A 57671-nucleotide genomic window follows, 5' to 3' on the forward strand; every position below is an offset into this window, starting at 1 on the left:
CATGGCTGTTTGGCCTCAGTGATTTTTGGCGATTGATCTGATCACCAAACGTCATGAATGTTCCTATCTTTTTTATCTCGCTGATATCATTATATTATTTGTGGGGATACCTCAGACTCTGACCCCATTTTTGCAGCTAGCTAAATACGCCGATTAGTTTATACAGGCCTAAACCAATTACAGTACCCACTACTAGAAAGCCTGCCAGGTTACTTTTCCATGTGTTTCTAAATTCCCCCAGTGCGGTGCTTTTATTCATAACGACCAATAGGAAAATGGCTATAATTGGCAGTAAAAGAGCATTAGTCGCTTGAGCAAACAAGATGGCGGGTAGGGGCTTAAAGCCAAGTGCTGCAACGCTGACACCCACTACAATGATGATAAACCATACCGCTTTAAAGCTCTTGCTTTGCATATCGTCAGAAAGCCCTAGTGCTCCTGTTACCGCATAAGCGGCTGCTAGCGGCGCAGTGATAGCACTGGTTAAGCCTGCGGCGAATAACCCTAATGCAAAAAACCACTGAGCTTTGTCACCTAAAACCGGTTTAAGCTGCTCGCCCATGTTCGAAGCGTCCATAGTGGCAGCTTGATTGAAGAACGCCATCATTGCTGTTGCCATTACGATAAGCGTGATAAGCCCACCCATACTAATAGCTCTAGCAGACTGGTTTCGGCACGCGACGACCGCTTCTTGTTTATCTTGGCCTTTCGATGATTTTGCAACTAGGCTCGCGTGAAGAAACAAGTTGTAAGGCACGATGGTGGTACCAATAAGCGCCAGCACCGTGGTAATGGCGTCAGCGTCTAGTCGCGGAGACATTAACTGACTAAACATCGCGGCGATATCAGGTTTGGCTACCAACAGCGTGATAAGAAATACGCCAGCCATAATAAAGACGAGATAAACCAGTACTGTCTCTATCCACTTGTAGCTGCCCGACCAGAGTAAAACTATAGCGATCGTGCCCAAAATACTGGCCCAGGGGCCAATGCCTATACTGATAAATGCGTCTAGGCCGATTGCTGCGCCGGTTAGGTTGCCCGATTCATAGGCTGCGTTGCCAATGCCGATAGCACTGACAATAAGCACGATAAAAAGATTCTTTAGCCATGGCTTGTAAGCCATGTTTTTCATTGCACTGGCTAGGCCTTGGCCGCTGGCCACACCTAAACGCGCAGCCATGTCTTGCAATACTATGGTTGCGAATATGGAGAAAAGGAGCGCCCATACTAGGTGAAAGCCAAAGTTTGCACCTGCCAGACTTGCCGTAGTTACTGTTCCAGGGCCAATAAAGGCGGCCGCGATGATGTATCCTGATTTATCTTTTGCCATTGCAACGACTCTTAGTTAAGTTTTGCTATCATGACAATAGGTAGGCGAGCACGCAACAGTACCGCTAAACCAATACAGTAACAGATTGGTTTTAAACCTATTGTCGCGTACCCAGTGTAGAAGTTTGTTGTTTACTCTTTACCTTATTTCCCATTATTTTGGGTAGATAAAAGGTTACAAAACATGCCCTCTACAAAGTGGCCGCGCAGACTACCGTTTCATAAAAGAGAACGCAAATTAAAATAGGATGGTAATGGTGAAAGATGGGTTTCCAATAAACACAATCAGCGATATTGTTTCGCTTCCCAGTTTCGAAAATGTGCTTCCGGATGCTTATTACGTAGATGGAATGATCTTTGCCGTTGCCTCCGCACCAGAAATTCCCATGCCCGAACAGTGGATGCCGTGGCTCATACAGTCTAGTGACAGCCACCTTGTAGACAAAGATGTAGATAAGCTTGCTGATACATTAATGAATGGCCTGCGGGCGCATTTGGATTTTATGCGTCAGGAAAAGTCGCCCATGCCTAGTGAATTGAACGTTGCGATAGAGGTGCAAGGAACGACGAGGCCTTCGAAAGAGCTCGAAAGCTGGCTAAGTGGGCTTTTACACGTTCATAAGCAATTAGAACCTGTGTGGCAAAATGCGTGGAACCATTGGGAAAAGCATTTAGAAAAAAGTAAGGCGAACAAGAAAGACTGTGACGATAACGAGCCTGAGAAAACAGAACCTGCAGAAGCTCGCCTGTCTCGATGTTTAAAGCTTTTCTCAACGCTTGCTAATATTGAATTAGCCTTGTCTTACAGAAACGACAAACAAGCTGCTCAGCTTGAAAGTAATATAAATATGCTTGTTAAACAGCTTCCTTCGGTGCTGGCAGATTACACTAAGTTGTCAGGGGAGCTAGCAGGCGCGTTACCCAATCAATTTGAAACCTTTAACAAAGTAACCTAGGGGAAAATTTGATAACTGGGAGCTGCAGGAGAAGCAAAAAACAAAAACGCTAATTCAAAATTAGCGCTGTCTTTGTTGTTGATGCCGTTGATTCAACGTGTGTTTAAGCGAAGCGGTATAGCTGTCTAGTTCAAGCTTCGCCTTTTCGTATTGCTCGTTAAGAAGCCGTGAAGCAGGCTCCCTCATAAGCGCCTTAAAGGCAATGTCTGTCTGTTTGAGCAAATGCTTGAGGTGTTGATTACTGTCATCCATGTATAGCATTCCGATAAAAACAATTTGTTAAACCCGAGAAACAGCAGGTTCTGGGCGACTATGTGCAATGCTTACAACACTCTCAACAACAAGCTTAAAATTACTTCTCACACTACACAGCAGTACTGGTTCCTTGAGTACTGACTTTTCAATAACTTTGTACGTGCGCCTTTACTATTTAGTTTGGCTTAAACTTTTATAAAGGTTTTACCACAGCCAGGCAAACGATGGCGAGAATGAAAAGCACCGGCGCTTCATTTAAAAAGCGATAAAAGCGCGGAGAGTGTCTATTTTCGTCGCGTGCAAATTGCTTCATTAACTTAAACAAATAGAAGTGATAGCCGTAAATAGCAAGAAGCAGCAGCAACTTTATATGAAGCCACCCCGACATTTTAAACCAAGTTCCACCATAGCTGACAATAAGCGCAACGCCGAATCCCAGAGTTAACAAGGCGAATGGAGTAACAAAGAACCACAGGCGGCGCTCCATGACCTTAAATTCGTCTTTTACCACTTGAGATTTCGTTGTCGCGTGATAAACGAAAAGTCGCGGTAAATAGAAAAGTCCTGCCATCCAAGCCAGCATGAAAAAGATGTGCAGCGCTTTAAACCATAAAATGTACATACTAATAATGAGCCTTTTGTAAGAAGCTTTGTAAGATATTCCACGTTACTACGCCAATAATATCGTTTAGCTCCTGATCGTAAATATAAACTGCGCCAGAGCGCGAGTTTTTAAGGTGTTCGTATACTTCGTGCAGCGTAGACTGCGCGCTAATACCTTCCATTTCGTAATAGTTTAACGCTGTTGCATCGTGTTCCAAACTCACATTGTATTGGACCAGCTTATACTGCACATCTATTTCAAATTTTAACTTCTGAATGACAATTTTTGTTGGATCGCTTTCTAAGTAGTTAATTAACGCTTGCTCCGGCGCATCGTGAAATAGCTTGTACTCGGTATTCATCGCTGCAAGTACGCCCGTTTTCTCAAGTGCTTCACGAATAGACGAGATAGCGTAAGGGAGATTTTGATAATCAAGCTGGCGTATGAAAATAGAGCGGTTGCCAAAGAACTGCGTAGAAGTCACGTAAGCAGGCACAATTACCAACATGGCTGGTAGAATAATTTGCGGGCTGTACGATAGTTCCATAACCGCGGAAAGCGCAGCAAGAGGCGCGTGCAATACTGCGGTCAACATGCCTGCTATGCCTAACAGGGCGAAGCTGTTGGTAAATTCGGGTACGTCAATAAAGTACGACAGTGGCAATAAAAGTACGGCGCCAGCAAGCATGCCAATAACCATCACTGGGCCAATGATCCCTCCTGGAATACCGAGGCCAATAGCAAAAACCGCCAAGATAACTTTAAACACCAAAGTAGAAACCAACAGCAGCGCGCCGGGGGAGCTATCAAATAAGTGCTCAACATCGATAAAGTTGGCGCCAAGGGCTTCAGGTATAAACATACCAATGGTTCCGGTAATTAGCGCAGCAAGTATTAAACGCCACACCATGGAAACCGGCCTGAACCACGTCATCACCCGCATAAGCTGGCTATTGAATAAAACGGCCAGCATGCCCAACAGAATGCCTAGCAGCACCAAGTAAAAATACATCCACTGGCTAAATGCATTAAACGATAAAAACGAAAGCTCGTTTACTTCTCCAAATACAATGCGAGTGAGCACCGAGCCACAGGCAGCAGCCAGCATGACAGGAACAAAAATATGTATTTTGTATTCCCTAAGTACCACTTCCATCACGAATATTACGGCAGCAAACGGGGTGTTGAAGGATGCGGAGATCCCTGCCGCAATGCCGCAGCCTGCAAGTATTCGAATACTGTTGTAGGGCAAGCGAAGCCATTGCCCTAAGAAACTACTGCCTGACGCGCCTAAATGAACGGAAGGGCCTTCTCGACCAACAACGAAACCGCCGGCCAGGGCTAGCATGCCCCCAAAGAACTGGTTAATGGTGGTTCTAAATGGAATATGACCGTAATAGTACTTCACTCGATGAATAACGAAGGGAATACCTAAACGGTAGTGCTTGAAGCCCGTAAGAAAGGCGATAAATAGAATTAATCCTACACTGGTAATTGGCATGATAAGCCAAACCAACCAGTCATAGGTAAGCACCGACTTAAGCGACGAAACGCCTGTTTCTTGTAGCCATTCTACGCACAGCCGAAACAGTATGATGATAAGCGCCGCGCAGGTTCCCCCTACAATGCCCAGCATGCACAACTGAATGGATGTGCGTGGATGAGCTACTTCCTCTCTTAAAGCCTGCAAGCGCATGTTGTGGTACAGTAGATTAACGTAAAAAGAAGCTTACCATAAACACCTAAAATTCATAATGTTTAGAGCGCCTTAGCGGACGGTGTTTTTTGTTGATGTAGATATCATGACGACAGATCAGTTAAAAGAAGTTTTAGGCAACTACAAGTGGACACTGTTAGTGGCGCTTATTATGTTTGCCATGGTTGGGTTCGGCTATAAGCTAGCGCGAATTATTGACGAAGGTGACAGCAAGAAAGTACAGGCTCAGCAAGAAACTATTGCTATTTTGTCTGAAGAAAATCATGCGCTTACTACCAAAGTGAATCAGCTGGAAGTCGCCATGGAGCTTGCCACGCTCGAGACAGAGAGCATTACCAATACATTAGGCGAACAGAAAAAAGAATTAGAGGCACAACAAGAATTACTGAGTTTCTATGAACGCGTCGTGGCGCCTGAGAAAACCGACGAAGGTTTTGCCATTGAAGGGGTAGAAGTTTTTAAGTTAAGTGACAATACCTATCAACTTAGGTTGGTTCTGCTGCAGTCTAAACAGCAAAAAGCAGTGATAAATGGCAGTTTAGATATTGCCGTAGTCGGTGAGCGAAACGGTGAAGCGATCACGCTGAAATCCGGCGAATCGAGCCTGCTGGCAGAAGATATCAAATACCGCTTTCGCTTTTTCCAAGCGGTGAACGCAACTCTCACTATCGAGGAAGATATAAACCCCGAATCCATTGCTTTTTCTACAACGGTCTATCAATACAAAACCCGTAAAGGCAACTATGAGATAAGCGTGCCGTGGAATGAAGCGCTTTCTGTCGAAATAGAGTAATCGCTGTGGGGCAGCGCTAGCCTATCCGTTAATTCAACCTTTTAACGCATCGAAAGCTTTATTCAAACAAATACCAGTAGCCATAACCCACAAGAAACGCAGGAATAGCAGAGTACACTGTGGCAATAAGCGCTGCTTTGGGTGAGAGCGCAATGGCGGGGAACAACGCGTCGCCGTCATTACTTATTGCATTGCCAAGTTGTGCTGAAAACGGAACTGCGCCATTAAGGTATAAGCTGGTTACCAATATCTGCGGACCGCAGCCAGGTAAGAACCCGATGATGATCGCCAGGCCAACTAAGCCGGGGCCCATGGATTGAAGCAGCCCTGCAATGTCTAGCCCAAACCAGACAACAGACAGCTCGAACATAAGAAACGCGAGCACTACCCATGCCAATACAAACTGGGTGTCTAATGCGGCTTTCTCTTGCCATTTAGACGGAGGCGGAATTAAATCCTCTTTCGTAATCGAAGCGTATCCGCTTCCCGAACCACACAAAGACCATAGTCCAAGGCTCGAAATACATAACGCGGCACCAATCAGCGTTAGTGTACTTTCACTGATAGCGAGGTAACTGTGTACGGGAAGTTGAAAGGCCAAACCAAGCGCAATCGCCAACGAGGGTAAGCTCGCAATCATCCAGAATACTTTAGAAAGTGATATGGCTTTGTGGTTTACTGTTTTGGGTTTATCACAGTTTTGCGATTGTTGGAGCGCACCATCGGCTTCAGGAGCCTGGTAATTATGAAATTTATTGACCACTAGCCCCGTCATTGCACCCACCGTGACGCTGACGGCCATTACGGTTAAGGCATCTAACGGTGCTTGGGCGAGTAACAGAAATGCGGCATCGCCCATAGTGCTGGTTAGCACTGCTACCACAGCTCCAAAGCTTGTCACACCTCGTGTGTACTGAGTGACAACGATAATAGCACCGCCGCAGCCTGGCAGAGCACCAAGTAGGGCAGATAATCCTACCTCATGTACAGGGTGCGCTTTCATATAATTACCAATGGCTTCGGCCGAAACGCGTAACGTGGCGACGTAATAAAGCGCAAGCGACGCATATACAAACGCTGCCACTTGAAAAAATGCATCTGACAACACCGATAAGGTAACCGCACGGGTGCTGTTATAAGTAAGAAGAATGGCTATAAACAGCGGCATCAACAGCCGCTTATTGGTTAAGTGAGGAAAAAAAACGTTTCTTAATAGGGCGCTAGTAAAAGAAGGTAAGTGCTTATACCGGACCATCGCCTTAGCGCTTTTTGATGTGTGAGACGCCGTATCCATTACAACTACACCCTCGACCTACTGTTATCCTTGTTTAAGGCGTGCCTAGTTAAGCACGCCTAGTTTTCGCAACGCCTTAGCTCGAAAGCGTAACTGTGCCTTTCATGATGCCGATGTGACCAGGGAACGAGCAGAAAAACATGTATTCTTCATCTTTGCTTAACCCTTCAACAGAAAAGGTCGTAGAAGTCTGTTCACCGCCGCCAATAATGTCAGTCGCGCCAATTACACGCTCATCGTCTGGCTTAACGTAATTGTTGTCTAAACCCGCACTCATACCGTCTGTTGCCACTGCTTGTCCGTTGGCTTTTGTTGTCATCACCCAGTTATGGCCCATGGCTTGTTTAGGTAACTGACCTGTGTGCTTCAAAGTCACGGTAAACTCGCTACAACTCGCCGGGATAACAACGTTCGACGTATTGAATTGCATGGCGTCGTTTGATTCCACAGTCACTTCGCATTCGTTAGCAAATGCACCAGAGGCCATAAGAAAAAGGGCTGTGCCACCAAGTAACTTCTTGATCATAAATAATGTCCTTTGAATTTTGGTTAACTTCACCTATCGGTGGAATTGGAAGATCCAATTTTCTTTACGAAAAAGAATAGCACTGGATCATTGTAAATGCTAACGATTATCATTTATATTGAGTGGTATATAAAGAAAGCGCTTTTATGTACATCGAGCTTTTTTGTTTTTTCACGCACAAGGGATGCACATGTCTTCGATACGAAATGCAGTTCAACACGTTCGATTTGGATACAACGACAATGAGCTGAACTCAACGCTTTTAAGAAATTATCTAGATGGCGTAACTTTCGTTGCCAACTTATTGCCAAGTGATAGAGACAAATTTTCTATCTATAAAAATGCGGTTGAGGTGCTTTATGAAACCCTGTGCGATCCGCAGGTCAGTCAGCAATGGCGGCATAGTTGTTTAGAGCATTTGTACAAGCCGTTACTTAAAGCTGAGCGCTACGCGTGTAACGAGAGTGATCGAATTGCGCTTGCGAGAATAAAAATAGACATGAACACCAGAGAGCCTGTTGATCTTTGATGTACAGCAAAGGTCTGCAAGCGCTAGTGCACCATTTTTTATAATTCACTTACTAGGGCCTAGTTTTCTAATGCCACTAGCCCTAATAGGATTCTGATAAAAGCGTGGCAACCACGCCGAAAAACTAGCTATATCAACACAAGGATACGAGTCATGACAGCAACACGCACAGAACGCGACAGTATGGGCGAGCTACAGGTCCCCGAAAATGCACTCTACGGCGCGCAAACTCAGCGTGCCATTCAAAACTTCCCTGTAAGCGGGCAGCGCATGCCCGAAGCCTTCGTACGCGCGTTGATTACAGTAAAAAAAGCCGCAGCACAAGCCAACATGAAACTCAAAGTGCTGGATAAAGATCGCGGCCAAGCGATAGTTAAAGCCTGTGATGAGCTGTTGGCACTTGATGATGTGATGCAGCATTTTCCCGTTGATATATTTCAGACTGGTTCAGGCACCAGCACAAACATGAACGCCAACGAGGTCATTGCTCGCTTAGCCTCTCGTTATTCCAGCGAAGAGGTTCATCCGAATGATCATGTAAATTACGGGCAAAGTTCAAATGATGTGATCCCTACCACCATTCATGTTAGCTCGGCTATTGCATTGTCAAACGAGCTTATACCGGCCGTTGAAAGTTTAGTTCGTACTATTGAAATTAAAGCAAAGTCGGTAGCGCAATACTGCAAAACCGGACGCACTCATCTCATGGATGCGATGCCTGTAGGCATGGATCAAAGCTTACTGGCTTGGGCTTCTCAGCTTAAGCAGCAGGTTAAAACCCTGCGCGCTGTGCAGCCAGCTATTCAAACCCTTGCCCAAGGAGGCACTGCGGTGGGAACAGGTGTAAACGCCCATGCGGATTTTGCTACGACATTTTCAGATGCGCTAGGGGAGCTGACCGACATTGCGTTTAAGCCCGCTGACAATTTCTTTGCATTTATTGGCTCTCAAGACACAGCAGTGACGCTTTCCGGTGCGACAAAAAGTTTAGCCGTCACCCTTATGAAAATTGCTAATGACTTGCGCTGGATGAATTCTGGGCCTTTGGCTGGTTTAGGTGAGATTGCGCTGCCTGCGCTACAGCCAGGTTCATCGATTATGCCCGGCAAGGTAAATCCGGTCATTCCGGAAGCAGTGGCGATGGCTTCAGCACAGGTAATAGGTAACGATACGGCGATTACCGTAGGTGGGCAGTCTGGGAATTTTGAGTTAAATGTAATGCTACCAATGATTGCCAGCAATTTGCTTTCAAGTCTGTCGCTAATGACCAACAGTGCGACGCTAATCGGCGAGCAGGCGATCGAGGGCTTTACTGTAAATCAAGATAACATTGAAGCTGCGCTTTACAGAAACCCCGTGCTCGTCACCGCGCTCAACCCTGTTATTGGCTATGCTAAAGCCGCAGAAATAGCAAAAACAGCCTACAAAGAAAACAAGCCTGTTATTGATGTGGCTGAAGCGATGACAGATATCCCCAGAGGCGAGCTAGAATCACTACTAGACCCGAAAAAACTTACCACACCTTAAGCGCTGTGAGAAAACGAAGATGATAAAAAGTGCGATCTACGATCGCACTTTTTTTGTGGTGAAAGAGACGTTTGTATACAAACAGGACGCACTAAAAACTCGCATAATTTACGCTTGATTAAAAACTGCTCAACGATTGGCACGTTCTTGGCTTGTTCTAGGGTTATTATCAGGGTAAAACGTGTTTTAACCGGTATACAGTTGCTGTATGCGAACGGGATTTTTGATACAGTGACGCAATAAATAAATTGTATAGCTGCGTAAGACAGCAACAGACACTAGCGCTAATAGGTTTTGCTTATTGTCATGGCTAATTGCTATGAGGAAAGTGACGCCTTTTCGGGAAGAAAAAATGACAGAAACTTGCTTTCGCATGAAGGGCACTACGCTCACCAGTATTGTGTTAGAAGTAATAGATTTTGAGCCAGATAATTTTGAAGCTCAGTTATCTCAGAAGGTCGCGAGCGCGCCGCAGTTCTTTACCCGTTCCTCACTGATTTTACATTTGATAAAGCCTTTATCTGCGACAGAGTTCGAGCTGCTGGTGGCGCTATGTCGTCGACTGCAATTACAGCCCATGGCCGTGAAAGGTGAGGTGGCAGAGCTGAAGCCCACTATCAATGATTTGGGGTTAGCCGATGTAAGCCAAAGCAAATTTACAGACAGCGCACTTCGTTCGAACAAAGCGAGCGGAAGTGAAAACAATAATGGTAGCGGCGAAAACGCGTCTCAAACCGCACAACAAGATCAAACCGTTTCAGCGCCGCCAAAAAGTGAACCGGCTCCTGCAGCCGCAACCACGCTCAAACCTGCCAAAGTAATTAACCGTCCGGTACGTTCTGGTCAGCAAGTCTATGCCGAAGGCGGAGACTTGGTGGTAACGGCTTCTGTAAGCGAGGGGGCTGAACTGCTTGCCGATGGTAATATTCATGTTTACGGCACCCTGCGCGGCCGCGCGTTGGCAGGCGTAAAAGGCAATACGGGAGCCCGTGTATTTTGCCAGTCGTTAGACGCGGAACTTATTTCAATTGCAGGGCAATTCATTATGCACGAAACCGTGAAAGGTGAATGCTGGAAGAAACCTGCACAAGTATATTTAGAAGAAGAAACATTACGTATAGAGCCGTTGGCTTGATGCTTTGTACGCACTAATAGGAAAGAATAGATGGCAAAGATTATCGTAGTAACCTCAGGAAAAGGTGGTGTAGGCAAAACTACATCGAGTGCAGCAATAAGTACGGGGCTTGCGTTAGCAGGCCATAAAACGGTAGTGATAGACTTCGATGTGGGTTTGCGAAACCTAGACCTCATCATGGGATGTGAACGCCGCGTTGTTTACGATTTTGTAAACGTCATTAATAAAGAGGCCTCACTTAAACAGGCACTAATTAAAGACAAAAGAACGGAAAACCTTTTCATTCTTCCGGCATCACAAACTCGCGATAAAGACGCGCTTACCGTTGATGGTGTGCAGGCCGTATTAGATGAGCTTAAGAAAGACTTTGAGTTTATTATCTGTGATTCGCCAGCGGGGATTGAGCAAGGCGCACAGATGGCGTTGTATTTCGCTGATGAAGCCATTGTGGTTACTAACCCTGAAGTGTCGTCTGTACGTGATTCAGATCGTATTTTGGGTATTCTTCAAAGTAAATCGATGCGCGCAGAAAAGGGCGAACCGGTTAAAGAACATCTTTTATTAACCCGATACAACCCAAGTCGTGTTGAAAGTGCTGAAATGCTAAGTGTTGCAGACGTTGAAGAAATTTTGGCGATTCCTCTATTGGGTGTTATTCCAGAATCTGAATCGGTGCTGAAAGCATCTAACCAAGGTCAGCCGGTTATTCTTGACGAAGAAGCTAATGCAGGACAAGCTTATGCTGACGCTGTAAAACGTCTGCTAGGCGAAACTGTTCCACATCGTTTCCTAGAAGCAGAGAAGAAAGGGTTCTTTAAGCGTCTGCTAGGAGGGAAGTAATGGGAATTTTCGACCTGCTCAAAAAGAAGCAAAAGCCAAGTACCGCAGCGGTCGCCAAAGAGCGGTTACAAATCATTGTTGCGCACGAACGTAAAAAGCGAACAGAGCCTGATTACTTGCCAATGATGCAGCAGGAAATTATTCAGGTAATTCGCAAATACGTGACGATTGCTGACGATCAAGTATCAGTACAGCTAGACAATAACGATGATTGCAGCGTACTTGAATTGAACGTGACTTTGCCAGACAGCAATAACTAAGGCTTAATCGCTTAATTAGTTATGGCTGCCTGCCAGCGCTCTTTCACCTTAGTCGCTCATTAGATCCTCATCGACATCTAGTTGTTTGGAGGCTAGCGCGATTAAACGCTCATCAAGTGGAGGCGGAGAGATATCTACGCCTTCACTGAGTTTGTCGATAACGGCGTCAAGTACGTTAACCCTTGCTTGCCACTTAAACTCTCCGTTAATTACATGCCATGGCGCATAACGCGTGTGGGTGTGCTTGAACATGTCATGTGTAGCTTCTACGTAGGCGTTTCGCATCTTGCGGTTATGCAAGTCTTCTTCGGTTAACTTCCAGCGCTTGAAAGGATTGTGCAGCCGCTCTTCAAATCGCTCCCGCTGTTCCCTTGACGAAATATGCATAAAGAGTTTGATAATACGAACCCCGCTGTCACTGAGCGTTTTCTCAAATGCGTTTATTTCTTCATAACCGCGCTGCCATACCTCTTCATCAACCAACTTATCTACTCTTTCTACAAGCACTCTTCCGTAGTGTGAGCGGTCAAATATTTTAAGTGTGCCAGGGGAGGGGATGTGTTGCCAAAAGCGATAGAGAAAGTGTTTGTCTTGGTCTTCTTTTGCGGGCTTTGCCACAGGAAATACACTCACGCCACGAGGGTCTAATTTCTCAGTAATACGCCTTATAGCGCCGCCTTTCCCTGACGCATCCCATCCTTCAAACACAATGAGTGCTCGTTTTTTCTGATGAAAGTAAGATTGCTGAACGTGAAAGAGTTTTTCTTGTCGTTTCACTAACGCGTCTTTGTATTCTTCTTTGCTCGTAAAGCGAGACTGTCCGAAATCGTCAAACAGCACTGGGGTGGAAGAAGGTAATTGGGAGTTGTCGGTTGTACTCATATGCCGCCCCTTTATTCGTGTATCGTCAATATTTTAGATACGTTGACCACACTGCTATTTTCTATCTGTTAGTGTTAACTAGTTTACTTAACTTTTCTATCTCAACGTGTCACTTAACAGAAATGCCGTTAATGTGCAGTAACTTGAATCGTTAAGTTTTGCCCCAATAATTGCTAACTATCCGCAAGTATTAGATAATTGCGACCAAGCACAAAGTGCGAAAGCACGAGGTTAATGTAGAGGTGGGTATGTCTGTAGAAACGGCGTTGCCAATTGAGTTTTCAGACGCTGCAGCAGCGAAAGTGAAAGCCCTTGTTTCAGAAGAAGAAAATCCTGATTTGAAATTACGTGTATACGTAACAGGTGGTGGTTGTTCTGGCTTCCAATATGGTTTCACGTTCGATGAGAAGGTGAACGAAGGCGATATGACCATTGAAAAAGACAGCGTAACTATGGTTGTCGACCCGATGAGCTTACAATACTTGGTCGGTGGCATTGTCGATTATGTAGATGGTCTGGAAGGTTCACGGTTTTTAGTTCAAAACCCAAATGCCACGACGACTTGTGGCTGTGGTGCAAGCTTTAGCGTTTAAGGGCTTAAGCTATACACTACTATGCTTTTTAAGCGTTGAACATTCAGCTTTGAGCGCTTGATGTTAAACGATAGGCATACATCGCATCATTTTGTATGCCTGTCGGTTGTCTTGTTCTCAACACTTCCTTTTATTTTCAAATTCCGGCTACACTGATTTCATAGAACGACTACGGTTTAGGACAGCGTTTATGAAATTATATGGCTCCACCACTTCTCCCTACGTGCGCCGCATTCGCATCGTACTTGCGTCTACAGAACATGAATTTCTTAATCTTCAAATTTTTTCAGGTGAAGATCGCGAGTTGCTCGCCTCTCGCAACCCTACGCTTAAAGTGCCTTGTCTTGAAGATGACGGCCAAATGATTTTCGACTCTCGCATTATTTATAACTACCTTGCCGATAAGCTTGATCACGAAGGGTTAAGTTGGGAAGAAGAGAATCAACTAACCCTGATTGATGCAGCTAACGACTCCTTTGTTCAGCTTATGCTTCTGAAACGTTCAGACATTGATATTAGCGAAGACAAAATGTATTACCGTCTTCAAAACGAGCGAATTGAAGCTGTGTTAGATGCGCTGTCAAACCAGCTTGATGCGGGTGGATTTAGTGGTTGGACTTATCCCGAAATCTGTTTGTACAGCATGATTGACTGGGTACTTTTCCGTGAGCTACACAGCATGAAGGATTATCCTCAGCTGTTATCGTTTCATGAAAAGCACCATGATCGCATTGAGATAACGGCAACTGACCCTAGAATTTAAGCGTCAGCGTAACTAGCTACAGACAGGCTGTATTTTAGCCTTGAATGGATGACGAGAAGGGCTATTTAAACACTAATAGCCCTTTGCAAAATCAAACTGATAATTAAGCGATTCACCGTTGATGTAACGCAGCGCATTCTCTAAAAACACGTCGGCTACGTCGCTTGGCTGTGATTCCGCTGCAGTGTGAGCGGTTACTGAAATACGAGGGTGCTGCCAAAACGAATGAGCTGGGTCGAGAGGCTCGTCACGAAAGACGTCCAATACTGCATGGGCCAATGCGCCGTTGTCTAAAGCTTGCAAGAGCGCATCGTCGTCAACCGCACTGCCTCGCCCTGCGTTAATAAATACACAGTGGGGTTTCAGCGCACTAAAAAATTCGTGAGAAAGCATGTTTTGCGTAGATGGCGTGTCGGGCATTAAATTCACCACGTGGTCACATGCTCTGGCAAACGCTTCGATAGTGTCGGGTGTATAAACAGCATCGGCACCTTCCACTGCTTGCCCGCTTCGGGTTAAACCCACAACGCTCATACCCAATGCGTGAGCAACGGGGATCAATGCTTGCCCAATACTGCCCAGTCCAGCAATGCCAAGCGTTTGACCATTTAGCGGCATTCGCTTTGATGCTTCCCATATTGGCTGAGCGGCACGCTGGTTTTGCTCAAAAGCCTTTACGTTTCTGGCATGCCCAAGCAAGTAAGCAAAAACATACTCTCTCATGAGTTTACCGAAAATTCCCTTTAGTCCGGTAAGTATGTAGTTCTTCTTGTCGGCATTTAGAAGGGGAGCATTGCCTGCCCAGGTAGACTGACACCAGGTGAGTGCTGAACATGTATCAATAATTCGAGACGCAAGGTCGGGGTCTGCAAGCAGTACCGTAACGGTTTCTGAATTTACATCTTCAGGGCATTGAGCAATTTGTTTAAGCGTTAAAAGCGGGAGACCATCAGCGCCTATGAAGTCGTTATTATCTGCTATTCTTTGGCGAATCGCTTCGGCAATATCATTCGCCTCATCGCTCAAAATAGTCAGTTCAATCCTCTTTGAACTCCTTGCTGTCATTTGCTTAACACTCCTAAAGTAAACTTTTCTTTCCTCTGTCTGACTGCACAATCGTAATGTCAATTGTTCTAAAAATGTGATTTAAGTTTTACATTTTTGTAAACAGTGTTGGTGTCATGTACATGCACCTGAAGTCAATTTGCAACGGAATCGCTATGCAGTCAGAAAACAAATTCCAAAACTCAACAGATGTTGATGTAACGCACGCTAAGGTGCTTTCACCTAAGCGTAACACGACCCAAGCCGAAACAACGCAGGCTTTAGTTGAGGAACAATTATCTCATTTCGGTATAAATGCTGAGAGCGACTACGGTAGGGCACTCGCCAACACCGCTCATCACTTATATGGTGCTCAAGCAAGCGTTATGCAGCTATGGGATATTACGAGTAATACGCTACAAGGACTTGATAAAGAAGACAGACTGGCTTATTTCAACGCTAAAAAGTTTCTGTCTTTTCAAATTGCGAAGATACTGGATACGTTGCAAAACCCATTTCGTGCCACGTACCAAAGTTTGTCGAGTGGCAATGGCTCGCAAGGGCACTATCCACTGTTCGACAATGTCACGGCACTTTTTTCTGCAACACCGGTGGTGGTAAGAACAGCGACTTATGTGTATGCCTGTACTGAATGGGTCGACGACGCGTTTCAAGGCAAAGAATTTACTCACCAAATTTATTCACGTCTGTTGAACCCAACGAATATTTCCCTTGCTAACGCCATTGTGGATATGGAAGCGGGTCCTTACGCTGCCGAATATCTAGCCTGGAACTTCAACTCGGGCATGGCTGCCATTGATGCGTGTTTATCAAATGTTCTTAGTCATGGCGATGTACTGATTGTTTCGAGGAACGTGTACGGCGGAGTGTACCAGCTACTTCATGATTATTTCGCCCGCAGCAACCGAATGGACATACAGATTGCGTGGTTTGACGGTTATGACGCACTGAGCTTTGCAGAGTTCATGCAGCAAACTAAAACTGAACATGCATCACGCTTAAGCAATGGCGCAAAAATGCATGTCTATCTAGAATCGCCTTGCAACCCACACGGCTACGTACTGGACGTGCCTGGGATCTGTGAATTAGCGCATGCACAAGATGCGTTGGTAATGTTGGACTCCACCCTTGCTACACCTGTACTGCACCAGCCACTTCAGCATAAAAACAAAGCTGCGCGACCCGACTATGTCATTCACAGCTACACCAAAGATCTATGTGGCAGTGGCGCAACTACAGCGGGCGTGGTGATTGGTGAAGGACACCGTATGTTCCAGCCAAAAGGCAGTTCAGCAAATGGTGTTGATTGGTTACAGACCATGTTTTGGGATGTGTACTACATCAAAGGTGCGTTCTTAGATTCTGAAAAGGCCTTTGACGTATTAAACGGCATGAAGACCTTAGAGCAGCGCATGATGACCAAGGTCATCAATACGCAGGTGTTTACTGCATTTTTGAATGCCCACGATCAAATTCGCGTTAACTGTCACGCACTGCCTGAACACAGTAATGCCGGTTTGCGTGAAAAGCAGCATACACACGGCTGGCCGTGTACTTTATTCACGGTTGATATGGCGCCGGCAAATTTGCCTCGCGATGTATTTGTGCGGTTCTTCGATGCCCTAGAGCCTGCATTCAGCCACCAAGTGAGTATTGGCCAGAATAATACGATAATTTTATGCCCGGCGCTGACCTCTCACTCTGAGCTCAGCTCAGACGAGCAGAAGAAAGCAGGGATAGAACTGACCACTATGCGTATCGCCATGGGTACCGACAACGTTAAACAGCTCATTGCCCACTTTATGCTAGCCGCCAAACATTTTATCGAGCCTCATGTTCCAGGATTTTGTGAAAAGTTTATGGCAAATGCCGACATCGACAATCTGTATTTGTCGGTAAGTGAAAGAGTAAGTTCACAGCACTTTGGCAGCAAGGCCAGTATGGATTCACTGATGAAAGGTGCATAGGTTCATTTTTTAGCTCAAGAAGTTGCTTTGAGCTGTCGATAAAAAATATTGAGGATGTTCTCCTTCTCCCGGGCCTTTCCTTACGCGGGCTCGGGATTTTTTTATTTATAGCAAAGGTAAATGACGCTAGAGCGCCTAACTTTTGTTATAAGGTAAGATAGACACAGATCTTTAACGTCAAAGAATATCTAAGGCAGTCTTATGCACGAGTTTAAAATTGATGTAACGCTAGATGCATCATTGCCCTTTGTTTTTGCAGCATTTCACGAGCCTGAATATCTTAGTGAGTGGTTTGCACCGGGCGATTGTTCGGTCACACAAATCATGAGTGATTTCAAGGAAGGCGGTCGCTATCGCATAAAGATGATGGATCCCAGCGGTATTGAAATGTCATTAACTGGTGAGTATGTGACTATTTTAGCGAACGAGCAGCTGTCGTTTTCCTGGGCGTGGGAAGATGATATGGAAGAGTCGGTGATGACATCAGTAGACATTCACTTCGAAAAGACCGATGAGGGGAATGTAAGGTTGGTGCTCATTCAGCAGGGCTTTCTCAATAAGCAAGAGTGCGATCAGCACAACTACGCGTGGATGTCGTGTCTAGAAAAACTTGCCGTATTAGCCGCTAAGAAAAAGTCGTTTAACTAAGGGCATATTTAAATAGTGAGAACGCGTTAGCATTACGCATCGTGTTATTTTAAATAACGCTTTTGAAAAGGGCAGAGCGCTAGGCTCTGCCCAAAGACAGTCAGGTCAGCGAAGTCATCGCATCTTTCCCACTCTTCTCGCGGTAGGTTTCAAAATCGTTGTAGCCTTCAACACCACCTCCATACCACGATGATGGATCGTCAAAGGACTCGAGAGGGTAATTATGCTTAAATCGTGTCGGAAGATCTGGATTCGTGATCCAAGGTCTCCCAAACGCAATCATGTCACCATCGCCATCAGATAAACGTTTCTCGGCTTCTTCTTTGGTGTAGCCACAGTTTCCGATTATCATACCGTCGAATAGTGCTCTAAATTCAGCAAGGGTCATGGCTTCGCCTCGTTCATGGAAGCCAAAGGCCAAGCCATCCATTACGTGTAAATAACCTATCTCCAATTTGTTTAGCTGTTGAGCAACAAAGGTAAAGGTTTCACGAAAATCATCGGCCCCCATATCGTTAAACACCCCGTTTGGCGATAATCTCACGCCAACGTGCTCTTTATCCCACACGCTCAATACTGCATCCATCACCTCGGCCAAAAAGCGGTAGCGGTTATCGACACTACCACCATAATTATCGGTGCGCTGATTGCTGCGGCTATCCAAAAATTGATTGATGAGATAGCCATTTGCAGCATGAACTTCCACACCGTCGAATCCGGCTGCCTTGGCGTTAATGGCCGCTTTTTTGTAGTCTTGTACTGTGCGTTTTATATCGTCAAAGGTCATCGCCTTCGGCACTTCGTAGGGCTTCTTGCCTTTAGGCGTGTGAATTTCGTCCCCTTCAATTTTTATTGCTGATGCAGACAGGGGCAAATTTCCATTGTGGAAATCGCTGTGTGATGCGCGTCCAGTATGCCAGAGTTGCAAAACGATTTTTCCCCCTGCCTCGTGCACTCTATTGACCACCGAGCGCCAGCCCTTGACCATTTTGTCGGTATAAATTCCAGGGGTATCAACCCAGCCTATGCCTTCTTCTGAAATGGCCGTTGCTTCAGTAATAATGAGCCCTGCATCTGCGCGTTGTACATAGTGATCGCCCATAATTTTATTGGGTATGCGATCGGCGCCAGCTCTACCTCTCGTCATAGGGGCTAATACCATGCGGTTTTGCAAGGTATTCTCTGCCCAATCAAACGAGCTAAAAAGTACTGAGTCTGTCATTCTTATTCCTTATTCAACGTAGAATAGATTGATGTTGAAGCGCTAAGCGTATTGGTGCTCAAAACGCTATAAGATAGTAGTGAATACAGAGATAGCGAGAAGTTGGATTGGTAGAAAGTTGTCCTTGAAACTAATTAAACTCAACGGCAGGGAATGGCATCGGTTTGAAAAAAAGCGCCCGAGGGCGCTGTTAAGTGTATTGCAGGGAGGATTAGTTAACTATCAAAGCCGCTAGATTTACGTCGAATCTCAGTCCTAGCACAATAGCGTCATCAAGCGCCTTGACTCTGTCGCGCTGTGCGAATTGGTCGGGGTTGATGATGTAGTGAACGTTCGGCTGAATTCTTATGTGGTCGTTGAGCTCATACCCATAACTCAGTTCTAACATAGTCTGACTGCTTGAGGGTGTTCCTACACCGCCGTTGGTGGCTCTTAGTATACGCTGGTCTTCCAACGCTTCGTCACTGTACTGTTGGCGGGTAAATACAAAACCAATGGTATCGTTAGGGCGTGAGGCCAGGGTACCTCGTAGTACAAAACCCGCTTTTATATAGTAGTCTTCAATCAGCTCACCCGATGTACCACCTAGCACTGCACCGAATAGGGTTAACCCTTCTTTCGTTAGCGGGTTAGGGCGGGTAACGGTTTGTTCAAAACGTGCAAATATACCCGAGCGACCGTTTCTAACTGCGTAATCATTACCTGACTGCGCCGCATAGTTGCCTTCATCATCAAAGACTGGGTCGGTGTAGTCTGCGCCATCGTACCAACCGCCAATTTCGTAACGTCTCGGTAATTCGTCATTGTCCCACGTGGTTTGATACCCCAGAGTGAAGGGGACAACAACACCTGTAGCCTCATTAGTTGCCCAATCGAAGCCGTGATCGCCCAAGTCTTGATGACTGGTGTTATCTTCATAGACGCCGGTATGAAAATATGTTTTTGGCGAAAGCCAGTATTTCGCATGGCCACCCCAACTCGAAACCGGCCACCAAGTAAAGTTACTGGTTCTAAATACAAAGGTTGGGTTCCCACAAGCAGCATTGGTTTGAAAATATTGACAAAGTTCAGAGCCTAAAAAGCTGATATTCGCTACTGTGCGGCCACCTTCCAGTTCTAAATCGCCATCTAAAAACGAGGAAGAAATCGTAAACCGTGCAAGACGGGTATTTTGGCCTCCAAAGATTTCTTGTACGGACGTACTGTTCCCAATGTAGTGCTCGGCTAAGTTTTTGCCGTGTCGGTTTGTCATGGCGATATGGATTTTGGTGTCTTTCCAGCCCGCTAGCGTATTTAAATCTAATTCCCCACCTACAAAGAGCTGACCAGCATAGGCACTGCCTCTGCGTTCACCACCGTCAATATTGGTGGCTGACTCACCCGTATAACTTGCTTGAAAGTCAAACGCGTCTTGAAACTTACTTTGTGATGCTGACGCAGTGGCGGCATTAATGGCGGTGCTTGCGAGGAGCGCTGTTTGCAAGCCTGTCTTATATCCAGAAAAGCGACGGGTAATTGTAGGTGTTTTCATCATTATTCTCTCAATTAAAAATGTTTATCAACCGCAGCTTGTTATGAGCGTGTGACAGATGACATCTACGCATTTGTTGCTAACTCCTTGTTGACGCGAGATAAATCAGAGTTAGCTAACGTTACAACGCGTTAACATATGCTTGTTTTGAACGAAATCTAACTAACCCTTGCTATTAAATCAACCTTGTTTATTTATTTCTTTTGCTACATTTGTGTGTTTTTCGTTAATAGTGGGGGAGATGCGATGGCAATATTTCAAGGTGAGTAGAAAGCACTCAGTGAGGCTTGCTATCTTGGTTATGTCGTTGTCTATTAAGAAATTTTCAAAGGAGGTTTTATCCGTTTAATAACAGTCACGCATTTTCTGTTAACGGTCGCCTACATATAAAGTCTAATTTTTAACGCAATTTGAAATAAGTAAATCAAATTGATTTATTGACAGAGGTAAAGAGCAATGCTTAAATTGGTTAACTAATTTTTTACAAGCGAAAGGCCGTTCTTATGAAAAACAACGCCCCTTTGGTTTCCAAAGACACATTGATTCCCTTTGTATTGTTAACGATTTGCTTTGCTGCATGGGGTGTGGCTGCGAACATGACAGACCCTTTGGTAAAGGTATTTAGTAAAATATTTACCATGTCGTCTTTGCAATCGGCATTGGTTCAATTTGCCTATTATGGCGCGTATTTTTGCTTAGCCATTCCTGCTGCTTTTATCAACAAGCGCTTTTCTTATAAAACAGGTGTATTGACCGGACTGGGCTGCGCGGCCGCGGGGGCATTTCTGTTTTATCCAGCCAGTCAAACCATGACTTACGGTTTTTTCCTTGCTGCACTTTTTGTATTGGCTGGTGGATTATCCATTCTGGAAACGTCGGCGAACCCTTACGTCATGGCGATGGGACATCAAAAAAGCGCGACACGCCGTTTAAATCTAGCTCAAGCATTTAATCCCGTTGGTACTAATTTAGGTGTGTTTTTGGCTGCAACGCTTATATTGCCAAACCTGAATCAGGCATCTGCACAAGAGCGTGCCGCCATGTCGGTAAGCGAGCTTAAAAATGTGATAGGAGCTGAGCTTGATGCGGTAATGCTTCCTTATGTAGGTATGGCATGTGTACTCGTTTTGGTTTGGGTTGCAATCTTCCTGATCAAAGCGCCAATTCAAGAATCGGTTGAGTCTAGTGTGGAAGACGTTAAGTTGGGCGCTTCGCTTAAGCGGTTAGTAGCCAACAAGCATTATCGGTTTGGCGTATTAGCTCAGTTTTTTAATGTCGGAGCACAAACGTGCGTGTGGACCTTCACCATCCAATATGCAATGAAAGCGACAAGTGGCAACGAAGTGAGTGGTGGTGAAATTTTACAATACAGCATGATTGTATTTCTAATTTCTCGTTTCGTGATGACGTGGGTTATGCAGTACCTCTATCCAGCTAGACTGCTAATGATCATGTCACTGGTTGCCATGGCGCTATGTATCTTCATGACACAGTCTCCTAATTTAGCAGGCGTAATCGCATTGGTATCTATCTCTGCCTGTTTGTCGCTAATGTTTCCAACGATTTACGGCATTGCGCTTGAAGGTCTGGGGGAAGACACCAAGCTAGGCGCAGCAGGCCTTGTGATGGCGATTCTCGGCGGTGCCATTATGCCGCTCTTCCAAGCCGCCATTATTGATAGCGCAGGTGTTGTTGTATCATATATTGTTCCAGCTATTTGCTTCTTGCTTGTAGGTGGCTATGGCTACTTCGACATGCGCGCCAAAAAGAGCAGTGTTAAATCCCCTTTAGCAACAGGCACTGAAACGCTTAAAGAAATGGAAATGGGAATAGCTAAATAGCTTTTAGATGTAATTTCTAAGGGCCAATAATTATATTATTGGCCCTTTTTTATTTTTTAAGAGCACTAGTTACAAGTACAGGAAATCTCCCATCTCTTAAAAAATCCACTCAATTTATTAACAGCATTTTTTCACTTTATTTTCATCAGTTTAGTGCATGTTGAATATAACTGATTTTTCCCCTTGTATAGCGCAGAACACCTGCTAAAGCATGAACAGCAATCGTATAATTCACCCCTGACAATTTGGGAGTAAAACGTATGCTGGACTATGTGCTCATTGGCATAGCGGTAATGGCATTATTGGGTGTGGTATTTGAAGAAGTGCTACACGTGAATAAAGCCAAAACCACATTATTTTTCGGAACATTCGCATGGATCCTTCTTTTCATAGATGCGAATAGGGGCCCTCACCTAGCAGAGCTCAATGAACACCTCATAGAAAACATAAGCGAAATATCCACCCTCTGGTTATTCCTTGTAGCGGCAATGACTTTCGTTGCTTACCTTAACCGCAAAGGCATGATTGAAAACATGTTAAACATTATCATGCCGCAAAAAATAACCCTCAAAAAACTCATATTCTTTACCGCTATTTTTAGTTTTTGCTTCTCCTCGCTAGCTGACAACATCACAGCGACCTTGGTGTCTATTGCCATGGTTTTATCCTTGGGTTTGCCCTTTAACCAAACCATGCGGTTTGCTGTGCTAGTGGTATTTGCGGTGAACTCTGGGGGCGTGTCGCTAATAACCGGGGATGTCACCACTCTTATGATTTTCTTGGATGAAAAGGTCACTATAACTCAGCTGCTCTTACTTATTATTCCTTCACTCACAGCAGTACTATTTCTAGCGTTACTGTTGAGTATAGGTATGAAGGGGGAGGTTAAAATAAAAAAAACACGCCATGAACTTAGGCCGGTTGATTACGTAATTGCGGGAATATTCCTGTCCACTATTGTACTGACGTTAATTGCCAATGTGCTTTTTGCTATTCCACCTATGCTTTCGTTTTTAGCGGGTATGGCGGTTATGTTTTTAGTGGCAACCTTTATGGGAGAAGAAAAATATGATGATCCTATCTTGGACTATATTCGCCTAATAGAATTCGACACGCTTCTGTTTTTCCTTGGGGTGTTGCTGCTTGTCGGAATGCTCGATCACATTGACGCATTGGGCGCACTTTTACATGTATATAGCGTAATGCCTTCAACAGGAGCCAACTTTGTGATGGGGGTGTTGTCTTCCATGATAGATAATGTGCCATTAACTGCTGCGTTGTTAAAAGCGGACATTGCCATGTCGACAGCTGAGTGGATGGCGTTCACGTATGCAGTAGGCGTTGGGGGCTCGTTACTTATTATTGGCTCATCAGCAGGTATTGTTACCATGAGTAAGGTTAAGGGCCTGACGTTCGCCAAATACGGCAAGTTCGTGTTGCTTCTTCTTGCAGCGTATAGCGTGGGTTACGCGCTGGTATTGGTAATGGCGAATTTGTTTGTTACGGCAAGTTAATTGGTGACGTTGCTTTAATAAACAGAACCAATAAAGCGTTTGAGGGCGATAGCCTGTCGCCCTTACGCTTTTTTATATAATGCACCGAGTACCGTGGCTTTCGAAGCCCCTGTGACTGCAGGCACATTGCCTGGAATATCATTCATATACGCATGTGCAAACCACGCAAATGCTGCGCCTTCAACCTGCTGTGGATGGATGCCTAGAGCATGGCTGTCTGTTACTACATAATCGCTTAAAGCATTGCTCAAGTTATGCATTAATGCTTTATTGAAAGCGCCACCGCCACACACTATCACTTCGCTTTTTGCGCCTTCTCTATTTGTTTTAGGAAAATGCTTCACAATTTCCTGAGCGATAGTGCTACCTGTTAGCGAAAGTAGGGTAGCCTGCACGTCTTTAGGGGCTAAATTATTGTTCTTTTCTTCGCTTTGCAGCTCTGCACTAGAAGGGAAGTAATCGGCAAGCGCATTACTTAACCAATTGATATTGAAATACTCTCTACCAGTACTTTTAGGCGCAGGCAAAGCGAAGTAATCATCCAATAAGAGCCTGTTTAACAGACCTGAGTGACAATGCCCTGACGCAGCCCATGCTCCGTCTTTATCAAAGCTTTTATTTAAATGAAGACTTATCCACTGATCCATCAAGGTGTTACCGGGTCCGGTATCAAACCCTTTAGGTGGCGAAGCATCTTGTTTTGGTGCAAGCAGTGAAACGTTTGCTATGCCGCCAATGTTAACGAGTGCCCGGTGTTTATCATCACTTGCAAATACTGCATTGTGAAAAGCGGGCACTAAGGGTGCACCCTGACCACCAAGGGCAATATCTTTGCGCCTAAAGTCGGCAATAACATCAATGCCGGTAAGAACAGCGATGGTATTAGGATCGCCTATCTGACAGGTGAAGCCGCGTATGGATGATTCTGCAAAGTGTGCTGACAATACATCGGAATTCGGGTGGTGACGTATGGTTTGGCCGTGCGAGCCAATAGCCGTAATGTCCGAGGGACCTAGGTTGTTTTTCTCAAGCAGCGCTAAGGTGGCCTTTGCAAAGGTTTCAGCAACCAGTCTATCAGCGATGGCCAAACTATTAAGTTCATCAGGACCTTCACTACAAAGTGCATTGAGTGCAGTAAGTAATTCGGCAGAATAAGGAATTGAATGGGCGGCGAGGGTGGTGCAAGACGTTTGCGAGATGTCGCACAGGACGGCGTCGACGCCGTCCATGCTAGTACCTGACATCAGGCCAATATATTTTGCCATTTAGTCGTCGCTATTTCATTGCAAGCATAATGCGCTTGTTATTATCTAGCTGCTCTTGGCGTATTGCGGCAATTTCCATAAACCTTTCTTTCTCTTCCTTAGCAATAGGAAGCGCCTTCGGTAGCTCAACCGTACGAGGGTTTCGGTGAACACCATCCACTAAGAACTCATAGTGAAGATGGGCGCCAGTAACCATTCCTGAACTACCTAAATAGCCCACGGTTTGGCCTTGCTTAACCGTATCTCCTACCTTAACTGCACGCTTTTTAAAGTGAAGATATTTGGTCGTGTATTTCTCGCCATGCTGAATGAAAACATGGTGACCGTTATATTTATCGTATCCCGCTTTAATTACTTTACCGTCACCCGCAGCCATAATTGGCGTACCAACCGCAGCAACGTAATCTGTACCGCGGTGCGCTTTCCAACGCTTTTGCACGGGGTGGAAGCGAGCTTTTGTGAAGTTAGAGCTTACATATCTAAAATTCACCGGCGCACGTAAGAAGCTCTTACGCATACTGCGCCCTTCAGGCGTGTAGTATGTGCCATCTTCGTGAAGAATAGCGCTAAAATGCTCGCCTTGGTTAGTAAATTCCGCTGCTACGATGTCGCCGTAACCGACAAATTCACCATCAATGTACTGCTCTTCGAATACTACGTTAAACGTATCGCCAGATCGGATCTCAATAGCGAAGTCGATATCCCAGCCGAAAATACCCGCCAAATTCATAATTTGGTTGCTGGTTAAGCCTGCATCACTGGCGGCGTTCCAAAAGCTTGAGTGAATTTCACCTTGGGCGAAGTTGTAGCGAATGTCTACATCTCGCTTTTCAAGCTCAGCGGTTAAGGCGCTGTTCTCATCCGACGATTCTGGACGTACAAACAGGGTTTCAGTCGAAGACAATTTGTACTTTAGCTCGCCGAAGCTGCCGTCTTTATTCGCTTTAAACGATAGTTCATCGCCGGGCAATAAAGTAACCAGCGTTTTTGTTAGCTCTCCTGCCTGCGTTACGTTATATACGTCACGCGAAGTGAAGCCAGCACGCTTAAATAGCTTTGCTAATGTATCGCCACTGCGCACCTTGTACGTCTGCCATGAAGATTCTTCTTCACCAGAAAATACGTTGGTTGACGGCGCAATATGAAGCTCCACCGGATAGCGGACACCTGCATCCAGAATGTGTGCTTCTTGATGGCGACTGGCTTCTACTGGTTCACTTGGAAAAAGAATAAGCCCACCCAGAAATAAGCTAGCTACTGCTAACCCAGTTCTGTGCTGTTTCGGTAATTTTTTAAATAAATTGAGCGCTTTAGAAGCGTCTAATTTCTTTCTCATACTACTGCCCACCTGAGAAATGTTATGTGCACAACACTATTTCACATACGTTGCTTAAAAATGCAACTTTTCTCATTATATTGTTAGCGCAAATTGTTACACCCAATAGCTCTTATCATGAAGACTATTTCTTGAGTTTACTGAATACAGTCCACGTTAATTCAGTACTCTGATTTCACGTTAAAAGCTGTTGGGTTTAACAACATGACTGTTTGTAATCCGTTTTTTGACGCGCAAACCTTTTAATGGTTCCGTTGTACGCGTAAAATGCCCGCCAATATTGAATATACAGTTTTTTTAAGAGTGTGACGTACAAATGAAAGATTGGCAAACAGCGCTAGCTGAGATTAAACGGGGCGTTGATGAAATACTCCCCGAAGAGGATTTAATTGAAAAACTAAAATCCGGCAAAACCCTTACTATCAAAGCGGGTTTTGATCCAACTGCGCCTGATCTGCATCTTGGTCACACTGTGTTGATCAACAAGTTGCGTACATTCCAGCAACTAGGCCACAAAGTTGTTTTTCTTATTGGCGATTTTACTGGCCTAATTGGCGATCCTACAGGTAAAAATGTAACACGCAAGCCTTTAAGTAAAGAACAGGTATTAGAGAACGCGAAAACGTATCAAGAACAGGTGTTCAAGATCCTTGATGAAGATAAAACGGAAATACGTTTTAACTCAGAGTGGATGGACGACCTTGGTGCGGCGGGCATGATCAAACTTGCTGCAAGTCAGACGGTTGCTCGTATGCTAGAGCGTGATGACTTTAAAAAGCGTTATAACAACGGTCAGCCAATTGCTATTCATGAGTTCCTGTACCCGTTGGTGCAAGGTTGGGACTCGGTAGCGCTTAAATCTGATGTTGAATTAGGTGGTACAGACCAGCGCTTTAACTTACTAATGGGTCGTGAACTTCAAAAAGAACAAGGACTCACTCAACAGTCTATTGTGATGGTACCGCTTCTTGAAGGTCTAGATGGTGTTCAGAAGATGTCTAAGTCTTTGAACAACTACATTGGTATTACAGACGCGCCAAACGACATGTTTGGTAAAGTGATGTCTATTTCTGATGATTTGATGTGGCGTTACTATGACCTTCTAAGCTTCCGACCGCTAGAAGAGATTGCTGAGCTTAAAACTCGCGTTGCTAACGGTGAAAACCCACGTGATATTAAAATCATGCTGGCGAAAGAAATTATTGCACGCTTCCATGACGACGCAGCGGCAGAAGGCGCGCATCAGGACTTTATTCAACGTTTCCAGAAGAACGCTATTCCTGACGACATGCCCGAGCTTGAAATTGCATTAAGCGATGAAGGTATTGCCATTGGTAATTTGTTGAAAGAAGCTAACCTTGTAGGTTCGACTTCAGATGCTATGCGCATGATTAAGCAAGGCGCAGTTAAAATTAACGGCGATAAAGTGGAAGACACCCGCTTAGTAATCACCGAAAAAGGTGAAAATGTGTATCAGGTGGGTAAACGCAAGTTTGCGCGTATTACGCTAGCCTAATGTTTTTCTGATAGTTTTTGAAAGCCCGCTTAGTTAAGCGGGCTTTTTTTTGCCTGAAATATAAGTACTAGAGGAAAGTAGGGCGATTATTTTTTTAGAAGGCCCTAACTACTCATACAAAGTTAAGCATCAAGCCAAATTTAAAAGTGGGGATATTGGCTTTAACGTTTATAAGTAATTGTCGCTAATGTTTTTTTTGTTTTTCTTACTTTTTTTTGAAAAAGTTTGTCAGGTTTTTGCAATCGCTATCGTCTATAGGGGAAAAATTAATCAATAAACCCAACTGTACGATAAGCAGTTAACGCGTAGCAGGCTGGGATGAAAAAACAGTGAAACTCAATACTAACGCTTACGCAATGCAAAGGATAAAAACATGACAACGGTAACTTCAACTCGTGCAACATACCATCAAGCTAACAAGAGCCTTCCTGCGAAGGAAGCGTTCACATGGCTGAAAGAGGGGTGGCAGCTTTTTATAAAAGCACCTTTCAAATTATTGGGACTTTCTTTTGTTACTTTATTTGCCGCGGGGCTCATTCAAGCGCTAGCAGGGCCAATTGGCTTAGGCATATCGAAATGGGTAGGTCCGCTTCTGGCTACCGTAATGTGGTTGGCCATTGCCAACTTAGCAGAGAACAACAAGCTGAGATTGTCGGGCGGTACCCTGCGCTCATGGACAAATGTCGCTTTGTGGAGTTTGACCGGGCCAGTGATCGCGTGGATCCAATTTCAAATTGGCGCTATGTTAATGGGCGCAGATGCAGTGGCGGCGTTAGCAAATGGTGTTGTAGTAGATGTACCCGCTTGGAAGGTCGGGCTAATGATGGGCTCGGCAACACCAATAAATTTACTGCTTTTATTTGTACCTATGTTGCTTATTTTAAAACATCGCTCAATCCCAGCATCTTTTACAAATAGTATTGCTGCAGTAGTGGGCGCTTATAAGTCGATGTTGATAATAGGTGCCCTGATTTTCTTAACAGTTGCACTTGCGCCCTATACTTTCGCATTGTCGGGATTAGTGTTTGGCCCTATTGTTTCATGTATGTGCTTTGTTGCTTACCAGCGCTTATTTCGCTAATCAGCTAGGAAGCGTAATTCAACTGCTCACTTAAAGCGTGGAATTAAAAAATAATAAAAATGGAAATGCAGTGAAAGAAACCATTCAAATAGAAAAACTGCTTAGTGAATACGCGCCGCTCATGGCGCGTATTGCGACAACATTTGAGGCTAATAAATCACTTCAAGATGAGCTAATACAAGAAATGTCACTGGCGGTTTGGCGCGCTTTTGAAGGTGCCTCAAAAGACAGTGATAGTGGCTTTCGTGGTGAGGCAAGTGTGAAAACGTTTGTTGCTAAAGTTGCGCATAACAAGGCGGTTGATCACGTGATTAAAGAGCAGCGGCGTCAAGAGTTTAACCATGACGGCGAATTTGATTCTTCTCACACAACCAGCGCCAGCTCATCTCGGGATGCCACGTTACAAGAAAATGCGATGGATCTCATGACAGGCTTACGTCAGCTAGAAATAAAGTACAGACAGGTACTGGCATTGCTTTTAGAAGGTTTCAGTCAGCTGGAAATAGCCAATATGTTAGGTATCAAAGAGAGTGCCGTTGCTAAGCGAGTAAGCCGCGCCCGCCAACAGCTAACGCAGATAATGGAGCAACAGCCTTGAGCGATCATAAAGAAGCCTTGAGCGATAACAAAAAAGCCTTGAGCGAAGAAAAATTAAGTATGGCCGAGAACAGCACGCAAATGAACGAATTAGATAAGCAACTCGCTCAGTGGCAAAGTGCCTACAAGGATGCAACCCCTTCAGTAGATACAGATTCACTGGTTAAAGAAACCAAGAGCGCAAGATTTAAACTTAAACTAAAAGGTGCCGTTGATTTGGTGCTCGGGCTAGCGGTTTCTGTGTGGTGTTTAACTTTGGTGTTGTTCGAGCCACTTAGCACGTATCAATTTTTGCTTTTCATGGTACTTACACCTATTCCCGCCGCTTTCGGGGCATGGGGATATTGGGTAAGGCAAAAGCAGTGGAAGGTCCAGGCGTTAGACGTTCAGTCAATGTTGGCGTTTAAACAAAACCAATTAAAACAACAATTACATTACTGGAAAATCAGCCTCTATGGATGCTTAGCTTTGTGGTGTGGATTGCTGGCACTCGCCGTCTTTAATGTACTGATGTTTAATGCCTTCACGCTGTGGGGGACACAGCTTTTGATAAACAGTGTGGTCGTTTTTATTGTATACCGCCGGTACAAAAAGTTAGCCTCCGACTTGCCGTCGGCGCTAAAGAAAATAGACGATATGAAATAGCTGAAACTAATAGTCTTATAATTCCAGCATTGGTACGAAGCCCCCGTAAATAAGGCGTTTACCGTCGAAAGGCATGGGGTTTTCGTTTTCCTGCATTCTAGGATCTTCCATCACCTTTTTCCATGCAGTATCTCGTACTTCTTTTGAAGGCCAAAATGCAATGGAAAACACCACGGTTTCATTTTCTTTGGCTTTAACAGCCATCGGGAAAGACGTGACTTCCCCTTCAGGGACATCGTCACCCCAAGCTTCAAGTATTTTAGTCGCACCATACTCTTTAAAAATATCGCCGGCGAGTTTGGCGTGCTCAATGTATAACGCTTTATTTTCAGTGGGAACGGCTACAGCAAAGGCATCGATATATGACATGAGGTGACTCCGTCAAAGAATAGATACCTAAAATAGCCTAATTTATAGACAGCATGCAATGCTTAACATTAAGGTGAATCGTAATTTATAACTATTACTAGCGTTCTGCTATTTTCGCCCATTGGTACAAGCCATGCAGTGCTAGCCTTCTTGCTTTTGCAAAGGGGTAGGTTTTCAAAGGAGAACGATAAAGGGGAAGCGATAAATCGACGTCATTGTTACCCATCATACGTTGAGCGAGTCGCTGCCCTGCAAACGCGGCAAAAGATACGCCCGAACCGCAATACCCCATGGCGTAACCGATATTACCGCTAGAGCGGTTAGAATTGTTGCCGCTAACCTCATTGTCGATAAATATCCGCGGCATACTGTCTAACGATACACTTACCCAACCACTCCAAAAATAATCCATGGCGATACCACTAAGTGAAGGGAAACTTTTTACCATAGCGCGGTATAGTCGCTGTTTCTCTGACGCGTTATCTGCATCTTTACCTTTTACGGCACCACGACCGCCGAATAATAATCTGCCATCTGGCAAAACACGGTAGTAGTATTTCATCATCCGTGTATCCATAAAGCTCATTGGCGTGGTTAGGCCAGACTTTGCGCGCTGTTCGCTACTCAATGGCGCAGTGACAAAAATGCTCGATTGAACAGGAAATTGCTTATTGTCTACGCTGTCATGAAAGCGCTTAGGGGTATAAGCATTAGTAGCAATGAGTATGTGTTTGGCCGAAACTGACCCGCTGGGTGTTGCGACAACATATCCGGTCTTGTGCTTTTCAATGCGAATGGCTGGCGAGTCGTAAAAAAGCGTTGCTCCAAGCTCCTTTGCTACTCTTGCATATTCGCTTACTAATTTTAGTGGGTGTAAGCATGCACCCTTTAGCTCAACGCCACCATACGCCCCTTCAATACCAAAGCGCGCAATAAGGTCTTTTTCACTAAGTGGAGAGCTCGGCACATTGAAGTGTGACTCAAGATGCTTAGCACTGGCACAGAGTAGTTCGGCTTGCTTTGGGTTATGCGCCAGTTTTAAATAGGGCCCTTCTACCAAATCGACCTGCATATCAAAGTCTGCAATACGTTGTTTAAGCAGGTGTACCGCGCCATCAAACTCGTCCTGCATAGCTTTGGCGATGTCACGACCCCACTTGTCCTCTATGGCGCTTAAGCTTAATCGGCCGCTACCAGATAGAATAAAGCCTCCGTTGCGGCCCGCACAGCCAAATCCCGGTGAATTCGCATCAAGTAGCGTGACTTCTTGTTTCGCTTGAGCAAGTGTGATGGCAGCTGAAAGACCGGTATAACCACCACCAATGACGAGGTACTCAGTGTTTACCTTCTTGTTTAAAGGCGGCAGTGTTGGTGGTTTGTGTGTGGCATGCCAGTAGCTGTTTGCCGCGGGTAACATTGATGAAACGCCGCGTGAAATAAGAGGATCGTAGGTCATAGAATAAAAACGTTTTTACCTTTGGCGTACTTATGGGGCTTGAAATTGAAGTAGCATTTCCGCACCTTCACACTCGCAATAACCCTCGCATACAGGGCAATCGTAGCCTTCGTGAATAGATGCGTAGCGCCATTTATTGGGGTGCTTCTTTATAAGCTGCCCCCCATTTTTAGTGAAGTACTTAAATGCGCTGTTGCCAGGGCTTGCCAACCAAATATGTGCTAAACCCGCTTCTGCGCCTTGAATTTGCGCACATTCAATCGATTTACTTAATAGTCTGCTGCCAATTCCACAGCCCTGCATTGCGGGGTCTACCGTATTACATTTGAAATAACATACGGTATTTGGATCTACTGGCCAAAGGGAAGGGCTGCACCACTCATCTGCTTCCCATTGTGTATGCGCAAAGGTTAGCCTGAAACCAACAACCTTTTTTTTGTATAGGGCTACCCAGCTAGCATTAGTATTGCCAACAAAGCTCTTTGCATAGTAATCAGCAAGTAGCTCGTTGGTTAGGTAGTTATCTCCGTGCACGTGATTACCAAGAGCAATCACCCCTGCAAAAAACTCAGGCGCTAGAGACTCGTAGCTGATATCACTTTGAATTATGTGGCTCAAATGATTTGTGGGCTTCATACTTTTTCTTTACGCGGGGCGTTTTTCATCCCGTCAAGGTGCACATCCAAGGCTTCAACTGATATCAATATTTCTCTTACCGACATCCATAGTGAATATAGAAGTGATACTAAACTTGCAGCAAACACCCAGTTTCCTACCTGTTGATAGGTGAGGTATATCGCTAGCATGGATACTACACAAAGAAAAAAACTACCCACACCTGCTATTTGCATTCGCTTAATAAGTTGAATACGTAATCGAAGGTTTTTTATTTGTGCTTGAGTATTATCATCTCTCTCTTCTTTTGAAAAGTTTCGGATAATAGTTGCAAGCGTTAAAAAGCGATTGGTATAGGCTAGAAGCAATAAAGAAATCGCCGGAAATAACATGGCCGGAGTAGCAATATCTATTTTCATGGGTGTTTCATACAATCGTCGAGTAAAAAGAGTGTATCACAGGGGCTCAGTTACACACAGTAATCAGCCAAGAGGTTGAACTTACAACATCTTTAGTGCAAAAGACTAATACGAAGGAGAAGGCGGAATATTGAGTCTACATTCGGTCAACTGTCATGCCAGCGGCACTCCAGCCTAACATATCGCCTTCTAAATGCATGACTTCAGAAAAATCGAGTTCTTCCAATACTTTCATTGCCAGTTTGGCTCTTCTGCCTGAACGACAATAAATGATAATAGGCTTGTTTTTGTGGCCTTCTAATTCGCTAAGGTAGTCATTGATATTTTCATGGGGCATATTTACTGCGCCAGGAATGTGACCATCGGCGAATTCTTGCGGAGAGCGAACATCAATAAGGAGCCAGTCGTTGTTTGCAACTCGCTCGATAAGGTATGGTGATGCGGCAACAGAGGCTTGCGCGGTCGCTTTCGCTGTGCACTGAAGCGACACAAACAATGCAACACTGATAACAACTAGAAAACCCGCAACAACAATCCGCATGAATAAAAACTCTTACCTTTTTATAGAAGATTAGAACCTGCTCTTATTCTGTTACACAAAGGCGCTTAAATTGAGCCAAGTCGGTGTGTATCAATTGAAAACAGCCCAGCAGGTCTAGACTTAAGTATAACGCTTATGCGCTTTCTTTAATACCTTTACAGAGTACTTTTAGTTCATTTATTAATCGCAATGAAAACCGACTGGTGACGTCTGGATCCACAACAATTAAGGGGGCTTTGAGGAAAGAGCGATGATCACGCCAGAATACCTCAAGTTCTGAATGCGTACTTTTAGATGCCGCAATGAGTGCATGAGGTTGGCGAGTAAGTACATCTTTTAATGCGACTTGAGGATAGTCTACAGGACTGTCTGCAAATAATGTTTGAGCACCACACACATTCAGCAGTTGGTTACCCCACGCGTTGGGACCGATGGTCATAAGTGGAGCAGTCCACGAATAATAAAATACTGGTATAAGCGAGGATTTGTCGTATTTACTTCGAAGTTCGGCTAGTTCGTTGAGAAAATCATTGGAGAGCTGGGTCGCCTGCTTTTGCGTATTTGTAAGTGCCCCAAGCCTTTTAATTTCGCTGGCTATATCAGTGATATTTTCGACCTTACTGCTAAATACGTTTAGACCCATCGAGGAAAGCTTATGGATATCTTGCGGCTTATTGCCTCCATCCCATGCAAGAATTAAATCAGGTTCTAACGCCACAATGGTAGCGATATCGGCACCTTGAAAATCCGCCACCCGCTTAATATTTTTCGCGGCGTCAGGATAGTCGCTATAGTCGCTTACACCTACAAGGTTAGGGCCTAAGCCCAAACTAAATGCCCATTCGGTAAGGTGGGGCGCAAGGCTGACTATCTTTAGCTCGACGGAATTTGATAAGGCGCTTGATTCCGAGCTTGGTGCAACATCGGCAGAAGCAAATTGATCTGAATGAGCTAGGTGCTTTGTCTCGGCATCTGATTCTGAGTTAGCAAATGTGAGAAGAGGTAAATAGCTTAAAATTACAAAAAAAATGGTTTTCATCATAACTGCTGTTTTCATTAGGCTACGGCCATTGCCAGCATAGCTAACGATGCGAAGGCGCTAACCGCAATCATGGCATGAGTAACCGTATTTTTGGCTGTCAACATGTGAGAGTACTTTACCTCGTTAGCGCCTCCCACGCGGGTGTATCGAATCTTCTTGTTGGCATAAATTGCTGGGCCGCCGAGTTTAATATCAAGCACACCGCCCATAAGCGCAAGCAGTAGCGACGTTTTATCTTTCACTGGGGAGCGCTTTATGGCGCGAAACCCTTTAATAGGATGGCTGACCAGTAGTGTTGCTAGACCACCAATGACCGCGGGCGGCATATTAAGTAAGTAAACAAGATTGCGTACGGGTTTGGCAAAGAAAGTCATTGCAGGGGTTCGGTAATGCCACTGCCAAGATGTGAGCAAAAGCAATCGATAAATGAGTGCGCCTATGGGGCCTGCCACTACAAAGTAGAAAATAACGCCGCAATAAAGATAAAGAAACTTCAGCCATAGCGATTCTATCGCGGCTTTGGCAATTCCTATATCGGAAAGTGAATCGCATTGACGTGCAGTAATGGTTTGCGCCATTTCACGTGCGAGGGATTTTTTATTTCTTCCCACACTCGCCAGCACTTTTTTGTACTGTTGACGCTGGTAACCGTAATCGAGCAGTGCGACAAGAATAATCGCCTCAAAGAATACGGGGTATTGGGCCATGTACACCAAGATGGCAACACATACTACCAATGGCGCAAGAAGAACTAGGGCGGCTAATGAGCCTGAAATATAGTGCTGAGACCTACCGTATTCGCGAGAGGGCACCACTTTGCGCCCCATTTGCTGAACGAGGTAGCGCATGAGCGTTAATGGATGAGTACTATGGGGCCAGCGCCATAATGCGTCAACGGCGATAGCCAGCCAAAGTACGAATAGCGACTGGTATTGCGGGTCGCTAATTACCTCTGTCATCTTATTTTGCGAGGGCCTTAATCATTGCCATAACTAACTGTGCTGAGTGTTTAGCGGCAGTGTCTAGATACTCTTTAAAGCTCACTGACGACGTTTTTCCTGCAATATCCGACAATGAACGAATGACAAGGAAAGGCGTGTCGAGCATATGGCAAGTTTGACCTATAGCTGCACCTTCCATCTCAACCGCTTTCATGTCTGGGAAGTTTTCACGCAGTTCTGCTACAGCTTCGTCGCTACCGATAAACGCATCGCCCGTACAGATTAAACCTGTTGTCGACTGAAGTGAGGTAATGCCTGTGGCAGCACTACGAGCGGCTTCCATTAACCTTGTATCGCAACGGAAATCTTCAGGCATACCTGCGCATTGACCGAGCTTGTAGCCAAAATGGGTTAAATCGGCATCATGGTGAATAACGTGACTGGCGATCACTAAATCACCGATGTTTAGATTCTTGTCGAAACCTCCGGCAGAACCGGTATTGACAACAGCATCAGGGGCGTACTGTTCGATAAGTACAGTAGTAGCAATTGCTGCAGCCACTTTACCAATACCGCATTTTACTAGCACCACTTCTATGTCGTTAAGTGTACCTTCGTAAAACGTCAGGTGCTTCCACTGGGTTTCTTTTACATTCCAAAGTGACGCTTTAAGTAGCGCAACTTCTTCGTCCATTGCACCTAAAATACCAATTTTTTTCATAACTTTACCGACGGTGTTGAGGGAGTTTAACGCGTGAATACGCTGTTGAATGCGTTAATTGTATAAGGAAAACGGGCAAACTGACAGAAAAATGCCTCTGTTACCGCTATTTGAGAGTGAGAAAATAGCAAAGCAACAAAGGCCAGGGGAAGTGGGGCTTATGTCTTAAGCTGCAGCTGGTCTGCTTGAACGCACTGGGCGAGTCGGGCGCTTTGGTGGCTCTGGATTATGCGTAGGCAGCTGTGCCATTTTTTGCTGTAAACGGCGATAGGGAATGAGTTTGTTTTCCAAACACTCGCGAATGTCGTCAACGGTATAACCAGACTTCACTTTGATTCTTGCATGAGGAAGGCCAGCAGCATCAAGGGCTCCTGTTACAAACCAGTCTTTTTGTGATTTATAACCATCTTTGCCTTGGCTATGAACTAAGTCGATAGCAAGAACAGGACTCATGTCGTGTTTATCTACTAATACAAAGTCGAGCTGTCTGCTAGAAGCTCTGCTGATGGCTTGGCTTGCCGTCTTTTTATTTGCAGACTGGCGAACCGCCACTAAATCGTTAAGACGCACACGGCACACTATGCGAAACTCTCTTCCCATAGCCTGTTCGATAAGGTTTAAAAAAGAGTGCTCAACGGGGGTGAACAATTGCGGCTTTCGCCTAAATGGAAATGCGACACCGCCGTCTGACAACTTTATGGCACCCAGTGCAACGACAATAAGTAACATCATTAGAATAATTGCCAATTCCATCGTAACCCTCGCAAATTTCAATAGTTAAAGCCCACGGAATGCATAATAAAGAAGCCCGCTAAAGTGTTTATATCGAAAAAAGCTTGGGCTCCGTTTGCAGTTTGAGCGTCATAAAAATGACACTCACTGTTACCGTGGAGTAGTTATTGATGATTTTGCAAAGCAGATGCCAACATGAGTAGATTTCGTAGTTGTCTTGCTAAAAGGGCTTATTTCGTTGTGGATGTAACAAGAATATCCACTTGAGAGCCAGTATTATCTGGGCTGATTATTACTCTGACCCCTTTATCTTCTGAGGATAACAACGTGCGGCCGCTAACTGGAGTGTGAGTTTTTAAAGCGGGGTGCGCCGTTTGGTAAACATCCAGTAATTCACTCGGGGAGCGAGGAGAGTGGTAAACCATTACTGCTGTCTTGCTTTCGTCAAATGCTTGGCATTGTCTTGCATCATCAGAAATCTTAACTTGCTGAAAATCAGAAGGGCAAGACATGATGCTTGGCTTACTAGGTGAAGAGTTGACGCTTTGTTTCTTAGTTTGGTTGTTAACTTGCGCATTTAATGAAGCGTCAACAGCAATGGTATCAGCTAAGCTGGCATTGCTCGCTGCTATCGCCAGTGTTAGACAAAATGTAAGTTTCTTAATGTTTAAATGCTGCATAGATAGATTCTTCACCCGATGTGCGATGTCTTTAATTGCTTAAACGATAGTAGAGTCGTAACTCTCGCGCTTCAACTAAACCTTGGTCTATTAACGTATACTTTTAGCGTTTTCCGTATCATCGAAGTGTGCATAAAAAAAGCTCGATAGCAGAACTATCGAGCTTTTCGTGAATGGACAATAGGCCTTAGTTAGCGAAGGTTAAACGCCAATATAGTCCATAATCCCTTCTGCGGCTTTACGGCCTTCGTCGATAGCAGTAACAACCAAGTCACTACCACGTACCATATCGCCACCGGCAAAGACTTGCGGGTGAGAGGTCTGGTAAGCAAATTTGCCAGCAGATGGCGCGCGTACGCGCCCTTTTTCATCAAGCATAATGCCGAAGTCAGCAAACCATGGCGCAGGGCTGGGCTGGAAGCCGAAGGCGATAATTACCGCGTCAGCTTCTAGTACGTGCTCTGAACCCTCTACTTCAACAGGGCGGCGGCGTCCATTGGCGTCAGGCGGCCCCATTTCAGTTTTAACCAGCTTAACGCCACAGGCTTTACCATTTTCGTCTACTGCGATGTCTAGCGGCTGAAGATTAAATTTAAACTCAACCCCTTCTTCTTTTGCGTTAACAACTTCGCGGCGAGAGCCCGGCATGCTTTCTTCATCACGGCGATATGCACAGGTAACTTGTGCAGCGCCTTGGCGGATTGACGTGCGAACACAGTCCATCGTGGTATCACCACCACCTAGTACTACTACGCGCTTGCCTTTCATATCAACAAAGTCAGCGGGGTCCTTTTCAAGGCCCATTACGCGGTTGGTGTTGGCGATAAGGAAAGGAAGTGCATCATATACGCCTTCAACGTGTTCGTTATCGAAACCACCTTGCATCGACTTGTACGTACCCATGCCCAGAAATACTGCATCGTATTTATCAAGCAAATCCTGGAACTGGATGTCTTTACCAATTTCAGTGTTAAGTACGAACTCAACACCCATCTCGGTAAAGATTTGGCGACGTAGCTTGATTACATCTTTCTCTAATTTGAAAGACGGAATACCAAATGTAAGTAGACCACCAATTTCTTCGTATTTGTCGTAAACAACAGGTTTAACACCGTTACGAACCAGAATATCAGCACATGCAAGACCAGCAGGGCCGGCACCTACAATCGCCACTTTCTTATCGGTCCATACCACGTCAGACATATCTGGACGCCAGCCCATTTTGAATGCCGTATCGGTAATGTATTTTTCAATACTACCAATGGTAACAGCGCCAAAATCATCATTCAGCGTACATGCACCTTCGCACAGTCTGTCCTGTGGACATACGCGGCCACATACTTCAGGCAAGCTGTTGGTTTTGTGAGAAAGTTCCGCAGCTTCTAGGATGCGACCTTCGTTTGCCAAGCTTAACCACTGAGGAATATAGTTGTGCACGGGGCACTTCCATTCACAGTATGGGTTACCGCAGTCCAAGCAGCGATCTGCTTGGCCTTCGGTTTGAGATTGGCTTAGCGGCTGGTAAATTTCCGCGAACTCGTGTTTACGTACCATGATCGGCTTTTTAGGCGGATCAATACGTTCAACATCGACAAATTGATATACGTTCTTTGCCATAAACTAAATCCTCCTACTGAGCCTGAATGCGTAATTCAGCACTTGAACGACTGATGTGACCAAGCAAGTTTTTCACATCACTGGTTTTCGGCTTAATAAGCTTGAAGCGTTTCAGCGTTGCGGCGAAATCAGTAAGCAACGACAACGAGTGCTCGCTTCCTGTTTCTTCGTAATGCTGATTGATTAAGCCACGTAAGTGTTCAGCAAGAATTGCTTTATCTTCAATTGGCATTACATCGACCAGTTCGGCATTCACGCGGTTATCAAGGTCGTCGCCATCATCCATAAGATAAGCAAAACCACCTGTCATACCGGCACCGAAGTTAACACCAACCGGACCAAGTACAGCTACGATACCGCCTGTCATATATTCACAGCCGTTATCGCCAATGCCTTCAACTACCGCAATAGCACCAGAGTTACGTACGCCAAAGCGCTCGCCAGCACGGCCAGCAGCAAACAGCTTACCGCCTGTTGCACCGTAAAGGCAGGTGTTACCCATAATGGCGCTGTCGTGGGCGTCATACGAGATATCGCGCGGCGGGTGGATAACAAGCTTACCGCCAGTCATCCCTTTACCTACATAATCGTTAGCATCGCCTTCAAGATGCATATGTAGGCCGCCAGCGTTCCACACACCGAAACTCTGACCCGCTGTACCGGTAAGTTCAACCTTGATAGGTGTATCTTCAAAGTCGTGGTTACCGTGGTGTTTAGCGATTTCACCTGATAGCAATGCGCCGACAGAGCGATCCGTATTGCGGATTGGGTATTTAAGGGTAATAGATTTACCGTCAACAACCGCTTGCTGGCCGTCTTTAAGCATCTGCGCGTTCAATTCACCTTTATCGATAGGTGCGTTGGTCGTTTGTGAGCAGAATAAGCGCGTATGGTCGCCTGCTTTAGGCTGCGCTAGCAACGGAGACAAATCTAAACGGTTTTGCTTAGCGGTAATGCCATCTAGAACTTTAAGTAGCTCTGTGCGTCCAACAAGGTCGTCGAACTTAGCAATACCCATAGACGCCATGATTTCACGCACTTCTTGAGCAATAAACTTGAAGTAGTTCATTACCATATCAGGTAAGCCAATGAAGTGGTCGTCACGCAGTTTTTGATCCTGCGTTGCAACACCGGTCGCACAGTTGTTCAAGTGGCAAATACGTAGATATTTACAGCCTAAAGCCACCATTGGACCTGTACCAAAACCAAAGCTCTCAGCGCCTAAAATACCGGCTTTTACTACGTCTAAGCCTGTTTTCAAACCACCGTCGGTTTGAACGCGTACTTTGTGACGTAAGCCGTTTTCAATAAGCGCTTGCTGAGTTTCAGATAAACCAAGCTCGAACGGACTACCCGCATACTTAACTGATGTTAGCGGGCTTGCACCTGTACCGCCGTCGTAACCTGAAACGGTGATAAGGTCGGCATAGGCTTTCGCTACACCCGTTGCAATGGTGCCAACACCCGGCTCAGATACTAGCTTAACGGATATAAGTGCCGTTGGATTAACCTGTTTCAAATCGAAAATTAGCTGTGCCAAATCTTCAATTGAGTAAATATCGTGGTGTGGAGGTGGTGAAATAAGGGTTACACCCGGCACAGAGAAACGTAGCTGTGCGATGTATTTATTTACCTTATCGCCGGGAAGCTGACCACCTTCACCCGGTTTTGCACCCTGCGCCACTTTAATTTGAATAACGTTTGCGTTAACCAAATAGTGAGGCGTTACACCAAAGCGACCTGAAGCCACCTGCTTAATTTTAGAGTTCTTTTCAGTTCCAAAGCGAGAAGGGTGTTCGCCACCTTCTCCCGAGTTAGACTGACCGCCCAGGCGGTTCATGGCAATCGCTAGCGCTTCATGCGCTTCAGGGCTTAGTGCACCAATTGACATTGCCGCAGTATCAAAGCGTGGGAATAAGTTTTCCGGTGCTTCTACTTCACTAATATCAATAGGGTCGCAATCAGGGTTTATAGCTAGCAAGTCGCGAATGTGCGCAGGCGCACGCTCGTTAACAAGCTTTGCATATTGCTGGTAGTCGTCGTAGTTACCAGACACCACAGCCTTTTGAAGCGTACTGACTACGTCTGGGTTATAGGCGTGATATTCGCCACCGTGCACGTATTTAAGCAAGCCGCCGTGATCGACAGATTTACGCTTAAGCCAAGCAATACGGTTTAGGTTGATAAGATCTTGCTGGAAATCATCGAAGCCCGCACCTTGAATGCGTGAGGTCACACCTTTAAAGCATAACTTCATCACTTCGTTGTTAATACCCACTGCTTCAAACAGTTTAGAGCTACGGTAGCTAGCAACAGTGCTAATACCCATTTTCGACATGATCTTGTACAAGCCTTTATTGATACCCTTACGGTAATTCAACGTGGCCTGCATAGGAGAAATATCTAGCTCGCCTTTTTCACAAAGCTGCTCAATAGTTTCATATGCTAAGAATGGGTAAACCGCAGTGGCACCTAAGCCAATCAGCACCGCGAAATGGTGTGGATCGCGGGCACTTGCTGTCTCAACAACAACGTTAGCATCGCAGCGCAATGACTTTTCAACTAAGCGACGTTGTACCGCACCAACTGCCATTGCAGCAGGGATAACCAAGCGATTTTGTTTAATGTTTCTGTCAGACAGAATAACGAATGCAGCACGCTTGTTTTTAACCAGCATTTCTACTTCGTTACAAACGCGCTCGATGGCTTTCTTCAAACCTTCTTGCGGCGCATACTGAAGCTCCACGACTTCTGAGTAGTAGTTGTCTGGGTTAAATTCGCGCAGTTGCTTAAGGTCGGTATACATTAGCACTGGCGAGTCAAACAATACGCGGTCAGCGTAACCTGAGGTTTCGCTAAATACGTTTTGCTCGCGGCCAATACAGGTTGCCAACGACATAACGTGGTTTTCACGTAGCGGATCGATTGGCGGGTTAGTTACCTGTGCAAATTGCTGACGGAAATAGTCGTAAACCGTACGCTGACGAGATGACATAACCGCCATTGGCGTGTCATCACCCATTGAGCCAACGGCTTCTTGACCGTCTTTCGCAAGTACTTTTACAACTTGTTGAATTTCTTCATAGCTGTACGCGTGTAGCTTGTGGTACACCGCCATGGCATCGTCGTCAAACACACGTTTACCAATTAATGACGCATCAAGCTTTTCAATTGGTGTGAGTCGACGAATATGCTTGTCTAGCCACTCTTTATAAGGGTGACGTGCTTTTAAGTCTTCATCAATTTCAGTAGAGCGCCAGATTTTGCCTGTATAGGTGTCTACAGCAAGCATTTCACCTGGGCCTACACGGCCTTTTTCAATTACATCGGCTTGCTCGTAATCCCAGATACCTACTTCTGAGGCTAGGGTAATGAAACCGTTCTTAGTGATAACGTAACGTGCAGGACGTAGACCGTTTCTATCAAGGTTACAGGCTACGTGGCGACCATTAGTTAAAACGATACCCGCTGGGCCGTCCCATGGTTCCATGTGCATTGAGTTAAACTCGTAAAATGCACGAAGGTCATCGTCCATGGTTTTGTTGTTTTGATAGGCTGGTGGAACAAGCAAGCGCATAGCACGGAATAAATCCATTCCGCCGGCTAAGAATAGCTCTAGCATGTTATCCAGCGATGATGAGTCTGAACCTTCGGTATTAACAAAAGGTGCTGCATCTTTAAGGTCTGGAATAAGTGGCGTTGCAAATTTAGCTGCACGTGCCATGGCCCAGTCGCGGTTTCCTTTAATGGTGTTAATTTCACCATTGTGCGCAAGGAAACGGAAAGGCTGAGCAAGAGGCCAGCGCGGTAATGTGTTTGTTGAGAAGCGTTGGTGGAAAACGCAAATTGCGCTTTGCATACGCTCATCGGCAAGATCGTGATAAAAGGCGGGTAAATCTTTTGGCATTACCAAGCCTTTGTAGATCGTTACCAAGCCCGACAAACAAGCTACGTAAAAATCGGGATCTTTCTCAAGACGTTTTTCAGCGCGGCGGCGGATCATATACAAACGACGCTCAAGGTCGCGTTTTCTCCAACCTGCTGGCGCGTTCACAAATACCTGTTCAATTTGTGGAACACCCGTTAGCGCTAATTCACCCAGTACTGAGTGGTCGACAGGCACTTCGCGCCAACCCACTACTGAAAGTGTTTCTTTTTCTAGTTCTTCATTAAGTACTTCACGCGCGGCTTGCGCAAGTACCGGGTCCTGACTTAAGAAAATCATGCCCACGCCGTATTTTTTGCTGAGTTTCCAGCCATTTTCTTCGGCGATTGCATGGAAGAACGCATCCGGTTTCTGTAGTAATAAACCACAGCCGTCACCGGTTTTCCCGTCGGCGGCGATACCGCCACGATGCTGCATACGGTCAAGACCGTGTATTGCAGTAGTTACCAATTCATGACTGGCTTCCCCATGAGTGTGAGCGATTAAGCCAAACCCACAGTTGTCCCGGGAATCATTGGGATTATATAAACTCATCTCTTAACTCCTTCAACCTTTTGACTGGGCAAGGTATGCGTTGCGTGTAGATGCGCCTAGGTTTGCGTATCACAACATTATTAGACGTCTTTTATGCCTGCGAGCGGTATTGCTCGCGGCGTGCGCCTTTCTTGTCGTTATTTTATTATTAGAGGATTCCAGTCGTTTCCGCATTTTTATGCATTATTGCGATGCGGGCCGTACAAAATACCCACATTAAAAACTAAAATCAAACGCTAAAAGTATAAGCTTTATAGTGAATTAGTATAAATATAATTAAATATATATTAATCAGTTGCTTACGTGTCGTCATTTATATTTGTAACAAAAATGTTATCAGTGTTGCAAAGTGAATAACTCACCCCTTATAAATGATATTACTTCTCATTTGCGCTTTATTAATGAATAAATATGCTTTGAAATTGATGTTTTATGTTGTCAATAGCGGTTTGCGGTGTATTTTTATTAATTTGTAAAGCTATGGTTCCACTAATATAAGTAGTTTGCTATATTGGTTGAAAATTGACCACAGGTAAGGCTCGTGGTGCGCTGAAGGATGTTGATAGAGAGCCCTGTGTGTGAATTGAGTGTACGCTTATGTGGAAGGCGAAGAATAAAAATTCACTGTGGTGGCGTGCTGTTAAGACAATAAGGATTATTGTATGAATACACTACATGCTTCACCACTGCCTACATTTAGTATAGATGATCATATTCTAACTGGCGACAACATCACCTTCAGGCTTTCTCCTAATACATCTGGGCGTTTTCAATCTGGATCTCCCGATACTATTGTTATTCATTTTACCGCCGGCAGTAGCCTTTCATCTTCGGTGAATGTCTTGACCAACGCCGATAGCGGTGTGTCAGCTCACTTTGCCGTTGGACGCAATGGTGACATTGTTCAAATGCTTCCGACCAATAAAATAGCGTGGCACGCAGGAGAAAGTTATTACGAGGGGCGTAGTGGCTTGAATCAGTACTCTATCGGCATTGAATTAGACAATGCCGGCCAGCTTAAGGCTAGAGGAGACGGCACCTTTGAAAGTTGGTTTGGCGAAATTTTTGGCGAGAATGAAGTATTAGCTGCCCAGCACATTAACCAACAGTCTATGGGCTATTGGCACAAGTACACCGACGTACAAATTGTTAGGACGCTATCGCTGTGTAAAGCGTTGTGTAGCCACTACAACATCTCTACTATCGTCGGGCATGAAGAAATAGCGCCGTCACGAAAGGTCGATCCTGGCCCCGCTTTTCCCCTTCAAAGACTCAAAGCCGCTGTTTTGCAAAGTGATAGTGAAACGTGGGCAACTGAGTCAAGTGATTCGAATTCACAGCGAGAGGCGCATGACCAAATTCAGCGGGATCTCGCTAGCCCTGTAAAGCGGGTGGCCAATGTAAGTGCCAATTCGCTGAATGTGAGAAAAGGGCCAGATGTTTCGTACCCAACTGTCGAGAACGGTTTGAATAAGGGCGAAGTGCTAAAAATACTGGAAAAGCGAGGGGAGTGGGCGAAAGTGTCTTACACGAAGGTGGGATGGGTGAATACCAAATACATTAATGAAATTACTGAAAAGTCGCCTTTCAAATCCTAATTCTGAGCAGGGCCACAGAGTTATGCTTTGACAAACCGCATTCCCGAAAAGAGGAAAGCCTGATAGGATAACCGCAAAATAAGCTTATATTAGACGTACATGCATTCAGATTCACCAAACGATTCTTGGGCAATTCGCTTTGCCCAATTTGTTCAGCGTTTTGGCACTCTAAAGCTCAGCATATTGTTTGTTGTTCTTTCGCTTGTGTTTACGCTAGGGGGCTCATACGTAATTCGCGTGAGCATGGGAAGCCAGGTTCAGCCCGATGACTTCATCAGTGCTGTAGTACTGACCATGTTATCTGCGCCTTGGGTACTTTATTTCTTTAGTGAGTTAATCAAGCAATTAGAAAACTCACGTACCAACTTAAAGGAAGTGGTAAGCCAGTTAGAAAGTTTGCGTGAAGAAGATGTCTTTCTTAACCGCGAACTTCAAAGCAACATCAGACAGCTTAATCACGAGATAGAGCAGCGCAAGCAAGCACAAGAAGAGCGTGAGGCGCTGTTTAAAGACTTAGAAAAAGAAATTCAGGATAAATCAGAACAAGAAGCACAAGCACGCCGCTTATCAACCTTGTTACGTTCAATCATCGATGCCTCGCCAGACTTAATATATTACCGAAATGAAGAAGGCAGGTTTGCTGGTTGTAACCGTATAGCGGAGCTTATGACGGGCAAAACCGAGCAAGAGCTGCTTGGCTTAACGCCAAAAGACGTATATGAGGAAGAGCTTGCCCGCCAAATTGTAGCGAGTGATCACGAAGTTCTAGAAACCAACGCCAGTATCACAGAAGAGCTGTGGCTTCGCTTTGCTGATGGACGTCGTCGTTACTTCGAAATGAAGCGTGTACCTTTCTTCGATAAAGACGGTAATCGCCTTGGCTTGTTGTCGTTCGGTCGAGACATGACTGAGCGTAAGCAAGCTGAAAATGCTGCTGCAAAAGCAAGTACCGACAAAACTCGCTTTATCGCAACCATAAGTCATGAGCTACGCACACCGCTAAATGGTATTGTGGGCTTAAGCCGTATGCTGCGTGATACCGAGTTGAGTGAAGAACAATTTAACTGGGTAAGTACGATATACGCCAGCGCTATAACATTAGGTAATATTTTTAACGATATTATCGACCTTGATAAGTTAGACAGAGATAAGCTTGAGCTGAGTCTAAAAACCATATCGTTGAAAGACTTTACCGAAGAACTTAGCAGCATTATTCGCCTGCTTGCAGCCGACAAACAGCTAGAGCTTAAAACGACAATTAACGAGCCGCTTCCCCGTCTTGTTGAAATAGATGGTACGCGCCTTCGTCAGATATTATGGAACATCCTGTTTAACGCAGTGAAGTTCACACAAAAAGGTCACGTAAGTCTAACGGTTTCATCGACGAAACCTGATGGTGATAAGGCGTATGTAACATTTGCGATTGAAGACACGGGCGTAGGTATTCCTGAAAGCGAAATTGATAAGATTTTTGCCATGTACTATCAGGTTGATCACCCTGACCACCAATCGGCCACAGGTACCGGTATTGGATTGGCAATTTGTAAGCAAATGGTCGACTTGATGAAAGGTGAAATTCACGTTTCAAGTAAAGTGGGTAAAGGCACCCGTTTTGAAATTGTGTTGCCAGTTCAAATTTCTAATAGCCCGATGAAAGTCGCGCAGCTTCAAGTGACAGGGCTCAATATCTTGTTAGTAGAAGATATTGAATTGAACGTAATGGTCGCTAAAGCCTTGCTCGAGAAGCTTGGCCAGAAAGTCGATGTAGCAATGACCGGTCAAGAAGCCATAGACAAAGTCAGGGAAAACCAATACGACCTTATCTTGCTTGATATTCAATTGCCTGACATGACCGGATTCGATGTGGCAAGTACGATTATTGAAGAAGATCTGGTTATGCAAACGCCCATCGTGGCGCTAACGGCAAACGTCATTAAAAAGCGTGATGAATACTTAGAAAACGGTATGGATGACGTTATTGCGAAGCCGATTAAAAAATCTCGCGTTATCGAGGTGTTTAACGAGCTGTTCCATGCACCACCTGCACCGCTTGAAATTGATGGCGAAGTAGAGCGCCCTGAACCTAACAAAACATTAAGTAACATTTTAGATATGGACTTGTTACAGATGTTAGTTGATACCATAGGGGATGAAATGGTGCGCGCTAGCGTTAAAGTATTCCAAGAAAAAATGCCTGAATACATGGAAATACTGCAGCTAAGCTTAAGTGCGGACGAAAAGTCAGAAGTGTGCTCACAGGCTCACAAAATTAAAGGCGCCGCCGGCTCTGTTGGTTTGGCTCGTGTACAGCGTATTGCGAATCAAATTCAACAGGGCGACCACCCTACATGGTGGGAGAACGTGCATGATTGGGTGGAAGAGCTACAAATGGCGGTTCAGCACGACATGAAGGCACTACACGATTGGCTGAATGAACAGCAGGTTGATGACTAGTTAGCATAACGCGCTCTTTAATAGGAAACGTAAAAAAAGAGGGCTTGCCCTCTTTTTTGTTATAAAAAGTGCGCTAGAGAAAGCGTTCAGAGCAGCGTTGCAAAGTAGCAAAGTAGCAAAGTAGCAAAGTAGCTAAGTAGCAAAGTAGCTAAGTAGCTAAGTAGTTAAGTAGCTAAGCCTCTCCTTAAAAAAAGGCGGCAGGCTGATCTTATTTATACAGTGGTAAAAGGAATTAATGCGATGACAATTAGCGCACAACAAGAAACCGTGTTTTCAAATAATCAGCTCAGTGTTGAGGAAATTCCCTCACTTCAAACGCTCGCATTACTTCCTATATCCAAAAAGTACCGGACACTAAATATCCTCTCCATTGGATTGATAGCCTTAGTGCTAATCGGTATTGCTTCTGCGTTACGATTCCAAAGCTTTTGGTCATTGCCAGAAGGACTGCTGCAAGCCTACCCGTATGTTGTTGCTGGTATCGTCGCTGTAGGCTCTCTATGGGCGCTGTACCACTTTTTTGCTGATGTACGCATATTTTATGCTATTCGAGAGCAAGACATCAGTAAGCAGTCAGGGCTAATTTTTAGAAAACTTTCGTGCCAACCTATTTTGCGTGTTCAGCATGTAGAGGTTAATCGCGGTCCATTGGACAGGTGGGCGGGTCTTGCCTCACTTCAGGTGTTTTCGGCTGGTGGTGAAATGCACACGTTTGAAATACCGGGGTTAAGCATTGAAAGGGCAGAGCAGTTGCGTGAGTTCATTCTTGCTCATAAAGACATAGGTGCACGCTAATGACGGTATCAGAAACGCCCTCACACCAAGCGCCTACACTTAATCAGTCAAAAGAGCTGAAAGAAGATGCTGCGCTCAAGTCCCATGGGCAAGATGCTAATATGGAAGAACCGAAACTTAAAGTAGAAACGGGTGATGAGTGGCAGCGCCTCTCTCTAATTTCTATTTTGTACTTTACTATTCGCAATTTTACCAACTCGGCTCAAGTGCTTATTTATTCCATTCCCGCCTTAGCCATATCGTTCAATATTTGGGATAACCTGCTGTCGCCTGAAGTACTAATCGGTGCTGGAATCCTTTTTCTATCTACCAGTGTTAGCGGCGTAATAAGCTTTTTAATGTACAAGTTTCGCGTGCACAACCAGCACGTTGAGATTCATCATGGCGTGTTTCAACGCCGCTATACCAACTTGCCTTTGTGGCGTATTCAAAACGTTAAGATAGAACACCCTTTTTATTACCGACCTTTTGGGTACGCGTTAGTTGTGCTTGATACCGCAGGAAGTGGGAAAGAAGAAGCTAAAATTGTAGCGGTTCCTGAAGATTATGCTGAAGCGCTCAAAAAGCAGGTGTTGTATGAAAAAGCGCTGCACGATGAGGGTGACCTGGATTGTTTGCCAAATGAAGATTTATCCGACGAGCAGAGTTCGTCTTTTCCCACGCCACGAACGCGCACTAAAGCGATAGATTCTTCCCATTCAAATGAAGAAGTATTAAATCGACGGTCCGTGAAAGACATTATTATTCACGGTATCACCAACAATCGCGTGTGGATCATACTGGGTGCTGCGGCACCTTTTTATGACGATGTGTTCGGTCTGGTTTCAGAGTGGTTAGCCGATAAAGGCTTGCAGCTTAATCAGCTGGTTGGTGAACAAACGGTTGCGTGGTGGCAATTTGGATTGTATGCCTTTGTCATTCTCATGATGCTTATGGCGTTAGTGGCACTACTGAGTGTTGGTGGCGCGCTTTTCACTTTTTACGGCTACACACTTTCACGAACAGGTGATCGCTATATCCGTCGCAGCGGCTTGCTTAATAAACTGGAAGTCAGCATGCGAGCTTCACGCATCCAAATGATTACGGCGAAGCAAGACTGGCTGGATAAAATACTAAAGCGGGTGAATTTGTATTTTGAGCAGAACTCAACGGCTGGGCAACAAATGCAAGAACTGATGTCGCCAAATAAGCTTATTGTGCCATCGGTAACCGAAGATGAAGCCTTCGCGCTTAGTCAAGAAGTGATGCCAGGATGTGACCTGCGAGGTCAAGATTATCAAACCATTAGTAAGCGATTTATTACTTTTTGGTTGCTTGCGGGCTGGACGTTGCCTTTTATTACCTTTTTCATCATAGGCGCTGTGTCGTCCCATCTAGATATTATGCTAGGTTCACTCGTTGTCTTTTGTGCGGTATCGCTGTTACTCACGCTTAGGTGGTGGCGATGGGGTATAGCCTACGACAGTAAGTACGTTTATATAAGGCGAGGTAGAATAGGCATCGACTATCAATGCTTTGAGCCCTATAAAGCGCAGCAAGTTATCGTTAAGCAAAGCGTGTTTATGAAGCGAAGAAAACAGGCCACCGTTAAGTTTGTACTGGCTTCGGGGGCGGTGACTGTGCCGTTTCTACCAGAAGACTACGTTAATAAACTAGCAGATAGTGTGCTATTCGAGGTGGAGTCAACCAGAAGGTCTTGGATGTAACGTACACTGTTTCTTTGAGCGCTGCTTTTTTATACGTTTTTTATGCAAATAGACCGAGTTTATGTAATGGTAGGTATTTAGTTGCTTAACCTTGCGTCTATATGGATATTCTTGATTACAGTGTCATCGCGATTTACCTCATCACTTTACTCGTCATCGGCTTTAGCTTGCGTGGACAGCAGTCAAAGAAAGATTATTTTCTCGCTGGAAGAAGCTTAAGTTGGAAACCGCTGTTACTTTCAGTGATGGCGACGCAACTCTCGGCGGTCAGTTTCATTTCCGCTCCTGCATTTGTCGGCTTCCGTGAGGGTGGAGGGCTGATTTGGCTCTCTTATGAACTAGCAGTTCCGTTAGCCATGCTTTTACTCATTAGCACCGTGTTGCCTACATTATACCGAAGCGGTGTGGTGAGTATTTATGACTATCTTGAGCGACGTTTCTCTACCTCTACCCGTATTTGTATCAGTGTTGTATTTCAATTTAGCAGGGCCTTCGCTACCGGCATAATGGTTTACGCGCTATCCATTATATTGCAAGGAACCATGCAGGTTTCATCCACGCAGGCAATATTACTCATTGGTGTGATTACCGTTTTGTACTCCTTACAAGGAGGCATGAAAGCAGTTGTATATGGTGACGCGGTACAAATGGTTGTCATCGTTTTGGGCACAGCTATCTGCATTGCTTTTGGTCTTAACGCATTAGGCGGTTGGGAGCACTTTTTACAGTTACTTCCAAGCGAGCGGGTCTCTACCCTTAATTTTTCATCTCTGGGTTTTGATGGTGACGGCTTCGGCTTTTTTCCTATGGTGCTAGGTGGCGTGATCCTCTACGCCTCATACTACGGTTGTGATCAATCAGAAGCACAGAGGGCATTGTCAGCGAAATCGGAAAGCGATCTTAAAAAGATGATGTTAGCCAATGGCATTTTCAGGTTCCCTATAACACTTCTATATTGTTTAGCAGGCTTGGTGGTCGGCACACTAGCGTTTAACGACGCCAACTTGCTATCGCAAATTCCTAAAGATAATCCGGACTGGCTTATGCCGGTCTTTATTCTTAATTATTTACCTCATGGGCTTATCGGCTTGCTTGTGGTCGCTATTCTTGCTGCAGCCATGTCATCACTGAGCTCAGCAATAAACTCTCTTGCCGCTGTTTCGCTTGAAGATTATTTCAAACTCACTCGGAAACGCGCAAAACCTGAAGGCTACCTGAGTCATGCTAAGTTTGCGGGCTTGCTTTGGGGAGGGATTATTTTGCTGCTTTCGCTCAATGCTGGCGATATAGCGCCTACCGTAATAGAAGCGGTGAACAAAGTGGGCTCTGTTTTTTTTGGTCCTGTCTTGGCTGTGTTTCTACTTGGCATGCTAACGAAGAAGATAAATGCCACACAGGTCAATACCGGCCTGATGTGTGGCGTGCTGACTAATTTGTCGTTCGCATTTTTTGTCGAGGACGTGTTTTGGTTTTGGTGGAATGTAACGGGGTTCGCGAGCACAGTGATACCCGCTATTATCTTGTCTGCTTTGTCAGCTAATGATAAAAACGATACAGCGACGATCACCACCTCTGGTCAACGTCGCTTACTGATTGATAAGCCGATTGCCACCCTATTGCTTGGCTATTTTTGCTTATTGGTCGTTGTTTGCTACTTAATGCCGCGTTGGCTGCAGTAGACTCAGTGATTTACGCCTCTACTGTTTTGGCGACTGAGTCTCTCAGAATAACTTGATCTTTGCCCGCGTGCTTAGCTTCGTACAAGCGCGCGTCAGCCACTTCTAACTGCGACTCCAAGCACTTGTGTTCCTCAGTACATACACCGATACTGCACGTAATATTAAACTTGTGATTGGTAAAAATAGTAGAGCGCACTGCATCCATAAACGCTGAAAGCGCCGATAAATACACCTTGGGCGGCCTCACCGATACCACCGTAAATTCTTCGCCACCGTAGCGCACAATTAGGTCGTCAGGGAAGTAATCTTTTAACAATGCAGCAAATTCCTGCAATAACATGTCACCCGTTTTATGGCCGTACGTATCGTTTACGCTCTTGAAGTTGTCAGCATCGATCATAGACACAATGACATCCTTTCTCGACGCTTTATTTGCAAATAACTCTTCTGCTCTTTCGTAGAGAAAACGGCGATTATATACCTTAGTTAGCGGGTCTAAGTTTGCTGAATTTCTAATAGTTTGAATCATTTCTTGTGATTCAAGGTTTTGCATAATTCTGCAGTAGAATTCTTCGTGATAAAACGGTTTGGACAAGAAGTCATTGGCGCCGCTTTTAATGAATTTCGAGGTCAACACGCTATCGCCGTTTGCCGATAAACCGATAAATACCAAGTCTTGCATGCGTTTTTCGTGGCGTATTGCTTTAACCAGTTCATAACCGTCCATATTGGGCATACGGTGATCGGCAATAACCATTTTAATATCGCGGTGATTATCAAGCTCTTCCAAAGCTTCTAAGCCATCGTTTGCTTCATGCACCTGAAATTGGAATTTGCGAAGTAATGAGCAAATGTGATTTCGGCTCGTTCTAGAATCTTCCACTACCAACACTTTGGTAGTGAGGTTCTTTCTTAAGCGGTCTACAAGTTTAGACACTTGAAGGTATGAATAGCGAGACTCTTTTGTGATGTAATCCAGTACGCCCTGATCGAGTAGCTGAGCACGAGTAAATTCGTCGAAATTCCCAGTAAGCACGATTGTTGGAACGTTGTAGGAAAGTGCAAGTTCAACGCTCTCGCCGTTGGGCGCGTCGGGAAGGTTTAAGTCGACGATAGCTGCCAAGTATTCGGTATCGCTCTCGAGGGCACTTTTCGCTTCCGCAAGATCTTCGCACAGATCACACGTAAAGTGAGGATTATCCTCAATAAGTTTGTTTACAATCTTACGGACAGTGAGACTGTCTTCTACTACAAGAACTTTATACATGTGATTTACTCTCGGCACTTAGGCTTCGATAATAACCAATTGCAGACGAAAAAGCCCTCTGCAAGAGGGCTTTTTAAACTAATGTCTAAATAACTTTTATCTTATGTAACACTGTGTTGTATTAACTTTGTTCAACCGGAATACGCACAGAGCCTTCCATCAAAACACGCGCACTTCTGCTCATTACAGCTTGCTTAATTTGCCACTTGTCGTCTTCAAACGTAGCTTTTGCTCCTACTCTGAGCGTTCCAGATGGGTGCCCGAAAGTAACCGAGTCTCTTTCGTCGCCGCCAGCTGCGATATTTACAAGAGTGCCGGGTATCGCCGCAGCCGCTGCGATCGCGACTGCTGCCGTGCCCATCATAGCATGATGAAGTTTCCCCATAGACAGTGCGCGAACCAATACATCAATGTCTGAACCCAAAATATCTTTGCCACTGGATGCTTGGTAACCTCTTGGAGGTGCAACGAACGCGACTTTTGGTGTGTGCTGCCTGTTTGCAGCTTCACCCACATCATTGATGAGCCCCATCTGAACCGCGCCGTGTGCACGAATTGCTTCGAACTTGGACAGCGCCTCGGAGTCGCTGTTTATATCATCCTGCAGTTCAGTGCCTGTGTAGCCAATATCCTCTGCGTTGATGAAAATAGTCGGAATACCCGCGTTTATCATGGTCGCCTGAAGTGAGCCTACGCCTGAAACTTCAAGTGTGTCGACTAATCGTCCTGTCGGGAAGATTGCCCCTTCACCGTCAGCTGGGTCTACGAAGGCTACTTCTACTTCTGCGGCAGGGAAGGTGACACCGTCTAGTTCAAAATCACCCGTTTCCTGTACTTCCCCGTTAGTCATTGGCACCTTAGCGATAATGGCTTTGTTGATATTGGCTTGCCAAATATTGACGGTGGCAATGCCGTTTTCTGGAATTTTACTTTTATCTACCAGTCCATTGGTTATCGCAAAAGCGCCCACGGCTGCCGTTAGGTTTCCGCAGTTACCGCTCCAGTCTACGAATGGTTTATCTATGGCAACTTGCCCAAACAGATAGTCGACATCGTAACCTTCACGTTCACTTTTGCTTAAGATAACGGTTTTGCTGGTACTTGATGTAGCACCACCCATACCGTCAGTTTGTTTACCGTATGGATCGGGGCTGCCAATTACGCGCAGAAGCAGGGCATCGCGCGCCGGACCTGGCTTTTGCGCGGCTTCTGGCAAATCGGTTAAATTGAAAAACACACCCTTACTGGTACCGCCACGCATGTAGGTAGCCGGTACTCGAAGTTGTGGCGCATACTTTGTCATGTTTTTTCCCCTCAGCTAGCTTCAGCTTCTAAGAAGTCCTTGGCGAAGCGCTGTAATACACCGCCTGCGCTGTAAATAGAGACTTCTTCTGCGGTATCTAGGCGACAGGTTACCGGTACTTCTAATTGCTCGCCGTTTTGACGGTTCACTACCAGTGTTAGCGTTGCACCTGGTGACGGTTCGCCGCTTACGTCGTAAGTTTCTGTGCCATCTAGCTCTAGTGTTTTACGCGTAGTGCCCGGCTTAAACTCAAGGGGTAATACGCCCATACCAATAAGATTAGTACGGTGAATACGTTCGAAACCTTCAGCTACAATCACTTCAACACCGGCAAGACGTACGCCTTTAGCTGCCCAGTCTCGTGACGAGCCCTGACCGTAGTCAGCGCCAGCAACAATAATCAGCGGCTGTCTGCGGTTCATGTAGGTTTCAATAGCTTCCCACATGCGCATAACTTGTCCTTCTGGCTCAACGCGCGCCAGTGAACCTTGCTTCACTTCACCGTTTTCCAGCACCATCTCGTTGAAAACTTTCGGGTTCGCAAGGGTAGCGCGCTGTGCGGTTAAGTGGTCACCACGGTGTGTGGCATACGAGTTAAAGTCTTCTTCCGGTAAGCCCATTTTGTGGAGGTATTCACCCGCGGCACTGCTGGCTAAAATAGCGTTTGAAGGCGACAAGTGATCGGTGGTGATGTTATCTCCCAAAATAGCCAGTGGACGCATACCTTTCATGGTGCGCTCAGCATCCATTGCGCCTTCCCAATAGGGCGGGCGACGAATGTAGGTGCTCATTTCACGCCAGTCATAAAGCGGATTAATGTCTTTGCCGTAGTCCACGCTTAAATCGAACATTGGCTCGTACACTTTTCTGAAGTGCTCTGGCTTCACCGATTTCGCTACAATAGCGTCAATTTCTTCATCGCTTGGCCAAATGTCTTTCAGCGTTACCGGGTTGCCGTCTTTGTCGGTGCCCAATACGTCTTTTTCAATATCAAAGCGCACGGTACCGGCAATAGCATACGCCACAACTAGTGGTGGCGATGCTAAGAATGCTTGCTTTGCGTAAGGGTGAATACGGCCGTCGAAGTTACGGTTACCCGACAATACTGCTGTTGAGTAAAGATCGCGGTCGATGATCTCTTGCTGAATTTTGGGGTCTAGCGCGCCGCTCATACCGTTACAGGTAGTACACGCAAAGGCAACCACGCCAAAGCCTAAATCTTCCAGCTCGCTCATCAGGTTAGCTTCTTCAAGATACAGCTTAACGGCCTTAGAGCCTGGTGCTAGTGAGCTCTTAACCCACGGCTTACGGGTTAAACCGCGCGCGTTGGCATTTCGAGCAAGTAAACCTGCAGCAATTACATTGCGTGGGTTCGATGTATTAGTACAGCTTGTGATTGCCGCGATAATAACCGCGCCATCAGGCATTTTGCCTTCCTCTTCGGTCCACTTCGCTGCTATACCGCGACTTTCTAAATCGCTGGTAGGTAAACGTGCGTGTGGGTTAGAAGGGCCAGCCATGTTACGGCCAACAGCAGAAAGGTCGAACGTAAGCACCCGCTCATACTCGGCAGTTTCTAAATCATCAGCCCATAAACCTGTGTGCTTAGCATATTGCTCAACTAGCGCAATTTGCTTTTCCTCACGTCCTGTTAGGCGTAAGTAATCAATAGTTTGCTGGTCAATGTAGAACATGGCTGCAGTGGCACCGTATTCCGGTGTCATGTTCGAAATGGTAGCGCGGTCGCCCAGCGTCAGGTGCGATGCACCTTCACCATAGAATTCAAGATATGCGGAGACTACGCGCTCTTTACGCAAAAATTCAGTTAACGCTAATACAATGTCGGTTGCGGTAATGCCTGGCTGTGGTTTGCCCGTTAGCTCAACACCTACAATATCAGGCAAGCGCATATATGACGCACGGCCCAGCATAACGCTTTCAGCTTCAAGGCCGCCAACGCCTACGGCAATTACACCAAGTGCATCAACATGCGGCGTGTGGCTGTCGGTACCTACTAGTGTGTCTGGGAAGGCTACACCATCGCGAGCTTGAATAACCGGCGACATACGCTCTAAGTTAATTTGGTGCATAATGCCGTTACCCGGAGGGATAACATCTACGTTTTTAAACGCCGTTTTTGTCCAGTTAATAAAGTGGAAACGGTCGTCGTTGCGTCTGTCTTCAATAGCGCGGTTTTTCTCAAACGCATCTTTTTCAAAACCAGCGTGTTCAACGGCTAACGAGTGATCAACAATCAGTTGGGTTGGCACAACCGGGTTTACTTTAGCCGGATCGCCGCCTTTTGCTGCAATAGCATCGCGAAGGCCCGCTAAGTCTACCAGTGCCGTTTGCCCTAAGATATCATGACACACCACGCGAGCAGGAAACCACGGAAAGTCCAAGTCGCGCTTGCGATAAATCAGCTGTTTAAGTGAGTCGGTAAGCATTTCAGGTGCGCATTTGCGCACCAAGTTCTCAGCCAGTACACGTGAGGTGTAAGGCAGCTTGGCGTAGGCGCCAGGCTCAATAGCATCTACCGCTTCACGGGTATCGAAAAAATCGATACCCGCGTTAGGAAGCGGTTTACGGTAATCAATATTCATAAAACCCCAACCTTAATCTTAAGCGCGTTCGCTAATAGCTGGCACTGGGCGTAGTTCTTCGCCTGTGTATTCTGCTGATGGACGAATAATACGGTTGTCAGCGCGCTGTTCCATAACGTGTGCCGCCCAACCAGTTAGACGAGACATTACGAAGATTGGCGTAAATAGCGGTGTAGGAATACCCATGAAGTTATACGCAGAGGCGTGGAAGAAATCGGCGTTACAGAAAAGTTTCTTCTCGCGCCACATCACTTCTTCACAGCGAACAGACACAGGGTAAAGTACGTCGTCACCCACATCAGCAGCCAGTTTTTCAGACCATTGCTTGATAATTTCGTTACGCGGGTCAGAGTCTGAGTAAATAGCATGGCCAAAGCCCATGATCTTCTCTTTGCGCTCAAGCATGCCCATCATTTTTT

The 57671-nt window shown here is 45.4% G+C and carries 50 protein-coding genes (1 of these 50 running past the window's edge); 22 read left to right on the forward strand and 28 right to left on the reverse strand.

The window, feature by feature from the left end:
- Positions 1-136 precede the first annotated feature (136 nt).
- Positions 137-1333 carry an Nramp family divalent metal transporter gene (locus MHM87_RS07730; protein WP_014980175.1) on the reverse strand — a complete coding sequence of 399 codons (1197 nt, stop codon included), beginning with the start codon at positions 1331-1333 and terminating at the stop codon, positions 137-139.
- A gap of 253 nt (positions 1334-1586) precedes the next feature.
- Here MHM87_RS07730 and MHM87_RS07735 point away from each other — a divergent pair, with 253 nt between their 5' ends.
- The gene (locus tag MHM87_RS07735) at positions 1587-2288 is read left to right on the forward strand and encodes a UPF0149 family protein (protein WP_239258438.1); all 702 of its coding nucleotides are present in this window, start codon (positions 1587-1589) and stop codon (positions 2286-2288) included.
- A gap of 60 nt (positions 2289-2348) precedes the next feature.
- On the opposite strand, the gene MHM87_RS07740 is transcribed toward MHM87_RS07735, so the two are convergent.
- The 3 genes from MHM87_RS07740 to MHM87_RS07750 form a co-directional block, all read right to left on the reverse strand.
- Positions 2349-2540, reverse strand: coding sequence for a hypothetical protein (locus tag MHM87_RS07740; RefSeq protein ID WP_014950582.1), 192 nt, complete (start codon positions 2538-2540; stop codon positions 2349-2351).
- Between the two features lie 196 nt (positions 2541-2736).
- Positions 2737-3165 (reverse strand): CopD family protein, encoded by a 429-nt coding sequence (locus MHM87_RS07745; RefSeq protein ID WP_239258440.1) that lies wholly within the window; start codon positions 3163-3165, stop codon positions 2737-2739.
- Position 3166: 1 nt separating this feature from the next.
- A complete protein-coding gene (locus MHM87_RS07750; protein WP_168462819.1) occupies positions 3167-4843 on the reverse strand; it encodes a chloride channel protein in 1677 nt (558 codons plus the stop codon).
- 106 nt (positions 4844-4949) lie between these two features.
- Between MHM87_RS07750 and MHM87_RS07755 the strand changes: the two genes are divergently transcribed.
- Positions 4950-5657, forward strand: a complete 708-nt coding sequence (locus tag MHM87_RS07755) for a DUF6776 family protein (protein WP_239258442.1) — start codon at positions 4950-4952, stop codon at positions 5655-5657.
- Between the two features lie 58 nt (positions 5658-5715).
- Here MHM87_RS07755 and MHM87_RS07760 read toward each other — a convergent pair whose 3' ends face one another.
- Positions 5716-6951, reverse strand: coding sequence for a putative manganese transporter (locus tag MHM87_RS07760; RefSeq protein WP_239258444.1), 1236 nt, complete (start codon positions 6949-6951; stop codon positions 5716-5718).
- A gap of 76 nt (positions 6952-7027) precedes the next feature.
- Positions 7028-7477: an azurin gene (azu, locus tag MHM87_RS07765; RefSeq protein ID WP_014950577.1), complete on the reverse strand. Its 450-nt coding sequence runs from the start codon at positions 7475-7477 to the stop codon at positions 7028-7030.
- Between the two features lie 190 nt (positions 7478-7667).
- Between azu and MHM87_RS07770 the strand changes: the two genes are divergently transcribed.
- From MHM87_RS07770 to minE, 5 genes are all read left to right on the forward strand, one after another.
- Complete coding sequence (locus MHM87_RS07770; RefSeq protein ID WP_014980170.1) at positions 7668-8006, forward strand: hypothetical protein; 339 nt, start codon at positions 7668-7670, stop codon at positions 8004-8006.
- A gap of 153 nt (positions 8007-8159) precedes the next feature.
- Complete coding sequence (locus MHM87_RS07775) at positions 8160-9533, forward strand: class II fumarate hydratase (RefSeq protein ID WP_239258446.1); 1374 nt, start codon at positions 8160-8162, stop codon at positions 9531-9533.
- Positions 9534-9885: 352 nt separating this feature from the next.
- Positions 9886-10668: a septum site-determining protein MinC gene (gene minC / locus MHM87_RS07780; protein ID WP_039218971.1), complete on the forward strand. Its 783-nt coding sequence runs from the start codon at positions 9886-9888 to the stop codon at positions 10666-10668.
- A 30-nt stretch (positions 10669-10698) separates the two neighbouring features.
- A complete protein-coding gene (minD, locus tag MHM87_RS07785) occupies positions 10699-11508 on the forward strand; it encodes a septum site-determining protein MinD (protein ID WP_014977272.1) in 810 nt (269 codons plus the stop codon).
- Positions 11508-11768: a cell division topological specificity factor MinE gene (gene minE, locus MHM87_RS07790; RefSeq protein WP_014950572.1), complete on the forward strand. Its 261-nt coding sequence runs from the start codon at positions 11508-11510 to the stop codon at positions 11766-11768. The genes minD and minE overlap by 1 nt, the downstream gene beginning before the upstream one ends.
- Positions 11769-11816: 48 nt before the next feature.
- On the opposite strand, the gene MHM87_RS07795 is transcribed toward minE, so the two are convergent.
- Positions 11817-12650 (reverse strand): polyphosphate kinase, encoded by an 834-nt coding sequence (locus MHM87_RS07795; protein ID WP_239258448.1) that lies wholly within the window; start codon positions 12648-12650, stop codon positions 11817-11819.
- 248 nt (positions 12651-12898) lie between these two features.
- Between MHM87_RS07795 and erpA the strand changes: the two genes are divergently transcribed.
- Both erpA and MHM87_RS07805 read left to right on the forward strand, forming a co-directional pair.
- Positions 12899-13243, forward strand: coding sequence for an iron-sulfur cluster insertion protein ErpA (gene erpA / locus MHM87_RS07800; protein ID WP_014950570.1), 345 nt, complete (start codon positions 12899-12901; stop codon positions 13241-13243).
- Between the two features lie 190 nt (positions 13244-13433).
- Complete coding sequence (locus MHM87_RS07805; protein WP_239258450.1) at positions 13434-14006, forward strand: glutathione S-transferase family protein; 573 nt, start codon at positions 13434-13436, stop codon at positions 14004-14006.
- Positions 14007-14078: 72 nt separating this feature from the next.
- Here the strand turns inward: MHM87_RS07805 and MHM87_RS07810 are convergent, their stop codons facing one another.
- Entirely contained in the window at positions 14079-15071 is a 993-nt protein-coding gene (locus tag MHM87_RS07810; RefSeq protein WP_239258454.1) for a D-2-hydroxyacid dehydrogenase, read from the reverse strand.
- A gap of 155 nt (positions 15072-15226) precedes the next feature.
- Between MHM87_RS07810 and MHM87_RS07815 the strand changes: the two genes are divergently transcribed.
- Positions 15227-17038, forward strand: coding sequence for a PLP-dependent transferase (locus MHM87_RS07815; protein WP_239258457.1), 1812 nt, complete (start codon positions 15227-15229; stop codon positions 17036-17038).
- 201 nt (positions 17039-17239) lie between these two features.
- Positions 17240-17686 (forward strand): SRPBCC domain-containing protein, encoded by a 447-nt coding sequence (locus MHM87_RS07820; RefSeq protein ID WP_239245303.1) that lies wholly within the window; start codon positions 17240-17242, stop codon positions 17684-17686.
- A gap of 100 nt (positions 17687-17786) precedes the next feature.
- Here MHM87_RS07820 and MHM87_RS07825 read toward each other — a convergent pair whose 3' ends face one another.
- Positions 17787-18908 carry an alkene reductase gene (locus MHM87_RS07825; protein ID WP_239258459.1) on the reverse strand — a complete coding sequence of 374 codons (1122 nt, stop codon included), beginning with the start codon at positions 18906-18908 and terminating at the stop codon, positions 17787-17789.
- Between the two features lie 211 nt (positions 18909-19119).
- A complete protein-coding gene (locus MHM87_RS07830) occupies positions 19120-20439 on the reverse strand; it encodes a carbohydrate porin (protein ID WP_239258462.1) in 1320 nt (439 codons plus the stop codon).
- Positions 20440-20942: 503 nt separating this feature from the next.
- Between MHM87_RS07830 and fucP the strand changes: the two genes are divergently transcribed.
- Positions 20943-22280, forward strand: a complete 1338-nt coding sequence (gene fucP / locus MHM87_RS07835) for an L-fucose:H+ symporter permease (protein WP_239258465.1) — start codon at positions 20943-20945, stop codon at positions 22278-22280.
- A gap of 260 nt (positions 22281-22540) precedes the next feature.
- Positions 22541-23794: an SLC13 family permease gene (locus MHM87_RS07840; protein ID WP_239258467.1), complete on the forward strand. Its 1254-nt coding sequence runs from the start codon at positions 22541-22543 to the stop codon at positions 23792-23794.
- Between the two features lie 62 nt (positions 23795-23856).
- Here MHM87_RS07840 and MHM87_RS07845 read toward each other — a convergent pair whose 3' ends face one another.
- Positions 23857-25059, reverse strand: a complete 1203-nt coding sequence (locus MHM87_RS07845) for an anhydro-N-acetylmuramic acid kinase (protein WP_239258469.1) — start codon at positions 25057-25059, stop codon at positions 23857-23859.
- Between the two features lie 10 nt (positions 25060-25069).
- Positions 25070-26395 (reverse strand): peptidoglycan DD-metalloendopeptidase family protein, encoded by a 1326-nt coding sequence (locus MHM87_RS07850; protein WP_014950560.1) that lies wholly within the window; start codon positions 26393-26395, stop codon positions 25070-25072.
- 316 nt (positions 26396-26711) lie between these two features.
- Between MHM87_RS07850 and tyrS the strand changes: the two genes are divergently transcribed.
- The 4 genes from tyrS to MHM87_RS07870 all read left to right on the forward strand — a co-directional run bounded on the left by tyrS (position 26712) and on the right by MHM87_RS07870 (position 30234).
- A complete protein-coding gene (gene tyrS / locus MHM87_RS07855) occupies positions 26712-27911 on the forward strand; it encodes a tyrosine--tRNA ligase (RefSeq protein WP_014999392.1) in 1200 nt (399 codons plus the stop codon).
- A gap of 373 nt (positions 27912-28284) precedes the next feature.
- Positions 28285-28992 carry a hypothetical protein gene (locus MHM87_RS07860; RefSeq protein ID WP_239258471.1) on the forward strand — a complete coding sequence of 236 codons (708 nt, stop codon included), beginning with the start codon at positions 28285-28287 and terminating at the stop codon, positions 28990-28992.
- A 70-nt stretch (positions 28993-29062) separates the two neighbouring features.
- Complete coding sequence (locus MHM87_RS07865) at positions 29063-29590, forward strand: RNA polymerase sigma factor (RefSeq protein ID WP_239258473.1); 528 nt, start codon at positions 29063-29065, stop codon at positions 29588-29590.
- Positions 29587-30234 carry a hypothetical protein gene (locus MHM87_RS07870; RefSeq protein WP_239258475.1) on the forward strand — a complete coding sequence of 216 codons (648 nt, stop codon included), beginning with the start codon at positions 29587-29589 and terminating at the stop codon, positions 30232-30234. The genes MHM87_RS07865 and MHM87_RS07870 overlap by 4 nt, the downstream gene beginning before the upstream one ends.
- 15 nt (positions 30235-30249) lie before the next feature.
- On the opposite strand, the gene MHM87_RS07875 is transcribed toward MHM87_RS07870, so the two are convergent.
- The 12 genes from MHM87_RS07875 to gltB all read right to left on the reverse strand — a co-directional run bounded on the left by MHM87_RS07875 (position 30250) and on the right by gltB (position 43847).
- Entirely contained in the window at positions 30250-30603 is a 354-nt protein-coding gene (locus MHM87_RS07875) for a DUF1428 domain-containing protein (RefSeq protein ID WP_014950555.1), read from the reverse strand.
- 97 nt (positions 30604-30700) lie between these two features.
- Positions 30701-32059, reverse strand: coding sequence for an FAD-dependent oxidoreductase (locus tag MHM87_RS07880; protein ID WP_239258477.1), 1359 nt, complete (start codon positions 32057-32059; stop codon positions 30701-30703).
- Between the two features lie 30 nt (positions 32060-32089).
- Positions 32090-32695, reverse strand: coding sequence for a GNAT family N-acetyltransferase (locus MHM87_RS07885; RefSeq protein WP_039226178.1), 606 nt, complete (start codon positions 32693-32695; stop codon positions 32090-32092).
- Positions 32692-33093, reverse strand: a complete 402-nt coding sequence (locus tag MHM87_RS07890; protein WP_061486467.1) for a DUF2721 domain-containing protein — start codon at positions 33091-33093, stop codon at positions 32692-32694. The genes MHM87_RS07885 and MHM87_RS07890 overlap by 4 nt, the downstream gene beginning before the upstream one ends.
- Positions 33094-33229: 136 nt before the next feature.
- Positions 33230-33634 (reverse strand): rhodanese-like domain-containing protein, encoded by a 405-nt coding sequence (locus MHM87_RS07895; RefSeq protein ID WP_014950551.1) that lies wholly within the window; start codon positions 33632-33634, stop codon positions 33230-33232.
- Positions 33635-33767: 133 nt separating this feature from the next.
- On the reverse strand, positions 33768-34691 hold the full coding sequence (locus tag MHM87_RS07900) for a cobalamin-binding protein (RefSeq protein WP_170826515.1): 924 nt from the start codon (positions 34689-34691) through the stop codon (positions 33768-33770).
- On the reverse strand, positions 34691-35635 hold the full coding sequence (locus MHM87_RS07905) for a cobalamin biosynthesis protein (RefSeq protein ID WP_239258479.1): 945 nt from the start codon (positions 35633-35635) through the stop codon (positions 34691-34693). The genes MHM87_RS07900 and MHM87_RS07905 overlap by 1 nt, the downstream gene beginning before the upstream one ends.
- Before the next feature lies 1 nt (position 35636).
- Positions 35637-36338: a 5'-methylthioadenosine/adenosylhomocysteine nucleosidase gene (locus MHM87_RS07910; protein WP_014950548.1), complete on the reverse strand. Its 702-nt coding sequence runs from the start codon at positions 36336-36338 to the stop codon at positions 35637-35639.
- A gap of 165 nt (positions 36339-36503) precedes the next feature.
- Positions 36504-37091 (reverse strand): DUF2726 domain-containing protein, encoded by a 588-nt coding sequence (locus MHM87_RS07915; protein WP_014950547.1) that lies wholly within the window; start codon positions 37089-37091, stop codon positions 36504-36506.
- A 209-nt stretch (positions 37092-37300) separates the two neighbouring features.
- Positions 37301-37750 (reverse strand): hypothetical protein, encoded by a 450-nt coding sequence (locus MHM87_RS07920; protein WP_239258481.1) that lies wholly within the window; start codon positions 37748-37750, stop codon positions 37301-37303.
- Between the two features lie 201 nt (positions 37751-37951).
- Positions 37952-39367, reverse strand: a complete 1416-nt coding sequence (locus MHM87_RS07925) for an FAD-dependent oxidoreductase (RefSeq protein WP_239258483.1) — start codon at positions 39365-39367, stop codon at positions 37952-37954.
- Between the two features lie 13 nt (positions 39368-39380).
- On the reverse strand, positions 39381-43847 hold the full coding sequence (gene gltB, locus MHM87_RS07930; protein WP_239258485.1) for a glutamate synthase large subunit: 4467 nt from the start codon (positions 43845-43847) through the stop codon (positions 39381-39383).
- A 662-nt stretch (positions 43848-44509) separates the two neighbouring features.
- On the opposite strand from gltB, the gene MHM87_RS07935 reads away from it, so the two are divergent.
- The 5 genes from MHM87_RS07935 to MHM87_RS07955 all read left to right on the forward strand — a co-directional run bounded on the left by MHM87_RS07935 (position 44510) and on the right by MHM87_RS07955 (position 52079).
- Positions 44510-45445, forward strand: a complete 936-nt coding sequence (locus MHM87_RS07935) for an N-acetylmuramoyl-L-alanine amidase (RefSeq protein ID WP_239258487.1) — start codon at positions 44510-44512, stop codon at positions 45443-45445.
- A gap of 99 nt (positions 45446-45544) precedes the next feature.
- Positions 45545-47899 carry an aerobic respiration two-component sensor histidine kinase ArcB gene (gene arcB / locus MHM87_RS07940; protein ID WP_239258489.1) on the forward strand — a complete coding sequence of 785 codons (2355 nt, stop codon included), beginning with the start codon at positions 45545-45547 and terminating at the stop codon, positions 47897-47899.
- A 240-nt stretch (positions 47900-48139) separates the two neighbouring features.
- Positions 48140-48694, forward strand: coding sequence for a PH domain-containing protein (locus MHM87_RS07945; RefSeq protein WP_061486464.1), 555 nt, complete (start codon positions 48140-48142; stop codon positions 48692-48694).
- Positions 48694-50400: a PH domain-containing protein gene (locus tag MHM87_RS07950; RefSeq protein WP_239258491.1), complete on the forward strand. Its 1707-nt coding sequence runs from the start codon at positions 48694-48696 to the stop codon at positions 50398-50400. Before MHM87_RS07945 ends, MHM87_RS07950 begins: the two co-directional genes overlap by 1 nt.
- A gap of 101 nt (positions 50401-50501) precedes the next feature.
- Positions 50502-52079 carry a sodium/solute symporter gene (locus tag MHM87_RS07955; RefSeq protein ID WP_239258493.1) on the forward strand — a complete coding sequence of 526 codons (1578 nt, stop codon included), beginning with the start codon at positions 50502-50504 and terminating at the stop codon, positions 52077-52079.
- Positions 52080-52089: 10 nt separating this feature from the next.
- On the opposite strand, the gene MHM87_RS07960 is transcribed toward MHM87_RS07955, so the two are convergent.
- From MHM87_RS07960 to prpC, 4 genes are all read right to left on the reverse strand, one after another.
- Complete coding sequence (locus MHM87_RS07960; RefSeq protein ID WP_239258495.1) at positions 52090-53346, reverse strand: diguanylate cyclase; 1257 nt, start codon at positions 53344-53346, stop codon at positions 52090-52092.
- Positions 53347-53467: 121 nt separating this feature from the next.
- Positions 53468-54649, reverse strand: coding sequence for a 2-methylaconitate cis-trans isomerase PrpF (prpF, locus tag MHM87_RS07965; RefSeq protein ID WP_239258497.1), 1182 nt, complete (start codon positions 54647-54649; stop codon positions 53468-53470).
- An 11-nt stretch (positions 54650-54660) separates the two neighbouring features.
- Complete coding sequence (acnD, locus tag MHM87_RS07970) at positions 54661-57252, reverse strand: Fe/S-dependent 2-methylisocitrate dehydratase AcnD (protein ID WP_239258499.1); 2592 nt, start codon at positions 57250-57252, stop codon at positions 54661-54663.
- Positions 57253-57270: 18 nt separating this feature from the next.
- A protein-coding gene (gene prpC / locus MHM87_RS07975) for a 2-methylcitrate synthase (protein ID WP_239258501.1) crosses the window boundary here: on the reverse strand, positions 57271-57671 show its end. The gene runs 724 nt beyond the window's last position; only the last 401 of its 1125 coding nucleotides appear in the window; its start codon lies off the right edge, out of view — the gene reads right to left on this strand; its stop codon occupies positions 57271-57273.

It is taken from the genome of Alteromonas sp. Cnat3-28 (assembly GCF_022348265.1).
GTDB classification, from domain to species: Bacteria; Pseudomonadota; Gammaproteobacteria; order Enterobacterales; family Alteromonadaceae; genus Alteromonas; species Alteromonas macleodii.

Excerpts from the sequence above, each read along its gene's own strand:
- MHM87_RS07730 (WP_014980175.1), bottom strand. The coding sequence starts at position 1,333 with ATGGCAAAAGATAAATCAGGATACATCATCGCGGCCGCCTTTATTGGC.
- MHM87_RS07735 (WP_239258438.1), top strand. The coding sequence starts at position 1,587 with ATGGTGAAAGATGGGTTTCCAATAAACACAATCAGCGATATTGTTTCG.
- MHM87_RS07740 (WP_014950582.1), bottom strand. The coding sequence starts at position 2,540 with ATGGATGACAGTAATCAACACCTCAAGCATTTGCTCAAACAGACAGAC.
- MHM87_RS07745 (WP_239258440.1), bottom strand. The coding sequence starts at position 3,165 with ATGTACATTTTATGGTTTAAAGCGCTGCACATCTTTTTCATGCTGGCT.
- MHM87_RS07750 (WP_168462819.1), bottom strand. The coding sequence starts at position 4,843 with ATGCGCTTGCAGGCTTTAAGAGAGGAAGTAGCTCATCCACGCACATCC.
- MHM87_RS07755 (WP_239258442.1), top strand. The coding sequence starts at position 4,950 with ATGACGACAGATCAGTTAAAAGAAGTTTTAGGCAACTACAAGTGGACA.
- MHM87_RS07760 (WP_239258444.1), bottom strand. The coding sequence starts at position 6,951 with ATGGATACGGCGTCTCACACATCAAAAAGCGCTAAGGCGATGGTCCGG.
- azu (WP_014950577.1), bottom strand. The coding sequence starts at position 7,477 with ATGATCAAGAAGTTACTTGGTGGCACAGCCCTTTTTCTTATGGCCTCT.
- MHM87_RS07770 (WP_014980170.1), top strand. The coding sequence starts at position 7,668 with ATGTCTTCGATACGAAATGCAGTTCAACACGTTCGATTTGGATACAAC.
- MHM87_RS07775 (WP_239258446.1), top strand. The coding sequence starts at position 8,160 with ATGACAGCAACACGCACAGAACGCGACAGTATGGGCGAGCTACAGGTC.
- minC (WP_039218971.1), top strand. The coding sequence starts at position 9,886 with ATGACAGAAACTTGCTTTCGCATGAAGGGCACTACGCTCACCAGTATT.
- minD (WP_014977272.1), top strand. The coding sequence starts at position 10,699 with ATGGCAAAGATTATCGTAGTAACCTCAGGAAAAGGTGGTGTAGGCAAA.
- minE (WP_014950572.1), top strand. The coding sequence starts at position 11,508 with ATGGGAATTTTCGACCTGCTCAAAAAGAAGCAAAAGCCAAGTACCGCA.
- MHM87_RS07795 (WP_239258448.1), bottom strand. The coding sequence starts at position 12,650 with ATGAGTACAACCGACAACTCCCAATTACCTTCTTCCACCCCAGTGCTG.
- erpA (WP_014950570.1), top strand. The coding sequence starts at position 12,899 with ATGTCTGTAGAAACGGCGTTGCCAATTGAGTTTTCAGACGCTGCAGCA.
- MHM87_RS07805 (WP_239258450.1), top strand. The coding sequence starts at position 13,434 with ATGAAATTATATGGCTCCACCACTTCTCCCTACGTGCGCCGCATTCGC.
- MHM87_RS07810 (WP_239258454.1), bottom strand. The coding sequence starts at position 15,071 with ATGACAGCAAGGAGTTCAAAGAGGATTGAACTGACTATTTTGAGCGAT.
- MHM87_RS07815 (WP_239258457.1), top strand. The coding sequence starts at position 15,227 with ATGCAGTCAGAAAACAAATTCCAAAACTCAACAGATGTTGATGTAACG.
- MHM87_RS07820 (WP_239245303.1), top strand. The coding sequence starts at position 17,240 with ATGCACGAGTTTAAAATTGATGTAACGCTAGATGCATCATTGCCCTTT.
- MHM87_RS07825 (WP_239258459.1), bottom strand. The coding sequence starts at position 18,908 with ATGACAGACTCAGTACTTTTTAGCTCGTTTGATTGGGCAGAGAATACC.
- MHM87_RS07830 (WP_239258462.1), bottom strand. The coding sequence starts at position 20,439 with ATGAAAACACCTACAATTACCCGTCGCTTTTCTGGATATAAGACAGGC.
- fucP (WP_239258465.1), top strand. The coding sequence starts at position 20,943 with ATGAAAAACAACGCCCCTTTGGTTTCCAAAGACACATTGATTCCCTTT.
- MHM87_RS07840 (WP_239258467.1), top strand. The coding sequence starts at position 22,541 with ATGCTGGACTATGTGCTCATTGGCATAGCGGTAATGGCATTATTGGGT.
- MHM87_RS07845 (WP_239258469.1), bottom strand. The coding sequence starts at position 25,059 with ATGGCAAAATATATTGGCCTGATGTCAGGTACTAGCATGGACGGCGTC.
- MHM87_RS07850 (WP_014950560.1), bottom strand. The coding sequence starts at position 26,395 with ATGAGAAAGAAATTAGACGCTTCTAAAGCGCTCAATTTATTTAAAAAA.
- tyrS (WP_014999392.1), top strand. The coding sequence starts at position 26,712 with ATGAAAGATTGGCAAACAGCGCTAGCTGAGATTAAACGGGGCGTTGAT.
- MHM87_RS07860 (WP_239258471.1), top strand. The coding sequence starts at position 28,285 with ATGACAACGGTAACTTCAACTCGTGCAACATACCATCAAGCTAACAAG.
- MHM87_RS07875 (WP_014950555.1), bottom strand. The coding sequence starts at position 30,603 with ATGTCATATATCGATGCCTTTGCTGTAGCCGTTCCCACTGAAAATAAA.
- MHM87_RS07880 (WP_239258477.1), bottom strand. The coding sequence starts at position 32,059 with ATGACCTACGATCCTCTTATTTCACGCGGCGTTTCATCAATGTTACCC.
- MHM87_RS07885 (WP_039226178.1), bottom strand. The coding sequence starts at position 32,695 with ATGAAGCCCACAAATCATTTGAGCCACATAATTCAAAGTGATATCAGC.
- MHM87_RS07890 (WP_061486467.1), bottom strand. The coding sequence starts at position 33,093 with ATGAAAATAGATATTGCTACTCCGGCCATGTTATTTCCGGCGATTTCT.
- MHM87_RS07895 (WP_014950551.1), bottom strand. The coding sequence starts at position 33,634 with ATGCGGATTGTTGTTGCGGGTTTTCTAGTTGTTATCAGTGTTGCATTG.
- MHM87_RS07900 (WP_170826515.1), bottom strand. The coding sequence starts at position 34,691 with ATGAAAACAGCAGTTATGATGAAAACCATTTTTTTTGTAATTTTAAGC.
- MHM87_RS07905 (WP_239258479.1), bottom strand. The coding sequence starts at position 35,635 with ATGACAGAGGTAATTAGCGACCCGCAATACCAGTCGCTATTCGTACTT.
- MHM87_RS07910 (WP_014950548.1), bottom strand. The coding sequence starts at position 36,338 with ATGAAAAAAATTGGTATTTTAGGTGCAATGGACGAAGAAGTTGCGCTA.
- MHM87_RS07915 (WP_014950547.1), bottom strand. The coding sequence starts at position 37,091 with ATGGAATTGGCAATTATTCTAATGATGTTACTTATTGTCGTTGCACTG.
- MHM87_RS07920 (WP_239258481.1), bottom strand. The coding sequence starts at position 37,750 with ATGCAGCATTTAAACATTAAGAAACTTACATTTTGTCTAACACTGGCG.
- MHM87_RS07925 (WP_239258483.1), bottom strand. The coding sequence starts at position 39,367 with ATGGCAAAGAACGTATATCAATTTGTCGATGTTGAACGTATTGATCCG.
- gltB (WP_239258485.1), bottom strand. The coding sequence starts at position 43,847 with ATGAGTTTATATAATCCCAATGATTCCCGGGACAACTGTGGGTTTGGC.
- MHM87_RS07935 (WP_239258487.1), top strand. The coding sequence starts at position 44,510 with ATGAATACACTACATGCTTCACCACTGCCTACATTTAGTATAGATGAT.
- arcB (WP_239258489.1), top strand. The coding sequence starts at position 45,545 with ATGCATTCAGATTCACCAAACGATTCTTGGGCAATTCGCTTTGCCCAA.
- MHM87_RS07945 (WP_061486464.1), top strand. The coding sequence starts at position 48,140 with ATGACAATTAGCGCACAACAAGAAACCGTGTTTTCAAATAATCAGCTC.
- MHM87_RS07950 (WP_239258491.1), top strand. The coding sequence starts at position 48,694 with ATGACGGTATCAGAAACGCCCTCACACCAAGCGCCTACACTTAATCAG.
- MHM87_RS07955 (WP_239258493.1), top strand. The coding sequence starts at position 50,502 with ATGGATATTCTTGATTACAGTGTCATCGCGATTTACCTCATCACTTTA.
- MHM87_RS07960 (WP_239258495.1), bottom strand. The coding sequence starts at position 53,346 with ATGTATAAAGTTCTTGTAGTAGAAGACAGTCTCACTGTCCGTAAGATT.
- prpF (WP_239258497.1), bottom strand. The coding sequence starts at position 54,649 with ATGACAAAGTATGCGCCACAACTTCGAGTACCGGCTACCTACATGCGT.
- acnD (WP_239258499.1), bottom strand. The coding sequence starts at position 57,252 with ATGAATATTGATTACCGTAAACCGCTTCCTAACGCGGGTATCGATTTT.